54 protein-coding genes and 1 tRNA gene (1 of these 55 cut by a window edge) are annotated in these 56035 nt (G+C 61.4%); 17 read left to right on the forward strand and 38 right to left on the reverse strand.

What is annotated here, in order from left to right:
- Positions 1–472 precede the first annotated feature (472 nt).
- On the reverse strand, positions 473–1393 hold the full coding sequence (locus BX591_RS28550) for a LysR family transcriptional regulator (RefSeq protein ID WP_111934759.1): 921 nt from the start codon (positions 1391–1393) through the stop codon (positions 473–475).
- 124 nt (positions 1394–1517) lie between these two features.
- On the opposite strand from BX591_RS28550, the gene BX591_RS28555 reads away from it, so the two are divergent.
- On the forward strand, positions 1518–2465 hold the full coding sequence (locus BX591_RS28555) for a DMT family transporter (RefSeq protein WP_111934676.1): 948 nt from the start codon (positions 1518–1520) through the stop codon (positions 2463–2465).
- A gap of 53 nt (positions 2466–2518) precedes the next feature.
- On the opposite strand, the gene BX591_RS28560 is transcribed toward BX591_RS28555, so the two are convergent.
- The 6 genes from BX591_RS28560 to BX591_RS28585 form a co-directional block, all read right to left on the reverse strand.
- Positions 2519–3766 carry a metal-dependent hydrolase family protein gene (locus BX591_RS28560; protein WP_111934677.1) on the reverse strand — a complete coding sequence of 416 codons (1248 nt, stop codon included), beginning with the start codon at positions 3764–3766 and terminating at the stop codon, positions 2519–2521.
- Positions 3767–3847: 81 nt separating this feature from the next.
- A complete protein-coding gene (locus BX591_RS28565) occupies positions 3848–5155 on the reverse strand; it encodes an MFS transporter (RefSeq protein ID WP_111934678.1) in 1308 nt (435 codons plus the stop codon).
- Between the two features lie 203 nt (positions 5156–5358).
- Complete coding sequence (locus BX591_RS28570; RefSeq protein WP_111934679.1) at positions 5359–6276, reverse strand: LysR substrate-binding domain-containing protein; 918 nt, start codon at positions 6274–6276, stop codon at positions 5359–5361.
- 57 nt (positions 6277–6333) lie between these two features.
- On the reverse strand, positions 6334–7587 hold the full coding sequence (locus BX591_RS28575) for an MFS transporter (RefSeq protein ID WP_111934680.1): 1254 nt from the start codon (positions 7585–7587) through the stop codon (positions 6334–6336).
- Between the two features lie 184 nt (positions 7588–7771).
- The gene (locus BX591_RS28580) at positions 7772–8896 is read right to left on the reverse strand and encodes a DmpA family aminopeptidase (protein WP_111934681.1); all 1125 of its coding nucleotides are present in this window, start codon (positions 8894–8896) and stop codon (positions 7772–7774) included.
- A gap of 18 nt (positions 8897–8914) precedes the next feature.
- Positions 8915–10318, reverse strand: coding sequence for an APC family permease (locus BX591_RS28585; protein ID WP_111934682.1), 1404 nt, complete (start codon positions 10316–10318; stop codon positions 8915–8917).
- Positions 10319–10441: 123 nt separating this feature from the next.
- On the opposite strand from BX591_RS28585, the gene BX591_RS28590 reads away from it, so the two are divergent.
- The 3 genes from BX591_RS28590 (at position 10442) to BX591_RS28600 (ending at position 13890) form a co-directional block, all read left to right on the forward strand.
- Entirely contained in the window at positions 10442–11245 is an 804-nt protein-coding gene (locus BX591_RS28590; protein WP_111934683.1) for a helix-turn-helix transcriptional regulator, read from the forward strand.
- A 273-nt stretch (positions 11246–11518) separates the two neighbouring features.
- On the forward strand, positions 11519–12868 hold the full coding sequence (locus tag BX591_RS28595; protein ID WP_244147146.1) for a sensor histidine kinase: 1350 nt from the start codon (positions 11519–11521) through the stop codon (positions 12866–12868).
- Entirely contained in the window at positions 12865–13890 is a 1026-nt protein-coding gene (locus BX591_RS28600) for a response regulator (RefSeq protein WP_111934685.1), read from the forward strand. The genes BX591_RS28595 and BX591_RS28600 overlap by 4 nt, the downstream gene beginning before the upstream one ends.
- A gap of 20 nt (positions 13891–13910) precedes the next feature.
- Here BX591_RS28600 and cqsA read toward each other — a convergent pair whose 3' ends face one another.
- Positions 13911–15230: an alpha-hydroxyketone-type quorum-sensing autoinducer synthase gene (gene cqsA / locus BX591_RS28605; RefSeq protein WP_111934686.1), complete on the reverse strand. Its 1320-nt coding sequence runs from the start codon at positions 15228–15230 to the stop codon at positions 13911–13913.
- A gap of 228 nt (positions 15231–15458) precedes the next feature.
- On the reverse strand, positions 15459–16880 hold the full coding sequence (locus tag BX591_RS28610; protein ID WP_111934687.1) for an aldehyde dehydrogenase family protein: 1422 nt from the start codon (positions 16878–16880) through the stop codon (positions 15459–15461).
- Between the two features lie 121 nt (positions 16881–17001).
- Here BX591_RS28610 and BX591_RS28615 point away from each other — a divergent pair, with 121 nt between their 5' ends.
- Both BX591_RS28615 and BX591_RS28620 read left to right on the forward strand, forming a co-directional pair.
- Entirely contained in the window at positions 17002–17958 is a 957-nt protein-coding gene (locus BX591_RS28615; protein WP_111934688.1) for a LysR family transcriptional regulator, read from the forward strand.
- A 223-nt stretch (positions 17959–18181) separates the two neighbouring features.
- Complete coding sequence (locus BX591_RS28620; RefSeq protein ID WP_111934689.1) at positions 18182–18607, forward strand: RICIN domain-containing protein; 426 nt, start codon at positions 18182–18184, stop codon at positions 18605–18607.
- 137 nt (positions 18608–18744) lie between these two features.
- Here the strand turns inward: BX591_RS28620 and BX591_RS28625 are convergent, their stop codons facing one another.
- Positions 18745–19104: a hypothetical protein gene (locus BX591_RS28625; RefSeq protein ID WP_111934690.1), complete on the reverse strand. Its 360-nt coding sequence runs from the start codon at positions 19102–19104 to the stop codon at positions 18745–18747.
- A gap of 415 nt (positions 19105–19519) precedes the next feature.
- Positions 19520–20827 carry an SEL1-like repeat protein gene (locus BX591_RS28635; RefSeq protein WP_244147147.1) on the reverse strand — a complete coding sequence of 436 codons (1308 nt, stop codon included), beginning with the start codon at positions 20825–20827 and terminating at the stop codon, positions 19520–19522.
- A 378-nt stretch (positions 20828–21205) separates the two neighbouring features.
- On the opposite strand from BX591_RS28635, the gene BX591_RS28645 reads away from it, so the two are divergent.
- Positions 21206–21523: a hypothetical protein gene (locus BX591_RS28645; protein ID WP_111934694.1), complete on the forward strand. Its 318-nt coding sequence runs from the start codon at positions 21206–21208 to the stop codon at positions 21521–21523.
- A gap of 138 nt (positions 21524–21661) precedes the next feature.
- On the opposite strand, the gene BX591_RS36240 is transcribed toward BX591_RS28645, so the two are convergent.
- The 6 genes from BX591_RS36240 to BX591_RS28675 all read right to left on the reverse strand — a co-directional run bounded on the left by BX591_RS36240 (position 21662) and on the right by BX591_RS28675 (position 29783).
- On the reverse strand, positions 21662–22387 hold the full coding sequence (locus BX591_RS36240) for a hypothetical protein (protein WP_146749822.1): 726 nt from the start codon (positions 22385–22387) through the stop codon (positions 21662–21664).
- A gap of 258 nt (positions 22388–22645) precedes the next feature.
- Positions 22646–22852: a PAAR domain-containing protein gene (locus BX591_RS28655; protein ID WP_420849429.1), complete on the reverse strand. Its 207-nt coding sequence runs from the start codon at positions 22850–22852 to the stop codon at positions 22646–22648.
- 21 nt (positions 22853–22873) lie between these two features.
- Positions 22874–24181, reverse strand: a complete 1308-nt coding sequence (locus BX591_RS28660; protein WP_244147148.1) for an SEL1-like repeat protein — start codon at positions 24179–24181, stop codon at positions 22874–22876.
- Positions 24182–24184: 3 nt separating this feature from the next.
- Entirely contained in the window at positions 24185–26209 is a 2025-nt protein-coding gene (locus tag BX591_RS28665) for a phospholipase D-like domain-containing protein (protein WP_111934697.1), read from the reverse strand.
- Between the two features lie 3 nt (positions 26210–26212).
- Entirely contained in the window at positions 26213–29068 is a 2856-nt protein-coding gene (locus tag BX591_RS28670) for a type VI secretion system Vgr family protein (protein WP_111934698.1), read from the reverse strand.
- 427 nt (positions 29069–29495) lie between these two features.
- On the reverse strand, positions 29496–29783 hold the full coding sequence (locus tag BX591_RS28675) for a helix-turn-helix domain-containing protein (protein ID WP_244147149.1): 288 nt from the start codon (positions 29781–29783) through the stop codon (positions 29496–29498).
- 295 nt (positions 29784–30078) lie between these two features.
- Here BX591_RS28675 and BX591_RS28680 point away from each other — a divergent pair, with 295 nt between their 5' ends.
- Positions 30079–31383 (forward strand): tyrosine-type recombinase/integrase, encoded by a 1305-nt coding sequence (locus BX591_RS28680; protein ID WP_111934760.1) that lies wholly within the window; start codon positions 30079–30081, stop codon positions 31381–31383.
- Here the strand turns inward: BX591_RS28680 and BX591_RS28685 are convergent.
- Genes BX591_RS28685 through BX591_RS28695 form a run of 3 tightly spaced genes read right to left on the reverse strand, consistent with a single transcriptional unit; the run spans position 31371 to position 33253 of the window.
- Positions 31371–31727 carry a hypothetical protein gene (locus BX591_RS28685; RefSeq protein WP_111934699.1) on the reverse strand — a complete coding sequence of 119 codons (357 nt, stop codon included), beginning with the start codon at positions 31725–31727 and terminating at the stop codon, positions 31371–31373. The two genes, BX591_RS28680 and BX591_RS28685, sit on opposite strands and share 13 nt — an antisense overlap.
- Complete coding sequence (locus tag BX591_RS28690) at positions 31727–33034, reverse strand: VapE domain-containing protein (RefSeq protein ID WP_111934700.1); 1308 nt, start codon at positions 33032–33034, stop codon at positions 31727–31729. The genes BX591_RS28685 and BX591_RS28690 overlap by 1 nt, the downstream gene beginning before the upstream one ends.
- Before the next feature lie 18 nt (positions 33035–33052).
- Positions 33053–33253: a helix-turn-helix transcriptional regulator gene (locus BX591_RS28695; protein ID WP_111934701.1), complete on the reverse strand. Its 201-nt coding sequence runs from the start codon at positions 33251–33253 to the stop codon at positions 33053–33055.
- 466 nt (positions 33254–33719) lie between these two features.
- Here BX591_RS28695 and BX591_RS36620 point away from each other — a divergent pair, with 466 nt between their 5' ends.
- The 8 genes from BX591_RS36620 to BX591_RS36625 all read left to right on the forward strand — a co-directional run bounded on the left by BX591_RS36620 (position 33720) and on the right by BX591_RS36625 (position 38016).
- Positions 33720–33878 carry a hypothetical protein gene (locus BX591_RS36620; protein WP_167444636.1) on the forward strand — a complete coding sequence of 53 codons (159 nt, stop codon included), beginning with the start codon at positions 33720–33722 and terminating at the stop codon, positions 33876–33878.
- Between the two features lie 112 nt (positions 33879–33990).
- Positions 33991–34197 carry a hypothetical protein gene (locus BX591_RS28700; protein ID WP_111934702.1) on the forward strand — a complete coding sequence of 69 codons (207 nt, stop codon included), beginning with the start codon at positions 33991–33993 and terminating at the stop codon, positions 34195–34197.
- A 233-nt stretch (positions 34198–34430) separates the two neighbouring features.
- Positions 34431–34829 (forward strand): hypothetical protein, encoded by a 399-nt coding sequence (locus tag BX591_RS28705; RefSeq protein ID WP_111934703.1) that lies wholly within the window; start codon positions 34431–34433, stop codon positions 34827–34829.
- 91 nt (positions 34830–34920) lie between these two features.
- The gene (locus tag BX591_RS28710; protein ID WP_111934704.1) at positions 34921–35193 is read left to right on the forward strand and encodes a hypothetical protein; all 273 of its coding nucleotides are present in this window, start codon (positions 34921–34923) and stop codon (positions 35191–35193) included.
- 7 nt (positions 35194–35200) lie between these two features.
- The gene (locus BX591_RS28715; RefSeq protein ID WP_111934705.1) at positions 35201–36712 is read left to right on the forward strand and encodes an HK97 family phage prohead protease; all 1512 of its coding nucleotides are present in this window, start codon (positions 35201–35203) and stop codon (positions 36710–36712) included.
- Positions 36709–37227, forward strand: a complete 519-nt coding sequence (locus BX591_RS28720) for a hypothetical protein (protein WP_111934706.1) — start codon at positions 36709–36711, stop codon at positions 37225–37227. Before BX591_RS28715 ends, BX591_RS28720 begins: the two co-directional genes overlap by 4 nt.
- A gap of 2 nt (positions 37228–37229) precedes the next feature.
- Positions 37230–37418, forward strand: coding sequence for a hypothetical protein (locus BX591_RS28725; RefSeq protein WP_111934707.1), 189 nt, complete (start codon positions 37230–37232; stop codon positions 37416–37418).
- A 184-nt stretch (positions 37419–37602) separates the two neighbouring features.
- Positions 37603–38016: an NrdR family transcriptional regulator gene (locus BX591_RS36625; protein ID WP_167444637.1), complete on the forward strand. Its 414-nt coding sequence runs from the start codon at positions 37603–37605 to the stop codon at positions 38014–38016.
- Between the two features lie 70 nt (positions 38017–38086).
- On the opposite strand, the gene BX591_RS28730 is transcribed toward BX591_RS36625, so the two are convergent.
- The 6 genes from BX591_RS28730 to BX591_RS28760 form a co-directional block, all read right to left on the reverse strand.
- Positions 38087–38542 carry a hypothetical protein gene (locus BX591_RS28730; RefSeq protein ID WP_111934708.1) on the reverse strand — a complete coding sequence of 152 codons (456 nt, stop codon included), beginning with the start codon at positions 38540–38542 and terminating at the stop codon, positions 38087–38089.
- Between the two features lie 423 nt (positions 38543–38965).
- Positions 38966–39056 (reverse strand) — tRNA-Ser (locus BX591_RS28740).
- Between the two features lie 60 nt (positions 39057–39116).
- Positions 39117–41135, reverse strand: a complete 2019-nt coding sequence (locus tag BX591_RS28745) for a sodium:solute symporter family protein (RefSeq protein ID WP_111934710.1) — start codon at positions 41133–41135, stop codon at positions 39117–39119.
- A 4-nt stretch (positions 41136–41139) separates the two neighbouring features.
- A complete protein-coding gene (locus BX591_RS28750; RefSeq protein WP_111934711.1) occupies positions 41140–41544 on the reverse strand; it encodes a DUF4212 domain-containing protein in 405 nt (134 codons plus the stop codon).
- 152 nt (positions 41545–41696) lie between these two features.
- Complete coding sequence (gene acs / locus BX591_RS28755; RefSeq protein WP_111934761.1) at positions 41697–43679, reverse strand: acetate--CoA ligase; 1983 nt, start codon at positions 43677–43679, stop codon at positions 41697–41699.
- A gap of 306 nt (positions 43680–43985) precedes the next feature.
- Positions 43986–44774, reverse strand: coding sequence for a hypothetical protein (locus BX591_RS28760; RefSeq protein ID WP_111934712.1), 789 nt, complete (start codon positions 44772–44774; stop codon positions 43986–43988).
- Between the two features lie 311 nt (positions 44775–45085).
- Here BX591_RS28760 and BX591_RS28765 point away from each other — a divergent pair, with 311 nt between their 5' ends.
- A complete protein-coding gene (locus BX591_RS28765) occupies positions 45086–45979 on the forward strand; it encodes a DUF1521 domain-containing protein (RefSeq protein ID WP_167444638.1) in 894 nt (297 codons plus the stop codon).
- Between the two features lie 146 nt (positions 45980–46125).
- Here the strand turns inward: BX591_RS28765 and BX591_RS28770 are convergent, their stop codons facing one another.
- The 12 genes in view from BX591_RS28770 to BX591_RS28825 are tightly spaced (at most 1 nt apart) and all read right to left on the reverse strand, a layout consistent with a single transcriptional unit that may run on beyond the window.
- Positions 46126–46554: a hypothetical protein gene (locus tag BX591_RS28770; RefSeq protein ID WP_111934714.1), complete on the reverse strand. Its 429-nt coding sequence runs from the start codon at positions 46552–46554 to the stop codon at positions 46126–46128.
- Positions 46554–47918: a FliI/YscN family ATPase gene (locus tag BX591_RS28775; protein ID WP_111934715.1), complete on the reverse strand. Its 1365-nt coding sequence runs from the start codon at positions 47916–47918 to the stop codon at positions 46554–46556. Before BX591_RS28775 ends, BX591_RS28770 begins: the two co-directional genes overlap by 1 nt.
- A complete protein-coding gene (locus BX591_RS28780) occupies positions 47915–49993 on the reverse strand; it encodes a flagellar biosynthesis protein FlhA (protein WP_111934716.1) in 2079 nt (692 codons plus the stop codon). Before BX591_RS28780 ends, BX591_RS28775 begins: the two co-directional genes overlap by 4 nt.
- 1 nt (position 49994) lies before the next feature.
- A complete protein-coding gene (locus BX591_RS28785; protein ID WP_111934717.1) occupies positions 49995–50735 on the reverse strand; it encodes an EscU/YscU/HrcU family type III secretion system export apparatus switch protein in 741 nt (246 codons plus the stop codon).
- Positions 50732–51481 (reverse strand): EscT/YscT/HrcT family type III secretion system export apparatus protein, encoded by a 750-nt coding sequence (locus BX591_RS28790; protein WP_244147150.1) that lies wholly within the window; start codon positions 51479–51481, stop codon positions 50732–50734. The genes BX591_RS28785 and BX591_RS28790 overlap by 4 nt, the downstream gene beginning before the upstream one ends.
- Positions 51478–51753, reverse strand: a complete 276-nt coding sequence (gene sctS, locus BX591_RS28795; RefSeq protein WP_111934719.1) for a type III secretion system export apparatus subunit SctS — start codon at positions 51751–51753, stop codon at positions 51478–51480. The genes BX591_RS28790 and sctS overlap by 4 nt, the downstream gene beginning before the upstream one ends.
- On the reverse strand, positions 51750–52394 hold the full coding sequence (locus BX591_RS28800; RefSeq protein WP_111934720.1) for an EscR/YscR/HrcR family type III secretion system export apparatus protein: 645 nt from the start codon (positions 52392–52394) through the stop codon (positions 51750–51752). Before BX591_RS28800 ends, sctS begins: the two co-directional genes overlap by 4 nt.
- The gene (locus BX591_RS28805; protein ID WP_111934721.1) at positions 52391–53362 is read right to left on the reverse strand and encodes a FliM/FliN family flagellar motor switch protein; all 972 of its coding nucleotides are present in this window, start codon (positions 53360–53362) and stop codon (positions 52391–52393) included. The genes BX591_RS28800 and BX591_RS28805 overlap by 4 nt, the downstream gene beginning before the upstream one ends.
- Positions 53359–54216 carry a FliH/SctL family protein gene (locus BX591_RS28810; RefSeq protein ID WP_208644754.1) on the reverse strand — a complete coding sequence of 286 codons (858 nt, stop codon included), beginning with the start codon at positions 54214–54216 and terminating at the stop codon, positions 53359–53361. Before BX591_RS28810 ends, BX591_RS28805 begins: the two co-directional genes overlap by 4 nt.
- Complete coding sequence (locus tag BX591_RS28815) at positions 54210–54872, reverse strand: hypothetical protein (RefSeq protein ID WP_244147151.1); 663 nt, start codon at positions 54870–54872, stop codon at positions 54210–54212. Before BX591_RS28815 ends, BX591_RS28810 begins: the two co-directional genes overlap by 7 nt.
- On the reverse strand, positions 54869–55945 hold the full coding sequence (gene sctJ, locus BX591_RS28820) for a type III secretion system inner membrane ring lipoprotein SctJ (RefSeq protein WP_244147152.1): 1077 nt from the start codon (positions 55943–55945) through the stop codon (positions 54869–54871). The genes BX591_RS28815 and sctJ overlap by 4 nt, the downstream gene beginning before the upstream one ends.
- On the reverse strand, positions 55945–56035 hold the 3' end of the coding sequence (locus tag BX591_RS28825; RefSeq protein WP_111934722.1) for an acyl carrier protein. It continues 221 nt past the right edge of the window; 91 of the gene's 312 nt are visible here — the last part of the coding sequence; its start codon lies off the right edge, out of view; it ends in the stop codon at positions 55945–55947. The genes sctJ and BX591_RS28825 overlap by 1 nt, the downstream gene beginning before the upstream one ends.

Genomic DNA, 56035 nt, shown 5'->3' on the forward strand with positions numbered 1-56035 from the left:
TGAGAGGCCACAGTACGTTTCTTTTTCATGATCGGCATATCCATGATATTCATCCTTCATGATATGCCTCGCCCACAAAATCACGGATAGGTCCCGAGAGGCGGGATGAATGACGCCCTTGTCACGAACGCGGAGTGTGCGAGAGCACGGATTCCAGATGAGCCACTACCGCGTCGACACGAGGAACCCACTTAGCAGGGGCCGTGCTTGAACAACCGCCGCGGCGCGCGCAGCGCCGCTGGAAGAATGACTGCTGTGTCACGAACGCGGAGTGTGCGAGAGCACGGATTCCAGATGCACCACTACCCACACTGTGCGAGGGCCCCACTTAAGAATTAGCGGTGTGAGCCGCTTTCTTTTGCCTACTTTTCTTTGCGGCAGGCAAAGAAAAGTAGGTGCCCCCCGCACAGGGGGAACGCTAATAGACCACCACGACATGACATCAAGAAAACGCCACCACAAAAAAAGAGCCCTAACCCTCACCCCGAATATGCTCGACCAGGTAATCGATCAACACCCTCACCTTAGGCGGCAAAAACCGATTCGGCGGATACAACAACCAAACCTCCCCCACATAAGCCCGAGCCTCAAGCCGCCAATCCGGCAGAACCTGCACCAGCGCGCCGCTTATCAGCGCATCCGCAGCAGCAAACTCCGGCACGCTAGCCACCCCAAACCCTTGCTGCGCCGCTTCGATCCGCGCACCCGCATGATTAGCAACATAGCGCCCTTTGACGTCAACGCTCTGCGTCTCAGCCCCACGCCGAAAGCGCCACCGATTATCGTCAGCGGTTTCGCCAAGATGGATGCAGGCATGCTCGAGCAGATCACGCGGCATCACCGGCGTCCCGCGCTCCAGCAAATACCCAGGCGACGCCACCAGCAACCACCGCACCGTCCCCAACCGACGTCCCGCGAGACTCTCCGGCGGATGCTCGGTCAAACGGATCACCAGATCGACATCCTCCGCGAGCGGATCCACGTCGTGATCGGTGAACAGCAGTTGCAGATCCACCTCGGCATACGCCCGTAAAAACCCCGCCATCAGCGGATGAATCACGCTCCTCGCAAACTGCGTCGGCGCGCTCAGACTCACCTTCCCCTGCGGTCGGCCGGCCAGTTGCCCGGCCGCATCGACCGCGCCCGAGGCGGCGCTCAGCATGTCGCGGCAATAACGCGCCACCTGGGCGCCCGATTCCGTAACCCGCACGGTACGCGTCGAGCGTTCGAGCAAGCGCGTGGCGAGCGCATCTTCGAGCCGCTTGATCTGCCGGCTAACCGTCGACGGCGTGCTCCCCAACTGCCGCGCCGCCACCGAAAAATTGCCCGCGTCGACAACCCGGGCGAACACCGCCATATCCGGCAGCAAGGCGAAAAGTTCGGTAGGCGTCATGGCGGCGGACGGGTCGGTGAACAATCTATTAATGCATTTGCAACATAAACGCTGTGCACGGCACCCCGATTATCACCGCATACGCAAAACCGGACAATACGCACTTATCCGCCGGAGGTCCGTCATGTCGCAACACGCCCAACCAGTCCAACACGCCCAGCACAAGAACCAGCAACGCCTGCTCCTGATCTCCGATCTCATGCTGCTCGCAGTCGCGGTCGTATGGGGCACCAGCTACGGCGTGGTCAAAAGCGCGCTGGTGTTCTATCCCGTGCTGGGTCTACTCGCATTGCGCTTCGGCATCACCTTCGTGATCCTCTCACCGTCGTTGCGCCATCTGCGCGCAGCCGACGCCCGCGCACTGCGCGGCGTATCGATCGCGGGCCTGCTGCTGCTCGGCATCTTTCTCTGCGAGACGTTCGGCATTCTGCTGACGCGCGCCGCCAACGCCGCGTTTCTGATCAGCCTGTGCGTGGTGCTGACGCCGCTCGTCGAATGGATGATGCTCAAGCGTCGGCCAAGCCGTGTCGAGTGGATGGCGGTGGCGATGTCGCTGCTGGGCGCATGGCTGCTGGCCGGCGACGGCGCGCTCAGCCTCAATCCCGGCGACGCGCTGATTCTGCTCGCCGCCCTGCTGCGTGCGTTGACGGTGTGCGTGACGAAACGGGTCATGCGCGATTCGGCGTTGCCGCCTTTGACGGTGACCGCCGTGCAGTCGGGCGTCGTGGCATTCGGCAGCGCGGCGGCAGCGTGGCTGTTCGCGCCGCAACAGTGGCAAGCGGTGCCGTCGCTGGCGGGGCATCCGGGGTTCTGGGGTTACATCGCCTATCTGGTGCTGGCCTGCACGCTGTTCGCCTTCTTCGCGCAGAACTTCGCGATCAAGCGTAGCAGTCCGACCCGTGTGTCGTTGCTGATGGGCAGCGAACCGGCCTTTGGCGCGCTGTTCGCCTGCCTGTGGCTGGGCGAACGGATCACGGCGACCGCGTGGGTCGGCGGTGCGCTGATCGTCGCGGCATCCGTCCTCGCGACGGTGCGCTGGAGCGCATGGCGGGTGCGTACCGCGAGCGCCTGAAGCGGCGCCCGCGCGCGTCGTCCGTCACCACCGTGGGCCATCCGCCTCACGGCTTAACGCGACGTAACCGCGCCCCGTTCGCTGACCACCTCGCCACGCTGCAGCACGAACGCGATCCGCTCGCCCTGCCCGGTCAGCAGGCCGATATCCTTGAGCGGATCGCCGTCCACCACCAGCAGATCGGCAATCGCGCCAACCTTCACCGCGCCCAGCTTGCCGCTCGGATCCACGATCTCCGCCGCGATCGTGGTCGCCGAACGCAACGCTTCAAGATTGCCGAGCACGTCGGCGCGAATCCGCAACTCGTCGCTCTGGAACGTGTGCATTTCGCCCAGCAGATCCGAGCCGAACCCCATCGGCACACCCGCCTTCGCGTAGATCTGCAACGAGTCGCGGCCCGCTTGCCGCACGGTTTCGACTTTCGCGATCGAATCGGCCGGCAAGCCGTAATCCGCACCGTGTTTGGCGAGCGCGTCGTAAGTCACCAGCGTCGGCACGACGAACGCGCCATGCTCGCGCATCAGGTTCGCGGCCGCTTCGTCGACGAGATTGCCGTGCTCGATCGTGCGAACGCCGCAGCGAATCGCACGCGAAATCGCGCGGCCGGTGTAAGCGTGTGCCATCACGTAGGTGTTGGCTGCTTGCGCCTCGGCGACGATCGCGCGGATCTCGTCCTCGGAATACTGTGTGTTGCCGATCGGATCGGTCGGCGACGCGACACCGCCGGACGCCATGATCTTGATTTGCGTCGCGCCCTTCTGGATCTCTTCGCGCACGGCGAGCCGCACGGCATCCACACCGTCGACCACGCGCGCGATCGCGCCCGCGCGAAACGCGCACGAACACGGTTCCAGCGTATCGCCACGCGGCCGGAAATCGCCGTGGCCGCCGGTTTGCGACAACGCCTTGCCCGACGGGAAAATGCGCGGGCCCGGAATCAGGCCGCTTTCGAGAGCTTGCGTCAAACCCCAATCCGCGCCGCCCGCATCGCGCACGCTAGTGAAGCCGCGGCCAAGCATCGCCTTCAGAATCGGCAACGCGCGAATCGCGGTGAGAATATTCGGCTGCGCGGCGTTCACGCCGAGGTTCGCCCGCGAAGCGAGCACATGCACGTGGCAATCGATCAACCCGGGCATCACCGTCTTGCCGCGCGCATCGATCACCCGCGCGTTGGGCAGGTCCACGGGACGATCGGTGACTTCGACGATCTGGCCGTTTTCGATCACGACATGATGATGCTCGAGCCACGCGCCCTGCGTCAGATCGAGTACGTTGCCGCCGCTGATTACCGTAATGCTCATTGCTGTCTTCCCTGACTGACTTGACCGACTTGACTGGATGAAGGAATTCGCGCGGCACGCAGGGGCCGCGCGCCGACTGCTTCAGGCGCCGCGAAGACGCGGCTCGCGCACGAACAACGTGCCGGTGAGGCTGATGGCCGCGGCGATCATCACGTAGATCGCGGGCGCCATATTGCTGCCGGTCGACGCGATCAGCCACGTAATGAAGAACGGCGCGAAGCCGCCGAAAATCGTCACCGCGAAGTTATAGGCAACGGAGAGTCCGGTGGACAGCACCTTGGTCGGAAACAGCTCGGAGAACGCGGCGAGAATCGGCCCGGTGTACATCGCGATCAGCAGGCCGAACACGCCCTGAAACACCATCAGCGAAGCGAGTCCCGGCGCGCGGTTGATATAGGCGAACATCGGCCATGCCAGCAGCAGGATCGCGGCGGCAGCGCCGGACAGGAAGCGGCGGCGGCCGAAGCGGTCCGCCAGTTTGCCGACCACCGGCGCGAAACACATGATCATGAAGCCGCCGAACATGCCCGCCGAGAACCCGGTGGATTGCGGCAGGTGCAAGGTGCGCACCGAATACGTCGGCATATAGAACAGCAGCACATAGGTGCAAACGGTCCACAGAATCACCATCGAAAAACTCGCGAAAGTTTCGCGTGGAAAACGTTGCAACACTTCGGCGAGCGGCGAATCGTTTCTGGCTTCGTCGGCGACCGCACTGAAGGCGGGCGTTTCATCCATGCGGCTGCGAATGAAATAACCGACCGGTCCGATCAGAATGCCGATCAGGAACGGCATTCTCCAACCCCACGAATGCAGCGCGTCGGCGCTCAGACTCGCGGTGACGAACGTGCCGACCGCCGCGCCCAGCAACACCGCGAAGCCGATACTCGATTGAATCCAGCTCGAATAGAACGCGCGCTTTTCGACGGGCGCGTATTCGGTGAGAAACGCGGTGGCGCTGCCCATCTCGCCACCCGCTGAAAAGCCCTGCAACAAACGCGCGACCACGATCAGCACCGGCGCCCACAAACCGATCTGGTCGTAAGTCGGCGCAAGGCCGATCAGCGCGGTGCCGAGCGCCATTAGCAGAATGGTCAGCGACAGCGCCGCCTTTCGTCCGACTTTATCGGCGTAGACACCCAACACGATCCCGCCCACCGGCCGCATGAAAAATCCCACGCCGAAGGTGGCCACGGCAAGCAGCAGCGAACTCAGCTCGTTACCGGTCGGAAAGAACAGCTTGGCGATGATGACCGCGAAGAAACTGTAGACGGTGAAGTCGAACCATTCGAGCCCGTTGCCGAGCACGGTGGCGACAATGGCGCGGCGGCGTTGCCGCGCTAGCGAATCGACGGACATCGTGGCGCTGGATACAAGCGTTCCTTGCATGGTCTCTTTCCTCATCGGGCCGCGTGTCACGCGGGAGGCAGGCGGAAGTATCGGCAACTCGCCGCGCCGTGCTCGAACCTCGAACCTCGAACGGCGCCTTCGCATGCATAACGCCGATCCTAGTGAGACCAGAATTGTTTTCGAAACGATAGATTCGCATGCATGCATGCGTACAGCGCATGCGAAACCGTTTTTACAGCGCTTCAGGCCGGCACGCCGCCGCGCTGTTCTTCGGCCTGCTCGAACAGCCAGCGTGTGAACGTGCGGGCGGCCTGGTTCTGCGAGCGGTCGTTCGGCGACACCACATAGTAGCCGCCGCCGTGACTCGCCGAAGCCTGCGTGGCGCGCACCAGCAGGCCTTCGTTCAGACACGCATCGATCATATTGCGCCAGCCGAGCACCACGCCCTGACCGAGAATCGCCATCTGCACGAGCTGCGGATAATGATTGACGACGACCGAACGCGGCACGGCCGGCAACTGCACGCCGTTCATGCCGAACCATTCGGACCACGACATCCATTGCCGCTGACCGTCTTCCTGCACCAGCAGGGTTTCGTGCGCGAGTGCCGCCGGGTCCAGCACACGGCCCGCGAGATAGCCGGGCGAACACACCGGGTAGACCTCTTCGTCGAACAGTCGACGCGCGGTGAAATGCGGTTCGGCGCGCTGGCGAATGTAGTACAGCCCCACGTCGAATTCCGCGGGCGACAGCGACGCGAGTCCGTCGCGCACGATCATTCTGATCTTGACGTTCGGATGCGCGGCACGAAACGCGCCGAGCCGCGGCGTGAGCCACAACACCGCGACGCCGGATGAACACGCAATCGTCAGTTCCTGATCGCCGTAATGCTTCATCACGTCGAGGGTCGCTTCGGAGCAACTGGCGAGCAGCCACTGCACCTGCTTGGCGTAACCTTCACCGGCGATCGTCAGACGTAACGCGCGGTGCTCCCGCACGAACAGCGAGCGGCCGAGAAATTCTTCCAGTTGAGCAATCTGCCGGCTGATCGCGCTCTGCGTCAAATGCAGTTCGGCGGCGGCCTTGGTGAAGCTGGCGTGCCGCACGGCCGATTCGAACGCGACGAGACACTGCAGCGGAGGCAAAGGAGCGATGCGCATGATGACGAAAACCAGGTGACGATGACGCCATCATAGCGGCCGCGCAGGCCGCTTCGATCAACGGCTCGGCGCGAGCCCGTCTTCCGGTTCCAGTGTGCGGGTCCGCTTGAGTTCCGGGAAGAAGCGCATCCACAGCAGCGCGACCGCGATCGTCGCGATGCCGCCCACCAGCACGGCGGGTTGCGCGCCCCACCATCCGGCCGTCACCCCGGACTCGAATTCACCGAGCTGATTCGACGTGCCGATAAAGAGCGAGTTGACCGCGCTGACGCGTCCCAGCATCTCCTCCGGCGTGCGCAATTGCACGAGCGACAGACGCACCACCACGCTGATCGTGTCGGACGCGCCCAGCACCATCAATGCGAACAGCGACACGAAAAAGTCGTGCGACAGCCCGAACACCACGGTGGCCGCGCCGAACGCGATCACGCCGCCGAACATGGCCGCGCCGGGCCGTTTGCGCAGCGGAAAATGCGCGAGCCACACAGTGCCCGCGAGCGCGCCGATCGCGGTGCCGGAGCGCAACAGGCCGAGACCGAGTGGCCCCGTATGCAGGATGTCGCGCGCGAACACCGGCAGCAATGCGGTCGCGCCGCCGAACAGCACCGCGAACAGATCGAGCGACAGCGCGCCGAGAATCACCGGCTGCTTGCGAATGAAGGCGATACCCGAGAACACCGATTCGAGTGTGACCGGTGCGCGATTGGCGGGCCGCGCCTGGAGCGGAATGCCCCACACGGCGGTGGCCGCCGCGGCGAACGACAGCATGCACGCAAGATAGGCCGCGCCGGGACCGATGCCGTACAGCAAGCCGCCCAACGCCGGACCGGCGATCTGCGCGGTCTGATTCGCGGAGGTGGCCCATGCCGTGGCTTTCGGCAACTGGCCGCGCGGTACGACGGCTGGCAACAGCGACGCGACCGCGGGCGATTCGAACGCGCGCGCCGCGCCGACGCAGGCCGCCAGCACATAGATGACCGGCGCGCTGATCCAGCCGCCGAAAGTGCCGCAAGCGAACAGCAACGCCGCAACGCCTTCGAGCCCTTGGCAAATCGCGGCGATGCGGCGGCGGTCGTAACGGTCGGCGACCTGGCCGACCACGAGCGTCAGCACGAACATGGGCAGAAACTGCGCGAGGCCGACGAGGCCGAGTGCGAACGCGCTATGGGTGAGCGCGTAGATATGCCAGCCCATTGCCACGGCGAGCATCTGGAACGACAGCGAGGAAAGGATGCGGGTACACCAGAAACGCTGGAACGCGGGGTGTTTCGGCAAACTGACGGGTGAGGGGTCGGCGGGCGCAGGAGGCATCGAGGTCTTGTTCTTGACTAGGCTGGCTGGGGCGGCAGCTAGTTTAGAGCAAGATCGGCGGTCGTGTGATTTCGTGCCGCGTGGCCCCTGCGCGGACCGTCGTGCGACTCATCGCGCGGCGCGTTTCGCTAATACGTGGCGAGCCCCTGAAACATCCCACATAGCGAGCGCGCCGCGCGGCGGATCATGATCGGCGGCTTTCGTTGTCGGGCCGCCAACCGACTTCGCGAAGCGCGGCGAGCAAGCGCTCCGCACCGATCGCTTCCGCACGGGCGCCGCGTGCGTTCAAGTCTCCGGCGGCCAGCAGCGCGTTGACGATCGCCTCCTCGACGGCCTCAGCCGCGGCCGAGAAAAGCGCCGACATGTGATCGTTATTGACCATCTCGACGGTGCTGGTCGGCGCGCCGACGCGCCCATAGTTGGCGACCGGCAGCCCCGTGTTGCCCACCGAAAACGCGAGGAAGATATCGCCGCTCGGGTCTTCCGTGCCGCCGCCCATGCGCGCGATACCGACACTGCCGCGCTGCGCGAGCCGCGTGCATTGATGCGGCAACAGCGGCGCATCCGTGGCGATGGTCACGACGATCGAGCCCATGCCCGCTTCGCCGGTGCGGCCGTCGGCGGTCTCGCGAAACGGCGAATGCACCTGCCCCAGCACTTCGCCCACCGGATAACCGGCCACACGCAACGCGTCGCGCCGCCCGTAGTTCGCCTGCACGAGGGCACCGACCGTCCAGCCGCCCTCGCCCGCTTTCAGAACCCGCGACGCCGTGCCGATCCCGCCTTTGAATTCATGACAGATCATCCCCGTGCCGCCGCCGACGTTGCCCTCCCTGACGTCGCCGGAACGCGCCTCGGCGCGCGCCCGCTGCACGTGGTCGGCGGTGACGTGCTGCCCCCAGATGTCGTTGAGCAACCCGTCGAAAGTTTCGAGCACGACCGGCATGCACCAGTAGACGTCGTTCGCCACGGCGTCGCGCTCGGCGGCGATCAGCGCGTCGCGTACCACGCCCACGCTGTGCGTGTTGGTGTACGCGATCGGCGTGGTCAGCAACCCGGCTTCGCGGATCCATTCGAGGCCGGTCGCGTCGCCATTGCCGTTCAGCACGTGACAGCCCGCGAAGCACGGTTGCAAACGCGCGCTGCCCGCGCGTGGTTCGATGATCGTCACGCCGGTATGCACCGACGCATCCCCCGCTTCGACATTCAGCGTGTGATGCCCGACCCGAACGCCGGCGACGTCGGTAATCGCATTGAAACGCCCGGGTGTGCCGCGCCCGATACGGATGCCAAGTTCTCTGCTACGCATTGCCTGTCTTCCTTCGACTCAAAGTTCGCGAAACGTCGCGCTATGACGTGCCCACGCCGCGTACATCGCGAGCGCCAACACCAGCAATCCACCGATGATGTACAGATCCGTCGGCTTGGCCGCGCTCTGCATCGTGGTGTACAACACGTAGCCCGCGCCGACGAGCGCCACCAGCGGCGGCAGCGGCCACAACGGCATGCGGTAATGATGCTCGACGTCGCGCCGCACGATGCGGCTCGCGAGCGCGGCCAGCGCGATCACCATGTAGATCACCAGCAGCAGATCCACCGTGAATGCCGTGAGGTCGTCGAGGCTGGAGACGAACAGCAGCAGCGTGGACGGAATCGCGAGCGTCAGCGTGGCGAGCCACGGCGAGTCGAAGCGCGGATGAATCTGCGTGAACGCGCGATTGCAGCTGCGCACCCACAACGCGTGCCGTCCGCTGCTGTAGAGCAGACGTCCCACCTGAATCACGATCGCGATGATCGCGTTGAACACCGACAGGAAAATCCCCGCGCTCACCACCCGCATCGTTGTCGGGTTGCTCAGTTCGCGCACCACGTAGCCGATCGGATCGGCGCTCTTCGACATCTCGACCAGCGACGGCGCGCCGAGCACGATCGCCGTCAACGGCACAAGCTCGACGAGCAGGATCACCAGCAACGAAAAGATCACCGCCTTCGCCACGTTGCGATTGCCGCCTTCGAGATCTTCCGCGAGAAACACCGCGGCGCCGAAGCCGTTGTAACAGAAGATCGCCGTGCCCACGGCCGGAATGATCGCCGCGGCGGTCGCCGAAATCAGCGTGCCCTGGCTCCCCACTTGCGGATGAACCAACGCGCCGAACGCACGATGCGGCTCGGAGAAACCGAGGTAGGCAATCAGCAATAACACCAGCACTTCGACCGTCAGAAACGCGCCGGTAATCCACGCGTTGGTCTTGATGTTCAGAATGCCGAGCACGTAGCTGAGCACCACGATCGCGAGCGCCACCGACTGGTTACTGAAACTCGTGCCGAGCGCGTTGTTCAGATACGGCGCCGCGCCGCTGGCCAGCACCGCGGGAATGAACACGCTGACCGCCAGCACCGCGACAAAGGTCAGATAGCCCGGCAATGCGCCGAACACCCGCTTGGCCATCACGTACTCGCCGCCCGCGCTGCGGTGCGCCGCGCTCAATTCCGCGTAGCACAGCGCGAAGGCGAGCGCGAGCACGCCGCCCAGCACGAACGACAGAACCGCACCGCTGCCGGCCTGCTGGATCGCGAACGGCGCGATCACGAAGATCGAACTGGCGGGGGTCACGCCCGATACGGTAATCATCACCACGTCGCGCACGCTGAGCGACTGCTTCAGCACGCGCGGCGTGTCCAACCCGACGGAGACGGCTTGCGCCGCGCCCGATGTTTCGGTGATCGCCATCGTCCTCTCTCCTTTGCAATGATTTTGTCAGCGCCCATACTTGAGCACTGTTGGGCGGAGTGTAGGAAGCCAATTTACGCGCCGCTATTACCGCTTGGGGTTACGCCAATTAGGTGGAGACGCATGGATCGACTGTTCACGGAAGTAGCGACGCATCAGGCGCTGGCGCGCGTGATCGATCATCTGGGCGGCCCGAGGTTCTGGCGCAATCTGATTCTTCTGCTCAACGAAGTGATACCGTTCGACAACGCGTTGGCGTTACTGATCGGACCCGACGGCGTGCCGCGTGTGCTCGACGAGTTCGATACCGGCGGCACCGATGCACCCTCCCCGGTGCCGCTTTATCTGAACGGGCTGTACCTGCTCGATCCGTTTTTGCAGGCCGTGCACGACGGTCTCGCCGACGGCCTCTACCGGCTCGAAGAGGTCGCGCCCGATCTGTTCCGGCAGAGCGAATACTTCCTGAGTTATTTCCGCGACGCGGTCGGCGAAGACGAATTGCAACTGATCGTCAAGCTCGCCCCGACGCACGACGTGGTGTCGTTGTCGCTCGGTGCGAAAGCGCGTTTCGACGTCGAGGCGCTCGGACGTCTCGCGGTCTGCGCGCCCTGGCTGATCGCGACGATCCGGCAGCACCAGGCGCGTCTCGCCACCGACCCGGCGAGGCGCGCCGACAGCGGCGATCTGTCGGGCCGGGTCGAGCGGGCGCTCGCGGGGTTCGGCGCGGAGTTGCTGTCCGAACGGGAAATGTCGATCGCGCGGCTCGTGCTGCGCGGCAATTCGTCCAAAGCGATTGCCGAGCGGCTCGCGATCTCCCCGGAGACGGTGAAGGTGCATCGGCGCAATCTTTACAACAAGCTCGGCATCTCGACGCAGCCGGAGCTGTTTTCGTTGTTCATTCAGGCGCTGGGGCACGAGGAACAGTAAGCGCTTCCACCTCGCTTGACAGATACATCACCGCCACTTCATCGCCACTTCGCGGCGGACTCAATGCATCCCGCATAAAGGGCTCCTAGCTGAGCCTGCACGTCGTCAATCCAAGCAATTCGCGTTCAAATGTTGGCGATAAATATGATGTAATGGCCAGATCGGACGCAACAACCGGACGCCCTGCTATTCAGCACCAGGCGGGCGTAGGGAAAGCAACTTTAAGACTGGGCGTCGCTCCGGACATTCCTGGCAGACTCTTATTCCATACAGATGAGTACAACCCGTGTATCGCCGTGGGGAATCCGCAAACTCACGTCACTGCGCCCGTTTCTCGCGCAGGCTTTCGTCCCCGCCAGGCGCAATCTGCAATACATGCACCGCAGAATGCGGCCGTTCGCGATCGTGGCGATCGTCGGCTTTCCGCTTTACTTTTACATCTGGCACGACCTGTTTCCGCAGGTCTACGAAAACCTGCCGCTGCGGCTGGTCGGCTCCGCGCTGTTTATCCCGATGCTGTTTGCCGAGCACTGGCCGGCGCCGCTCAAGAAGTTCATGCCGTACTACTGGTACGCCACGGTCTTCTATTCGTTGCCATTTTTCTTCACGTTCATGCTGTTGAAAAACAACGGCTCCAACGTGTGGATCGAAAGTGCGCTGATCGCGGCCTTCGTGATGGTGCTGCTGCTCGACTGGCTGATGCTGATGCTCAACTTCGTGATCGGCATCGGTGCGGCGTGTCTCGTCTATTTACTGACTACCGACCCCGTCAATTTCAACTCGACCTACCCCGCGCACCTCGCGATTTTCTCGTTCGCGGTCGCGATCGGTGTCGTCGCCAACTACGACATGGACCGCATCCGGATCGAACAGGAGCGCGCCATGCTCGCCACCGCCGGCAGCATCGCGCATGAATTGCGTACACCGTTGCTGGCGATTCGCGCCGGTGCTTCGGGTCTTGCCCGTTATCTGCCGTCACTGCTCGAAACCTATTCCATCGCCACCCAGGGCGAACTGCCGGTGCCGAAAATCCGCCGGGTTCATCTTCAGTCGATGGACGGAGTGATCTCCCGCATCGAACAGGAGGCGCTGCATTCCAATGCGATCATCGACATGCTGCTCGCGAACGCGCGCTTTACCGGAGGTTTTTCGCACGGCGAAGATGCCTGCTCGATCGGCGAGTCCGTCAGAAGCGCGCTCGACCGTTATCCGTTTCGCGACGGCGAACGGGGCCGGGTGCTCACCGATCTCGCGACCGACTTCACGTTCCACGGTTCGGACATGCTGATGACGCACGTGCTGTTCAACCTGCTGAAAAACGCGCTGCGCGGCATGGCGCCCGTGGAGAGCGCGTTGATCTCGATCCGCCTCGTCACCGGGCCGCGTTCGAATCAGTTGCTGTTTCGCGATACCGGCGTGGGCATTGCGCAAGACGTCGTACCGCACATCTTCACCCGCTTCTACACGTCGCCGGCGGGTATCGACGACGCTTCGATCGGCACCGGCATCGGCCTGGCATTCTGCCGCGACGTGATGCGTGCAATGGGCGGCGCTATTGACTGTCAATCGGTCGAGGGCATGTTTACCGAGTTCACCTTGACCTTCCCCCGAGCAGGAACATGAGCACGATCAAGCCATTCTATTTTCCGACGACCGTCACGTTCATCGACGACAGTCCCACCTTTCTGTCGAACCTATGTCTGCAACTCGACCCGCAGCTGGCGTTTCAACTGTTCAGCTCGCCGGTGGAAGCGTTGCGATCCGTGAACGACAGCCCCCGGCCAAGTTCGCCGAGCGAGCCCATCTTCGCGCCGTTTCGCGATCGCACCGACGAAGACGTCGCGCAACAGGTCATCTCGCTCAGCGTCAACACGGTGCGCAACCAGGTGTACAACGCGCAGCGCTTTCGCGCGACCTCGGTGGTGGTGGTCGATTACGACATGCCCGGCATGAACGGGCTCGAATTCTGTCGCCGCATGACCGACCCCGCGGTGCGCAAGATCATGCTGACCGGCAAGGCCGACGAGCACATCGCGGTGCAGAGCTTCAACGAAGGGATCATTCATCGCTTCATCCGCAAGCAGGATGTGTCGGCGATCACGTCGCTGAATCGCGCCGTACGCGACATGCAGGGCGCCTACTTCGACAACGTTTGCCAATCGATCGTCGATACGCTGGCGCTGTCGGAATACGCTTTTCTGTGCGACGAGGTGCTGGCCGAGCGCGTGGCCGAACTGTCGAGTTCGCTGGGTATCGTCGAGCATTACATCTCGTACTGCCCCGGCGGCCTGCTGATGCTCGACAGCAAAGGCGCGGCCTATCTGCTGATCATTCACACGCCGGAGACGCTGCGCGGTGTACGCGAGATCGCCGTCGAGCAGGACGCGCCGGCCGCGTTTCTGGCCGCACTCGACAGCGGGAGCAGTCTGCCGTACTTCTGGCAAACCGAGGGGAATTTCCCCGCTCAGTGCCCTGCGTGGGAAGACTACATATATCCCGCAAAGTCATTGAGCGGCCGGCAGAATTACGTTTATGCGGTCATTCCGAATCCGCCGGGACTGCAACTGGAACGCGTACAGAGTTACGACAGCTACCTCGAAAAGCTCGACCGCGATCAGGAAACGGCAGGGAGCTCAAGAAGCTGAACGCCATGCCGGGTTCGTCGTCAGGCGGCTACGGCGTTGCTTGCTCCGTGCGGCTCGCGATTGCGTCTGCGCTGCGACAACTCATCGCCCAGGCGCCGCGTGGACGACCATTTATCGAGTTCGACCTCAGCGCGAATATCGCGGCAAACAGTGACGATCTTCTCGACCTGGGCATCCGTCAACGCCGCATGCGTCGACAGTCGGATCAGCGCACGGTTGCGTGCCGTGGCCGGTGCGCAGAACACCGACCCGAAAATGCCGCGCGACTCCAACGCGTCGCGTAACACGATCGTGCGCTGCTCGGTGCCCGCTTCCAGCGCGATGATCTGGCTCTCGCTGCCGTTCAGGTTGTAACCCAGTTCGGTCAGACGATCCCGCAACCAGGCCGCGTTCGAGGTCAACCGCGTGCGCCGTTCGTCCGACGCTTCGATCACCGACAGCGTCGCGTCCAGCCCACTGATCTCGTGCGGCAGCAGCGTCGAGCTGAAGATCGCCGGATTCGATTCGAACTTGAAGTACTCCTGGAAATCGGCGGGACAGGTGATAAAACCTGCTCGCCCGGCGAACGCTTTCGCCAGACTCGCGGTGCGAAACGCAACGCGCGATTCCAACCCGAGGTCCACCACCAGTCCCGCACCGCGCGGACCGTGCGTGCCGAGCGAATGCGATTCATCGACGACGAACACGCAGCCTTGCCGCTCGCACACGTCGGCGAACTCCACCAGCGGGCACACGCTGCCGTTCGTGCTGTAGACCGAATCGACCAGCACGACGCCCTGCCCGTGCCGCGCGATCTGCTGCTCCAGATGCGCCGCGTCGTTGTGCCGGAAAGCGACCGGCGCGGCGCCCGCGCTGCGCACGCCCTCCCACAACGACATGTGCGCCATCATGTCGACATACACCGGTGTCTGCGCCGACGCGATCGACTGGATCAGGCCGGTATTGGCCGCATAGCCCGACTGACACAACACGCCGGATTCCGCGCCCATGTACCTGGCGAGCCGGCTCTCGAACTGCAGCAACGGACACTCGCCATGCAGGAAGATCGCCGACATCAACAGACCGCTGCCGTCCGCATACAACGTGTCCGCCATCCGGCCGATGATGTCCGGGTGTCGCGCAATCGCCAGATAGTCGTTGCTCGACAGATGCAGCGCGTCCGCTCCCGGTAGACGGCCACGCATGATGTGGCCACCGCCCCAGGTTTGTTGAACACGTTCATGGAAATAACGTTCGACGCGCGACGTGACAAAGTCCGGCAATGCGGCGTGTTGATAAGCTTGCCCTTGCTCTTTTTTCTGCCCTTGTACTTGCGTCCGAGGATCGAAAACGTTTTTCATACCAACTCCTTATGGGTTAGCTGCCAATAGCGGTCAGCGGGTCCATAGTGAGCCCGTCATTTATGACGTGTCAGGTAAACCGACGCAGGGCACGCGATAGAAAGTGGTCTTTTTTATGGGGGTTTCGTGCAATCGACCGTGTCAGCCAGACACGACTTACCTTATGCAATGCGTTATGCATAAGTTCGTGTTTTGTTAAGCGACGACAAGGCCGATTTCAGTGTGGCATCACAGCACGCCAAGCAGCGATTTCGGTTCGAGAAAGGCTTCGATTCCGAACGTGCCGTACTCGCGTCCAATTCCAGACTGTTTGAAACCGCCGAACGGTGCGGCCGGTTCATGCGCGAGCGTGTTGACCAGCACGCGCCCCGCTTCGATGCTCGACGCGACTTCATGGGCGCGCGCTTTGTCGCGCGACAGCACGTACGCCTGCAAACCGTACGGCGTGTCGTTAGCGATGGCGATCGCCTCTTCCGTGTCGCCGTAAGCGATGATCGACAACACTGGGCCGAAGATTTCCTCGCGAGCGATCGTCATGCTGTTCGTGACGTCGCTGAACACGGTCGGGCGCACGAACCAGCCGGCCTCGATCCCTTCGGGCCGTCCTTCGCCGCCCGCGATCAGGCGCGCGCCTTCGTCGATGCCGATGCGGATATAGCGCTGCACGCGTTCCCACTGTTTCCGGCTGACCATTGGGCCGACCGTGGTGTTGGGATCGCGCGGGTCGCCCGCTTGCGTGCGCGCGACCTCCTGTTGCATGCGCGCTTCGAATTCCGCGAGTCGTTGGCGCGGCACCAGAATGCGCGTCCCGGCGATACACGCCTGGCCGCTATTCATGAAGCCCGCTTGAATCGCGAGCGGCACGGCTTCGTCGAAGTTGGCGTCGTCGAGCACGATGAATGGCGACTTGCCGCCGAGTTCGAGCGTCACCCGCTTCAGCGTTTCGGACGCCGTGCGCAGGATCGACTTGCCGACGGCCGTGGAACCGGTGAACGAGATCTTCGCGACATCGGGATGCGCGCTGATCCGCGCACCGACCGTTTCACCGCGTCCGGTGACGATGTTGACAACGCCGGCGGGCAAACCCGCTTCGTGCAGCGCTTCGGTAACGATGCGCGTCTGGATCGCGCTCATCTCGCTCGGTTTGATGACTGTCGTGCAGCCCGCCGCGATCGCGGCGGCCAGCTTGCCGCAGATGAAGCCCGCGTTGCTGTTCCACGGCGTGATAAGACCTGCGACGCCCAGCGGCTTCATCACCACTTCGGCCGTGCCGGCCCGGCGTGTGAAGGCGTAGTCCTGCAAGACTTTCGCCGCGTCGAGCAGCACGTTGCTCGCGTGTTGCGCCATCCAGCGGCCACGCGAAACGGGGGCACCGTATTCTTCGGTGATGGCTTCGTAGAGCGCGTCTTCTTTCGCGACGACGGCTTCGTGCATCCGCTTCAACATCGCGATGCGTTCGCTCGTGCTGGTGTGGGAGAAGCTGGCGAACGCACGCTTCGCGGCGGCAATGGCGTGTTGCGCGTCCTGCTCGTCGGCGAGGCGCACGCGGCCGATTACCTGTTCGGTGGCGGGGTTGAAGAGCTCGAATAATTCGCTGCCGTGCGGCGTGACGAATTGTCCGTCGATATAGATTGTGTCGATGAGTTGCATGGCGGGTTCGGTTCCTTGTTTGTTCGCGCTGCGGGGAATGGGTTGACAGCTAGAAGTAGAGCGAACTCATTGCTGTGACTAGCCGTACAATCAAGCATGACTTGTTGAATAATTCAGGACAATGCGAACTTCTGGACTGGGTGAACTGGAGGCGGTGCTGGCCGTCGCGCGTCATCGTAGTTTTCGTGCGGGCGCGACCGAGCTCGGTGTGTCGACGTCGGCGCTGAGTCATGCGGTCGCGGCGCTGGAGGCACGCATGGGCGTGCGGCTTTTCAACCGCACGACGCGCAGCGTGTCGTTATCCGAAGCGGGTGCGCAGTTTGTCGACAGCGTGGCGCCGGCAATCGCGACGATTCGCGGCGCGATCGAACAGGCCGGTAGCTTGCGCGACACGCCGTCGGGCACGTTGCGCATCAACTCGTCGGTCGGTGCGGCGCGGCAAGCCATGCCGATGTTTATCGAGTTCCTGCAACGCTATCCCGATGTGAAGCTCGATCTGGTCACCGAGGGGCGCTTGATCGATATCGTCGTCGACGGTTTCGATGCGGGGATTCGTCTCGCTGAAACCGTGCCGCAGGACATGATCGCGGTGCCGTTCGGACAGCAGCAAAGGTTCGCCGTGGTCGGCAGCCCGGCCTATTTCGCGCGTCATAAAGCGCCTCGTACACCAGCGGATTTGCATGCGCATAGCTGTATTCGCAGCCGCATGCCCAGTGGTGGGATTTATCAGTGGGAGTTCGAGCGGCGCGGCGAGACCGTGCGTGTCGACGGTAAAGGTGTCCTGACGCTCGACGAACCGAATCTGATGCTGGAGGCCGCGCGTGCCGGGCTTGGGTTGGCTTATCTGACGGAGTGGAATGTCGCCGCGGATCTGCAGGCCGGCACGTTGGTGCGCGTGCTCGCGGATTGGACCCAGCCGATGGATGGGCTGTGTTTGTATTATCCGGGGAGGCGGCATGTGCCGGCGGTTTTGCGGGCTTTGATAGGGGTGATGCGGGAGAACGCAGAGGGGAACCGCATGCGGGGGAAGAAGGTGGCGAAGCGTGCGGGGGCGAAGCGTGCGGGGGCGAAGCGTTGAAGAGTCGGGCGTGTAGAGATTCGGATCGTGCATGCTCGCGCGAGATCGTGAAATCGCGAGATCGCGGAACTTGGCGCAGCGGAACATGCGGAGTGGATTACACCTCCCCAGCTTGATAGGTGCAGCCGTGGTACCCGCTGCCTACTATCAATTTGCCGAGTTAATTTCAATTCGGCGACGCCGCAAAAACGGGGTCCCCTTACGTTTAGATTTGGAGAGAAAAATGGGCGTTTATATCATTGAATATTCTCAGAATCCGAATTTTGTGCTTGGGATTACTGATCAGTCACTGGGCAGCCAGGTTGTACTCAAAAACAAGAGTGGCCTGGCGCCTCGCCTTGCCTTCTGGGATGTCAATTTCGATAGCGGCGTCATCACGCTGAATGCAAGCGGCGGCACGCTCGGCGTGGGCGCAGACACGGTCACACCCGAAGCGCTGGCAAAACTCAAATCCGCCGCGGACTCGATACGCTGGGATTTTTTCTCGTCCCCCGGATTCATCGTGCCTGCGTCCAATCATGCCCTGTGCCTCGACGATAAAAACCGGGTTGTTTCCGACGGAAACCCGATCTGGCTTTACCCGGTGAATGGCTCGCCGGCCCAACAGTGGCGTTTGGTGCCGCTGAACAACCTTAAGGCGTTCGAATAAGTAATAGATCGGCGGGTGCTGGTGAGGTGATTGATGAGTTTCGCGCGGTGGCTCGTGGAGTCCATCGCGCGGGTTTGGGACAAAGGCGGCGATGAAGTTAGTGACACCGCGCCAACGGTATTTTTCTACCTGCTACGCTACGGGACAATTTTGTCTGAGCCTGATTTTGGCCGAACGAACACGAGAGCTAGGGCAACAGTCGCAGCGGCAAGAAAAACGAAACTAAATGCCCAAGCAGTAGTCTCCACGGCATCCGGAATGCCGGTGGATACACCGCCGCCACTAACACCAGCGGCACTCACGACTAAAACGAATAAACCGAGAAACGGCGCAGCGACCAAATTTGCGAGCGCGGTAAATAGCAGTCGGCGGCGGGATAGAAAGGTCCACACATCCCCCGAGTTGCATTTCATGATCACAACCCTGATTGGGATGTACGCCAGCGCGAACAGACTGTAGAGCCATACAGTCAGGAAACACAACGCGATGACCTGCATACCGAATTCCTCATGAACAGGGTAAACGACTCGCACGATGTTCCTGCTCGGCCAGGTGAAAGCACCGACCGTATTCCCAAAGGCATCCAAGCAGGTCGTTGCAAATCACACCTCGACGGACATCGCCTGCTGCGAGGCGACTAGCTTCGGCGGCGGATCGCATTTGCAGATACACAAATCATCGCTCAACGCTGAGCGGCGTCCGCCCGGACCCGGCATCGTGAAACGCGGACCATCGCATTTAATCTTGCCCGTCGAATTGCACGCTGGACACGCAATGTCGTCACCTTCGTGCGCGACATGCCGACCACTAAATGACAGCGTCGTCGGCCGCGCGTGAACCGTTCCAGATGCTGTCGAGCGGTCGCCGTCGAGGATCGAATAGCGCTTCACACAATCTGCCCGTTGTTGGAAATCAAACCGTATCGATATACGCGACCAGTTCCCACGCGACCTTTGCAGTCTGCTGGCGCGTGCCCATCATGCGGTCAAGCAATGCAAGCTGGCGCGGTTCATGTACAACGAGCGACGGCAATGTATCTCCCTTCAGAAAGCGCCGTTGCGTGTCTCCAGCCTGCCCTGCCTTTAGCTTCGCGTGCCACACGCCATCTTCGGGACAGCTATCACCTGTGCTTGCGAGCGTGCCAAGTGGTACACGGGATGCAACGTTCGAAGGTTCGTCGGTCTGCGATGTCTTGTTCGACAACCCCGATAGCGGCAGGCCCGTAGCCGGGTCGAGTTGCTTTGCTTTTGCCAGTTGATCAATGAGTTCGTCGGACGGCTTTTGCGGCGGTGCTGCCGCATCCTGTTGCTTCTGCCATTCGAACGTACCGTCCCACGGCGGTAGCTTCGCAGGCGGTAGCGGGACGATCTTGTCGATGTCCGGCACCTTCGGGTTGCGACCGTCGTTGGCGTCGATGAAATTCCCAATTAACTCATAGCGTCGCGAACGCTCTAGGTCATCTGGAAGGCCAAGGTAGTACAACGGCTTTGATTCCGGCGGCCCCTTGAAGCCATTTTCCAGAAAAGATGCAGCCTGCGTATCTCCTGCTGCAACACCTTTCTGAAAAAGTGCAATGGCATCCGGGTAGAGCTTCCCCGTCTTTTGATCGATACCCAACAAGCTGGCCGCTTGACCAAAGCCCTGATCGGCAGCACACGCCAACATTTGCCGTCCGATATCAGGAGCATTCTCATTCGGCAATAATTTGTCGCCAACATAGTACTGCGCCTCGGGATTACCAAGATCGGCTGCTTTACGGAAGTAGTGCAACGCGGCATCGGCGTCTGGCTTCAGGCCGTAGCCCGTTTCGAGATAGTGGCCGATATCGTAGTAGCCACTCGGGATACCCTGCTTGATCAGTTGCATTGCAAGATCCACGGTTTCGGTCGGCGCATTGGGCGAGTCAGCCAACCCTTGCGAAAGAAGCGATTGCAGGTTCTGGTTCGCCTTGTAATGATCGTACGCCGCTGCAATCCTGTAGTAGCGTGCAACGTCGTTGAAGTCCTTGGCACCTTCCTTTTTCTCCAGATACCGCGCATAGCGGAAAAGCTTGTCCGCTTGCGGGTCAAGTGGCGGCAGATGGTCCGCCTGATGTGTGCACGTAAACGCAAGACTGGCGCGTACCGCACTCATATCGGGCAATGAAGTCACAGGAGGTTCCTTTTTTGTGCAGGCACAAAACAGATGTAAAAGTACGACGATCAGAAGGTATCGTTTCATGGCTCAATCGCTGCGGCTGATGTCGCTGGTTGACCGTAGGAAGCCGACGAGAGAGGCGACAGGGATCATGTTTTTCGGCTGTCGGAAAATATTCTGTCTGATGACTTTTTCCCACTGCTTGAATGCTTCTGCCGGATCATCCTGAGCACCCTGTCCGTGGGTCGTTGCGGACCAGCCTCGCGCAAACGCCTGAAGATCCCGCGCGCCTGTCAAGACGGCGCTCGTGCAGCGCTTACGTTTATATTGCCGACAATCGATCTTCATTTTGCAAAAAATTCGCGCCTATGCCGAGAATAACAGTACTCGTCACGTCTCTATGCCTTGTCTTGTTCGCGGGCAGCACAGCTTCGGCGCGAGCACAAGCCACCGGGACCGGTGATGATGGTTCATTTCGATTACTACCCCAAGGACCTAGCCCGAATTCACATCCTGGAACATCGGCTGGAAAGTGTAATAAAACTTGCCGGTGTTGGCGAACTTGGGGAAACAGAGTTCCACATCGACGGGAACGATGGCTATCTGTACATGTACGGCCCCGATCCAGATCGACTGTATGCGATGACGAGTCCGATCCTGAAATCATCCGCTCTGTTGACTAACGGCGAAGTCACCAAATGGTACGGTCCTCGCACAGAAACGTTCGCGATACATCCAGATGCCGACCGGCAACGATCGAAATTAGAACTTACATCTTGATTCGAGGCGGTTGGCAACACTCAACCTCACTCGCGAAGCGAGCAGCACGCCCGGACACGAAACCTAGACCACAGTCGCTACGGCCTTGTTGATCGTCGGATGGCTCACACCGTACTCTCTGACGAGGGAGACAGAACATCAGTTCTCGGCGGCACTATCCGATGTTGCTTGTGTCGCAGACGCCGTCTGCGACGCAGGGGCGCTTGTCGGTTGCGCACTGCTTGGCACTGCCTGCGGCGCTGGATTCCATTGTGGCAACAACACTTCAAACTGCATGGCCGTATGCGACCTTTCTGCCGCATCATCTTCGTCTATCTGCGAATACCCCGCGACAACAGCCTTGGTTCTGTCGGACGGCGTTTGGTATTTGAAATTGACGAGGGCATCCAATACATTCCCGACGCCATTCGGATACGCTTTTTTATCAAAGACAACATACGCTTCCAGGCCGCCCGAACTAGTTGGAACCCCGAAATAAGACTGTTGGTCGTCTAGAAACGTGACCTTGAATCCTTGACCTTCGTCGTATATTTTCCGCTTTGGATACTCATTCCGCTGAACGAGTGAGACTCTATCCACTGATACCACAACAGGATAAGCGCCATTATTTTTTGTTACGCAAACAATACCCCACGTCCACGCATCCTTCGAAATGGCGGAACACTCTGTAGTTACCATCGGCGTCAATTTGTTAAGCTCACTTCTCGCCTCAGAATCGATTTTTGGTTTTTCAATTAATCGATAGTTCACAAAATAATTTCCAAAGATACCAAGAATTGCAGCAACCGCACCGGTGGCAAGCACTTGAACTACAGTGTCGCGCCAACCTCCGTCGCCCTTAGTCTCTTGATCTTGCCCTGCCATGATGGGGTCCTCGCCGAAACACTATCTATTGTTATCGTCACTCTAATTACGTATCTGTGATACCCGAAACTTTATCCGATAACATTGTTCAGTGTGAAGCGAAGTTGCTCAAGCTCTGGACCGTTCAACGTAAATCACCTTTCCCTTGAAACGCTCTGCATAGTTACCCGGCCGCAAATCACACCTCGACGGACATCGCCTGCTGCGAGGCGACTAGCTTCGGCGGCGGATCGCATTTGCAGATACACAAATCATCGCTCAACCTGAGCGGCGTCCGCCCGGACCCGGCATCGTGAGACGTGGACCATCGCATTTAATCTTGCCCGTCGAATTGCACGCTGGACACGCAACGTCGTCGCCTTCGTGCGCGACAGGCCGTCCAGTAAATGACAGCGTCGTCGGCTGCGCCTGAACCGTTCCGGATGCTGTCGTGTGGTCGCCGTCAAGGATCAGAAATCGTTTCACAGTCTGCCTGTCATTGAAACATCAAGCCTGATCGATATACCCGACCAGTTCCCAGGCGACCGGCGCAGTCTGCTGACGCGCACCCATCACGCGATCAAGGAGTGCAAGCGTGCGCGGTTGATGTACGACCAGCGACGGCAACGTATCGCCTTTCAGGAAGCGCCGCTGCGAATCTCCCATCTGCCCCGCCTGGAGCTTCGCGTGCCACACGCCATCTTCGGGACAGATATCGCCCGTGCTTGCGAGAGTGCCAAGCGGTACACGGGCTGCAACGTTCGCTGGTTCGTCGGTCTGCGATGTCTTGTTCGGCAACCCTGATAGCGGCAGGCCCGTACCCGGATCGAGTTGCTTGGCTTTTGCCAGTTGATCGATGAGTTCGTCGGACGGCTTCTGCGGCGGTGCTGCCGCATCCTGCTCTTTTTGCCACTTGAAAGTACCGTCCCAAGGCGGTAGCTTCGCAGGAGGTAGCGGTACGATCTTGTCGATGTCAGGAACCTTGGGGTTGCGGCCGTCGTTGGCATCGATGAATTTACCGATCAAATCGTACCGCCGGGAACGCTCCGGATCATTTGGAAGTGCAAGATAGTCGAGTTGATTTGTCGCTGGCGGCCCCTTGAATCCATTTCTCAAAATCGAGGCCGACAGCGTGTCGCCAGCGCTCACGGCATTTTGAAATGCCTTCACCGCCCCGCCGTAATCCGATCTGTCTTGGAGGAAAACCCCCAACGTATTTGCTGCATCACCGTAGCCCTGATCCGCAGCACATTGCCGCATCTGTCGTGCAATGTCAGGAGCGCGGTCATGAGGTGCCAATTGTTCTGCTACGTAAGCTTGGGCTTCAGGACTCCCAAGATCGGCTGCCTTACGCAAATAATGCAGCGCAGCTTCGGTGTCCTGCTTCAGCCCATAGCCCGTTTCGAGATAGTGCCCGATATCATAGTAGCCACTCGGGATATCCTGCTTGATCAGTTGCATAGCAAGGTCCACGGCTTCGGTCGGCGCATCAGGCGAGTCAGCCAACCCCTGCGAGAGAAGCGATTGCAGGTTCTGGTTTGCCTTGTAATGATCGTGTGCCGCTGCAATCCTGTAGTAGCGTGCAACATCGTTGAAGTCCTTGGCACCTTCTTTTTTTTCCAGATACCGTGCGTAGCGGAACAGACTGTCTGCCTGCGGGTCGAGCGGCGGAAAATGGTCCGCCTGATGCATGCAGGTAAACGCGAGATTGGCGCGCACAGCGCTCATGTCAGGCAGTGAGGTCACTGGGGGTTCCTTTTTCGTGCAAGCACAAAACAGAAGTGAAAGCGCGACGATCAGAAGGTGTCGTTTCATGGCTCAATCGCTGCGGCTGATGTCATTGGTTGATCGCAGGAAACCGACAAGGGAAGCTACCGGAGGTTGATCGCCGCTTTGTTGGCGGACTGTGTTTCTTTTGATTATTATTCCCCACTGCTTGAATGCTTCTACCGGGTCATCCTGAGCGCCTTGCTCGCCTGTATGCAGGCCCCACAGTTGCCTGCGTAGCGATTGCGCCACATCCGCATGCTCGGTACAGATATTCAGTTCGCTATCACCTTCCATGCTTCGGGAATTCAGGTTCGCTGAACCAAGCGTCGTGAACACATCATCGATCGTCATCAGTTTTGCATGAACGTACACCGGCACCCATGCGCCCGCTGGCGAATCAGGCGCAACCAGCGTGCACACGTGCACCTTCAGGTTGGTCATGTCCATTGACGGTATGTCGACGTGCGCGAGGTCCTTGCTATCCAGTTCGGAAAGATTCTGCTGATCCTGCTGAATGGCTTGCTGATTTTGTGCAAAGGCCGACATCGCACCTGAAAATGAGCCGGGATTGAACGGGTCGAGGACCAGTCCCTGACCGGACTGCAATTGCTGTTCGCGCGCCTGGTCCTGCGCAAGCGCATTCTGAAGCGCTTTCCGGTTCGCTTGCACTTCAGCATCCTGACTGGGCGTCTGCACGGCCCTCGTCACTCCGGGCATCGAGTTTGTCTGTCCCAACGCATGAAGCATGCGGTAGGTGTTGAAAGTGCCGTTAGCCACAGCCGCATCATCAGAGTTCGTGATCACGAACAGATGAATCGGGCCATGTTGACCGGGGTCGCGTCCCCCTTTGGTCTGCGCCAATGCCGCACGCTTGATCTGCTCGGCGAGCGGCACCCACCGGAAATACTGGTTCTGGATAAAAACGCACCGTGTTGCGTTGTTCGCCGCCTGAAGGTACATCACCTCAATATCTTTCCGGTTATCTTTGCCCTTCTCCTTCTGCGAACGAGTGCGCACGATCTGCGCCATCATGGCACTCCCGGTATTCTTTCCGGGGCGAATCTTCAACTGCTTTTCCATACCCTTGCGCGACTTGCCAAGGCTTTGCCCCGTTGCTCCGTCCCATGCCAGACAGAAATTATCGTTCAAGTCCTGAAGGATCGGGCCGGTAACAATGCTCGAAAGGTCCTGCCACGGCGTCGGTCCGTTACGCCCCATACCCGGCCCGTTGCGCTTGCAGCTATGATCGTTTTTATCCCAATACTGATCGAGCATGTTATGCCCCATCACGAAACCCGTCGCAAGGTTCGGGTCCTCATAGTCGATTAGCACCATTTTCTGGTGATGGGTCGGCGTCAGCAATCCCGTTGCAACAGCATTCTGGATTTTGGTACGCGTATCGCGTTCCGAATCCTTGCCGTGAAGAAACAGTCGCCACATATTCTCGCGACGCTCGTCCAGCGTAAAGTCACGGGTTGCGAACTCGACATCCGCGAAGGTAAAGGGGTAATGCGTGAACCACTTCAATTTGCGCACTGCGGAATCCCATGTGCCAACCATCGTGACGTTATTCAGGTTGGCGCAGTAATACCACCACGTATCGTAGAGGCGTTCCGCGGTGCTCTGGTAGTCTTTGGCAATCAGCGTAGACCACCTGTCATATGCCCAATCCGGAATAAGCCGCTTGATCCAGGTTTCCGCGTCATAGCCCGGCATGTTGTTTTCGCTCAATTGCGATATGTACCAGTCGTCATGCCAGCACAACAGCCGGACCTTGACGCCTTCCTTGCCCTTCTGAACAAGAAGCTGTCCGATTGTCTTGTTGCCGCCGCCCCCGCGCCGGAAGAACATCGACGGCTGGAAGCCCCAACAGATGATGTCGACCGAATGCCTGGCATCATGGATTGCATCGTAGACGGCACCGAACGCTTCTTCTCCATTCACGAGTGGGCGTAATGTCGCCCACCGGGGATTGTATTCGGTCTGCTGCACGAACCATGGCGACGGGATACTAGCGCTGTTCGTTTGGTTCAGGGCAAGGGGGGTCGTGATCGTCGTGGTCGGATTCGCCATGGTTCAGGCTTCGGAGGAAGGATTGAGCAGATCGCTATAAAGCTGCCGGTGTACCGCCCGGTCCGGCGCTGCGCCGTCGCTGTCGGACAATCCCTCATGAAACGGAAACCCCTGATTCGCGAGCGTGCCATTGGCAGTATCGTGATAGTCGCCAGGAACCGGAATATCGTGCTTTACGCCGTTCGCCAGTTCGAGCGTGTACTTCTGCGTTGTTACCTGATGATCGATCGGCAATTGCCCGGTGCTGTCGAATACGCCCTGCTTCACCAATGCACCGTCCGCGTAAAGCTTGTAGGGCATGCCGACAGGCACGACATTCGTTGCGGAAGGCGAAGCCATCGTGTTCAGCGCCAATCGCCGCGTCGGCATATCCTTGAACGCCGGGTTGGTCACGTCCATCCTCGTCGGTCCGCTGAATGGAAAACTCGCGCCCTTGAAGTCGATTGTGCCCGGCGCGTGAATTTCGATATTGCCATCCTTGATGCGGATATACCCGCCACCGGAAGTCAGCAGGATTTCCTGCTGCGCAGCCGCTTGAATATTTTCCGTGGCGGATACGAGCAGCAACGATTTTTGCGCCGTCAATTCGATATTGTCAGCGTGTGCCTGTACCTCGACCTTTCCTTTCGCAGCAAACAGCTTCATCCCTGCGTTTTGCACAAACAGGCTCAGCTTCTGCGTGACGCTTGCGATTAATGATTTACCCGTTGCTATGTGCGTGCTCTCGCCGCTTACCAGATTGATGTGCTGGTCCGTCGCGACATGCGCCGACTTCTGGGTCGACAACGCGATACCCGCAGGCGCAGCGAACAGCATGACGGGTTGCGTGAAGGCATTCGCGTTACCGGTTCCGCCCCCTGCCGTATTGCCACCACCGCTACCGCCTGCTGCGCCCGCTTCGCTGTGCTGTGTCGCATCCGTGAAAGCCTTTAACGCATCGTGTCCGTCTTTCAGACTTTCCGCCTGCGACGTTTCGCTCGCCTGCGATGCCGCGTCGAGCACGCCCTCCGAACTGACAAGCTGGTTGCTGGCGACTCGCGCATCGAGCGGCTGGCTGGTGACAGGGTGCGTCGATACATACAGCCCGCGCCCCGCACGTAGCGCTCCGTAGGCGTCGGAACTCAGATCGAACCCGCTGCCGAGAAAATTGCCACGCGTGTTGCCGGTGTGATCGATCAGATAGCCGAGGTGAAGTTGAGCATTCGTGCTGGAACTGTATAGCTGCACGCGGTTCTGAGCGGTCGCATCATCCATCACCATCTGGTTGAAGCCGCTCCCCGAGAACTCCTTCGAGCGGAAACCCGAAAGCAGTCCGTTCGAGTGCCATTGAGGTTTTGCTGCGCCGTTATAGACCCGGTGCAATGCAATCGGCCGATCGATGTCATTGCCGATGTAGCCGATCAGAAGCTCCTCACCCGCGCGCGGCATGTGCACGCCACCATAACCGTCGCCTGTATCGGACTGCGCCACACGCACCCAACACGATGCACGCTCGTCGCCTTCATTGATCCGGTCCCATACGAACAGCACCTTGACCCGGTTCAATGCATCGGTGTACGCCTCCTGGCCTTTCGGACCGGCGACGATGGCCGATTCCAGCTTTGCTTCGGGCTTGTGGTGTTCGAAAGGGCTGCGATAAGGCACTGTCGTGCGCTGTGCCTCGACGGAAACGCGGTAGAACCCGGTGGAACCATCGTCATGCGCAACGCTGAACAGCTTGCCCGGATCGTCAGCGCGCGCCTGCGTGAGTTGAAAGCTCAGGCTGTGCGGGTAATTCGCCTCATGCCCGGAAAGTGGAAGATTGTTTTCGACAGTCCATTCAACCTCGATGGCCGCAAACTCCCGCTGCTCGCCTGCGTCCTGATCGTGCACAGGATGCCCTGCGATCATGAAACGTCGCCCCGCGTCGATTGCACGCAGACCACCCGTGCCATGAAAACGCTTTGCTTGCGACTCCCATTCTTCCATGCGGATTTTTGAAAGATCGTCGCCGCGCTCCTGCATCGGATACGTATAGCCGCCCGTGTACTCATAAACTTCTGTCTGGGTGGGCAACACACCCTGATTGGCCATTGTCGGAATCGACGTGCCTTTCGGATTGAACGGTGTCGGCGGATTCTTGTAGTCGAACGTGCGCGTAGACAACATCACGGATTGCAGTGTCCGCGACCCAGACCACTGCATCAGCGCATCGGCCTCGCTGTTCAAGCCAGCCCGGTAAAACCCAACCGTTTCCGGCGCAAGCGGTTCGAGCGTCTGGAGGCGGTCGGTAATTACCAGCGTGTGCGATTTTCCGTCGCTCGCCTGCTGCCAGATGCCGTATAGCCCTTCTGACTCCAACAGGCGGTGCACGAAATTCCAGTCGGTCTCGTCCTGCCGACAGTACGAGCGCGTAGGTAATGGCTTCGACAATACAAAGCGGAACATTCCCTGCGCCTGCGGATGCTGGTTAAATACGTCCGCGACGATTTCATCGACACTTTTATCCTGCCAGTGTCGCTGGTCACGGCGAAACCGCAGAAAATGCATCCATGAGGAAAACGCTACCTGGTACGTGGTCAGACTGCCTTCACTGCCTAACCGACGCGCCATGTGCACATAGCCGTGATGCGGGAGATAAGTGCCGTCGGTCTGCTGTACCCAAAGCGTAACAGCCTGTGCGATCAGCGTCTTAAGCTGGACATCGCCCGACGTGGAGACACAGTCGAGCATGAAGAGATAATCGCGGCCAATGCGCGATCGGCCAATGACCCGATGCGGCAGCAAGACATTATCGCCTGCCGGTGTGTCCAGTTTCAGCAGGCGGTCCTGCTGTGACAGCCCGCCAGTTATCGCCCCAACCGCATCCCGCGCGCCCATACCCCGCCCCTCTCATTATTCCAGCTAGTCGCGCGATTTTACGTATGACGATAGTGTGAATGCAATTGCGCAAGTGTGAGAAATTGCAAGGAGTGGCTCGATTCAATGCGGAATAAATATCAAGGCGATTTTTGACCTGCACAGACATTTATTCTGCATATTTCGACGATTGAACGGCTGTTTTCTCAGACGCACAGAGCATTCGAATCCGCAATTTCTTCCATGCTCTGCTGTTCACACCAGATCGTGACCGATAGTGAACAGAGTCGGAAAGCCGGTCGGTGGCGCACACTGGCCAAACACGATAGAGCGCGATATTTCGAGCAGCGCGGAATCACGCCCGTCATCGAAGCTAATCAGTGGCGCAAGACCAATTGAGTGAGACACAGCAACGGCGATACAAAATAGTCAGCAGCACGCGCCAGCTTTAACGACTCACATTTAGCGCAGTAACGTCACGGGCCGGATCGAGCGAACGCCCTTCGCCACCGGCAATCAGTGTCTCGGGCGGCACACTGTAGACCTCGGCAAGCTCAAACAAACGAAACAGAGGTGGCGCGGTATGACCGCGTTCAAACCGGCTGATCGTTTCCGTGTTCACCCCCAGCGCTTCCGATACCTGCCCCTGCGTCATATCCGCATCGAGACGGGCGCGAGCTAACGCCTGACTGATCCGCTTTGCGAACGTTTCTTCCTGAGTCGCGGATGCTCTCATACCAACACTCCGTGTCGAAAACCACAAAATTTCGACATCGATAGTGACTCGACCGTCCCGCACGAGCTAAAAAAAAGCCGTTGAATCTCAACAGATTCAACGGCTTATCATTCATATCTTTTGGCGGAGAGACGGTCCGCTTTCCATGCGTTCGCATGAGTTCGCATTAGTTCCACATTTACTCTGAAAGCCCCGCCACATAAGGCTCATGAGTTCGCCCTAGTTCGCATGAGTGTGCTACCATCCCAAGCCAGTGTATGGGTAGATGTATGGGTATGGAACTCAGGCGGAGAACATGTCTCGACCAATCAAGAAGCTGTCTGCTGTAAAGGTTCGACAAGAGAAAAAGCCCGGCTACTACGCAGACGGCGGCGGTTTGTATTTGCAAATTCGCGAGACTGGCACCAAGTCCTGGATATTCAGGTACTCCCGAAGTACCGTTCTCACGAAGAACGGGAGACGGAAGCATACCGACATTGGGCTTGGGTCTTATTTAAGCGTTTCGCTCGAAACTGCACGGGAAAAGGCAGATGGCATGCGCCGCGCAATTGCTAACGGCGACGACCCACTGGCCATGCGACAGTCAGAGCGTGCGAAGATCGCGGCAAAAATGACTTTCTCCGAGTGCGCCAGTGCCTATATCGAAGCACACAGGCACGGCTGGAAGAATGAAAAGCATGGGGATCAATGGACCAACACGCTGGCCACCTATGCGGCACCGCTCGTCGGAAAAAAAGACGTCGCGCTGGTTGACACGCACGACGTGGTGAGCATTCTGGAACCGATCTGGACCACCAAGAACGAAACGGCTTCGCGGGTTCGGGGGCGGATGGAAAAGGTACTAGCGTGGGCAACTACGCGCGGTCTACGCAGTGGCGAAAATCCTGCGCGTTGGAAAGGCCATCTAGATACGCTGCTGGCAAAACCTAGCGCCGTACAGGCGGACGAACACCATCCCGCGCTACCCTACCCTCAGATTGCATCGTTCGTGGCTTCATTGCGGAGTATCGACGGGACCGCCGCCAAGGCGCTGGAGTTCGCTATTCTCACTGCCGGTCGCACCCAAGAAATCATTGGAGCGCAATGGTCCGAAATAGACATCGACGCGAAGCTATGGACTGTTCCTGCCGAGCGCATGAAGATGAAACAGTTGCACCGCGTGCCACTGAGTGCAAGGGCAATTGCCATCTTAAAGGCAATGGAAAAAACACGCCTGGACGATTTTGTCTTTCCGGGCATGACGAAGAATAAGGGCCTATCGAATATGTCCCTTCTCGCCGTTATTAAACGTATGAACGGCGCGGCGAAATCGAAGGGCGACGCACCAGCGCCGATCTGGTTCGATCCGAGAACCGGTGCGCCGGTAGTGCCGCACGGCTTTCGCTCGACATTCCGCGATTGGGCTGCGGAGTGCACACACTTTCCTAGGGAGCTGGCGGAAAAGGCTTTGGCGCACGCCGTCCGTAGCGAAGTGGAAGCGGCCTATCAACGCGGGGATTTGCTGGCCAAACGTGCGAAGATGATGGACGCTTGGGCCGCGTACTGCGCGACGAAGCGCGAAGCTAGCGCGGTCCTACCGTTTAACCGTCAATCGGCGTAGCGCTTAGTGCGCCACTGAACCCATCCACGCAGGATGCCGAATCGAACATTAGGCGAATCGTCGCCTACCCTCGCAATCGGAACGCCGCTCGCAATGAGAGCGGCAATCATTGCGCCATTCGAGACGTATTGACCCGCCCACCCTTGCACCAAGCCTTTTAGCGCGTAGCTACTGCTGCGGCTGTCAGCCTTGGACGTGGTCTTTACGCCATTCAGGAATCGCATGGCAGCGTCGAACTCTGCCTGATGGTCAAGAATGTTCGGGCGAACGTGCGGCTCTCCACCGGGCAAACCTCCGCCCGTTAATTCAGGGTAGCGCTCTGCAATTTCGTGAAGGGTCAGCATTAGAACGGCCTCGTATCGTCTTCCCGATCGCCCTGAGTGCGGGCTCTGGGCGGCAGATCAAATACCATACGGCCGTGCGACTTCTTTGGTTCTTTGCCCGTCACCCTGCGCAGGATTGTAGCAACATCCTTTGCCTGCTTGGGTGTTGGCTTGTCATACCCTACCGCAATACACACGTCTGCAGCGGACATGCGTTCAGTAGCGGCCCTGTCCCATGCGAAGCGGGCCATAATCAAGTCTTCAAGCGGGTTACGCTCCGTGTGGTCCATGTTCGCGTCGTTTAAACGCTGCATCTCGTCGCGCGTGAGACTGTGCCGCTCGCCGGCTTCGTACAGAGCCTTAGCCTGCGCCCACAATTGCTGCATATCCACGTCGTGCATGGCGTTCAGTTTCGGGCCGCACCGCACCGTCCAGTAGCGCCGATTGCCCGTTTCGTCGCGCAGGTACGCATGCTCGTTCACGCTGGCAAGCGCTGCCGTGCGGCGCGGAAACTTGCTGCTCGTTTTCGCGTAGGGCAGCCGCAGTTCGTCCATTTTGCGGGTTATGAAACCACGCAGCGCGGTAATGTCCGACTTACTGAAAGTCGCTTCCAACTCGCCCAACTCAACCAGCCAGTAGGACACGAACTGTTTCACGCTGTCTTTGTTCGCCGGATCAAGAATGACGGACTCCGCAACCCATTCGCGATGCTCGCCAGCCATACCCATAATCCACGTCGTCTTTCCCAGCCCCTGCGCGCCCTGAAGCACCAGCACGCCTTGCATTGCAAACCCGGCGGGATCGTACACGCATGCCACCGCGCCAATAAGCCAACGCCGCAATAGAATGCGCGTTAATTCCTGGTCTGCCGCGTCCAACGTGTCTGCCAGCGGCTCTAATCGGTCCACGCCGTCCCACGGCTTAGAGTCGATCCATTCGGCGACCGGGTTATACCGGTTCGCGTCGGCCAATGCAGTAATGTAGACGGGGACGTTCCCTGTCGGCATCCGGTTTCTAGCGCACAGGTCGATGATCTTCCCATAGCTCGCTTCTGACCGATTCTCAGGCGTGAAATCCGCGTGGGGAATCAGAATCTCTACTTCTTTGGAGATCAGGTTATAGACAACCTTTACGCCGTACTGGTCGAGCATGTGTTTCAAGTTCCCCTGCGTCGGAAGCGGCGCATCCCTGCCAGGATCGGGAAAATTCTGGACGTTCAAAGGCATTTCCATTGGTGCACCTGGAAGGCTGCCGGCGGGCCGAATACGCCGATTGATTGGCGTCACGCTGTCCGTTCTCGCTGCCGCTTTCTTCTTCTGAGCCGTCATGTGGTTTGCTTCGCTCCTTTATTGCGTACGGGTGCTGGCGATTCGGTTATTGAGCCAGTCATTCACTTCACTTTCCACCCAGCCGGCGCACTTGTGGGACAGCTTGATAGACGACGGGAATTGGCCGTTCTTGATTAGGCGGTAGATGCATGTCTTCTTGAGCCCGGTGCGCTCCAGCACGGTCGCGATGCGAATGATTCTTGTCGGATGAGTTTGCATGTATTCCCTTTAGTTCGACTTGGTACGGTTCGCAGTGTCCGCGTTCGACATTTCCGGTTCCACATGAGGGTTTTTTTCACCAAGCGGTTAATCGCTATCGGGGTGGCACGGGGTACGTGCGGGGGTGGCAAATCGGGCTTTTTTTGCGCTGCCCCCCCGCTAAAAACCATATCCAGCTTGGCTTAGACGGATTTGGGGGTGCATGGGGTATGTAGTTCTGAAGAGTTTGTTGGACAGCCTAATAAACTCTTGTGAAATTGCACCACCATGCTCCCCCGATTCACTCAAAGCCTTATCCAGTAAGGTTTTCACCGGAGGGGCACGAAACTGCTGATACCCCGAATCGCAACGAAAGCTCTGAAAATCCCCTTCCCTGTATGCCTGATTCGACAATTTCAGCGCGTTGGATCGAGTGAGGGAACACCGAGGTAGCAGCTTTGCTGCTGCCGAATGCTCACGAACGGGTGTGCTTGATCGATTGCCGAAAGTCGGCATCCAGGTGGGTGAGGGGTCGGCGGCATTGCCTTTTAAAGGTCCGCCTGTGGGGCGTGCCGCCATGGACGAAAATATTTTTCACGTCACCTCTGTTTCCATAGGTAAACAGAGCCAGAAAAAAACCTTATGAAACAGCCTTTTACATGATAAGCAATGCAAAGTGTTTCCATAGGTAAAGACTAGTTTCCATACGGCACCATGGCTATGATTCGTGTCACAAAACGCCATCTAGGGATTCAAACATGACGCAAAGACTTAGCGATGTAGTTCTGGCAGCGCTCACGCAGCAGATAGCCGGTGAAATCGAGCACGTACTAGTGAACCGCATTCAGGCAATCGGTATCGGCCCACAACCAGCGGTGCTGAATGCTGATGCAATGAACGACATTCGGCGCATTGTGCGCCGCATCCTAGGCGACGCAGCCGCCGCTGACGTACAGGGACGTTAGGAAGATGGTCGACCGACCCGACACCGGCTGGGGCATACCCCCCATGCTTGGGTCCTCCCTGAAGGGGTGTGGGTGCGGGGTACAAGGCACCGCGTCTATAAAAATCTGAGAGGTTTTTTTAAACGCGGACTACTACTATGTTCCCCAAGGCAAACGCTTGACGCAAAAAGCGAAAAGTACTTTCTAGAAATCGTCCGAAGAAGAAATTTCAACCGTAGAAAGAGACCAACACGATGAGAACCGCAGCAAACCAGACCATTGGCGAAGTATTTCCAACATACGCATTTACCGTCCCACGACTCGCTGCCCTCTTGGGCATCGAGGACTCAGCCATTCACCTGTATGCCGCCGAAGGCATGCTGCCACGGCTCGCAGACGACCGTTACGACGGTGTATGGCTTCTATATCTGTCAATTGGTCAGAAGGTCGTCGCCCGCACCCAAGCATCATTGTCCGTAAAAGCGACAGTAGCGCTCGGGTGGGTCGAATCCTTGGGGGATGACTTGCAAAGCGCGAAGGACCGCGACGCGTTCATTGCGGTGTTCGAGCGCAACGGTTTCACGCGTGATGACCACTTGGCGGCGGTTGATGAAATGCTTGCCTTTTGTGACGCGCATGAATCGTATCACTAGCCGCACTCTAACTAAACCCTCATGTGTAACTAAACGGCGCAATTCTGGATAATTCAGATGAACGCCAATAATTTTGGAATACTTATCAAATATGGTTCTCGAAGAACTCAACCAAATGATTGCAGATGCCAAGTTGAACAAGCCTGCATCCCCGCAAATGGACGTCACCGAACTCTGCGCAACGTTCCGCACGACACTGCCTGTCGTGAGCAAATGGGCCGCCGCTGGCGCTCCGGTGAATCTGAACGGGCAGACTGATCTGTTCGCCCTGTTCGGATGGCTGCATGTTCATCAGGATCACCCGTATCTGCCGTCAGTGGGCGAACGCCTGATCGCGCAATGGAAAATTTCCCTCAACGTTTAAACGACTTATGACCGAAGCCAATCCGCTTTCAACGCGCGAAGTGAAAAGCAGAGGCGATTTCGTTCGTCGCGTTGAGGTAAGTCACATCGATGCGAATAGACGAACGGTCGAACTCGCGTTTTCGTCAGAAACGCCCGTCCCACGGCAGTTCGGAATTGAAGTTTTGTCACACGCTGCCGGTGCCGTGGACTTGTCCCGCCTAAACAGCGGCGCGGCACTCCTGATGGATCACAACTTCAGCGATCAAATTGGTGTGATCGAGTCCGCGCGTATCGATAGCGACCGCGTGGGCCGCGCCGTGGTCCGCTTTGGTAACAGCGCTCGTGCGAATGAGATTTTCCAGGACGTTCAGGACGGTATCCGAAATCTTGTTTCGGTGGGCTACCGCGTGCTGGAAATCGTTCAGTCCGAACAGCGTGACGCCGGCCCCGTATATACCGTCACGTCCTGGCTGCCCTACGAAATCAGCTTTGTGTCCGTACCGGCCGATCCAAGCGTTGGAATTGGCCGCTCGCTGACACCCCAAATTTTGCATCGACACACCTCGAACGAAGATAAACGCATGACCAAAAAGAATCTGAATCCGCTGAAGGCTCTTTTCGAAGCGGCACGCCGCGCAGAGGGCGACAGGCCTGTTTTCGACCGCCATGACGAGGTTCGCTATGTGATCCCGGGCAAGCCGTTGGTACGCGGCGTGATCGATCTGAACGGTGATCTGCTGCCGAAGATCGAAGACGAAAACGGCAATCTGAAGCGTCCCCCGAAGGGCACGCCGGCAGTACAAACGAGTACGATTGGGGCCGAAGTCATCAAACAATCGCTGGTGGCGCAGGCCGGCGCGCAAGTGATTATCTGGAAAGACCCGACCGAAGCCATCTCTACCGGAAAGCTTGGCGATGTGGTGATGGCTAGCAAGGCGGCATACTTTGAAACCATTGAGGCGGCACCGTTTGCCTTGGTTCCCGACGGGCAGGAAGTTGGCGTTACACCGCTCCCGATCAGCCGCGCCGCAATCCATATCGATGCAGCCGGCGGTCCGCAGACCAACACGGGAATTTACGGGGTTCGCTTCGAGATCAGCCGTGCGACCATGAAAAGCTATCCGGATTTCGAGGAATCCATTCTGCACTCGATAACTTACGGCCTGCCGCGCACCGCTGATGCGGTGCTGTTGGGCGTGATCGTTGGCGCGCCCCTTGCCCCGTTTTCTCTGTCTGCCGCTGCTGCCGCAGCCGTCCGCATGAGCGAGCTTCGCGCGCTGGTTGGCACGTTGGGCAACGGTGCGGCAATTGATAACAATGGTGTGTTGCGTGCCGCCGGCATCCAGGCGGAACTGACGCCCGGCACGGCCGCCACCATCGTGGGCACGTTCTCACGGTGCGCCATCCTGATCCGCAGCGAAGTGGAACTTGTCGCGGAGCGCGTCAACCTTGACGGTTCAATTGCGTTCACGGCTTGGGCTGAATTCGAAGCGCTGACGCCGGACCTGTCGCGCTTCTGGACGGTGGGGGCGCAATGAGGCTGAGCATTATTGGTCGTTGCGGCAACTGCCAATCCATAACGAGCCGTGTCACCGCCGACAGCGATGATTACAGCACCGAAAAGCGCAACCGGCAGGAGCGCAGCCGACAGGTTTACCAGTGCCGTGAATGCAGCGCAAAGGGCGTAAAGCCCATCGAGCGCGAGAAAAAGAAGTCACGCACCGAACTGCCCCGCCATATCGAAGATGCTCTAGCAGGCGCCGGATATGTGATGCGTTCGTCTAACGGTGAAGGCTTCCCTCGCGTGGTGGTCACTATCCCAGCTTTCGGTTCAATGATGCTGGGCGGAGAAGGCGGCGAAGACATTGTGCCGCGCATCGATAGGGCATGGCCCGGATTGGATGACGCTCAGGTAACGCGCGTCATCCAGCATATTAACGCCGGCTGTAAAGCAGCAATCCGAGCGATGACGCAACTTCCTGGACGCCCCAAAAAACGCTGGCCGATGGACGACCGGCAAGACTACCCCATCAAAACAGAACGGGATATTTAAGGATGCAAGCCAACACGCTTGAAGCGACAACGCCAAAGGAGCGTTTCACCGTTGTTGCCGAACGGGATTTGCTAACCGCCATCGAGGCACACAAACAGCGCATTGAACAACAAACCGGCCTTCGCATCACGATGAGCCAAGCCGCCGCCGGCCTGCTGCGTCGTGGGCTTGAAGTGGCCAGCGCAGCCTAATGACTTTCCCAGCATACCCTGTGCTCCGAGGGGCGTCGCAGCGGGAAAACTGCGATAACTCGGGCGTCCCCCGGTTGGCCCTGTTTGCCGAGGGGTGATGTGGCGGGAAAATCACATCGATTCGGCTGTACTTCGCGCTGGCCCCGACGCCGGAAGTATCGGGGCACTCTAACAGGGGAAGCCTATGCAATGCCCGAAGTGCAATAACGGCACTAAAGTGAAAGAAACGCGCGGCATTACCCGCCGGCGCGAATGCTTGGCCGTCACATGTCGCCACCGTTTCACGACCGAAGAACACCCAGTCGCGAAAGTCGGTATCACGCCGTGCCGCGTACCGCTTGCGGCCGATGCCGATGCTATGGCCCACATAGCCGAACTGGAGCGCGAGAACGCAGCTTTACGCGCCAAGCTGGGCAGACGGGACAGGGACGCGCCGCGCGTGAAAACAAGGAAAAAACAGACCGCCGAAGCAACAAGACCGGCGGCATTCTTCACGCGCGAGTCCTTGGCACCGGACGAACAGAAGCAAATCGATTCACCGCGTCCGCCTGTTTGGTCATTGAATTTGCCCTCAACCGCATTTGGGCGAATACGGTAGATCAGCGTTCGACAGTGGGACGTTGCACGTGAATAGCAGACGGCCTGCCGCCAAACATTTCGCCTATTCGCTACAGCGCGTGCCGCTGTGCCAACTCGGCCAGATTCCCGCAAAACTCGTCGTAAGTGAACGGAACACACGCGGTAATTACGAGATTTCGGCGAAAAGCATTGATGCAGCGTGCGTCGTCTGACACGAACCAGTTTGCGTAGCTTGCGACATCGGCAATCAGCGCATCCGCCTTGTGCTTGGGGCCACCGTTGCCCAAGTGCGCGTCGTACATTGCACCGGCCCCAAAGCTATCCCCGCAACGCATCATACCCATTCTGGCTACGCTATGCCCAAGGCGCTGTACTGCGAACAGGTTCGGAAGCGTGCCCGTTTTTGGCCGAAGTTCATCCGCCACAGATCGCGGCATGAGAATCGTGATTTGACCTGCCTCGATGAGCTGAGTAATCGTGGCGACCGTCGTCGGTTCTTTTTCCAGTCGGATATGGATGTTTGTGTCGAGGACGATGTTAATCATGTGATCATCGGGAATAGCTACGTTGCCCGTGCAGGCGTTCAAAGTCAGTGAATGAATTTGAGCGCTAGGGCCAACGCAATCGAAACCAACACTTGCGCCGCGATGATGTAAACCTTTGTTTTTTCTAATGAAGCGGTCAACTCAGACACCATTAGGCTAAGGTCCGCGTTCGTCGCGCAGGACGGCCCGCGCAAGTCGTGCAGCACACTGGCCAGTGCTTCCGCTTGGCGTTGTTCTAAGCCTGCGTCTGTGAGACGCCGGGTAGTCCGTAACGGGTCGATCATCGCTGCCCCCATACCGTTCGACACGATTCTAATGGATTCTGTGCGCCACGCGGGAGCAAATCGCCGTATGGGTAGGTGTATGGGTACGATTAATGTAAAAACAAAAAAGCCCATGAAATCATGGGCTTAATTGGTTTCCTGGCGGAGAGACGGGGATTCGAACCCCGGATAGGTTATTAACCTATACACGCTTTCCAGGCGTGCGACTTAAACCGCTCATCCATCTCTCCGGCGGGGAGCCGAATTATAGCAAACTTCGGGCCCTGCGCCACACCCCCTTGCAAACCGCGCTAAGGATGCCGGATGTAGTCCACCAGCGCACGCGTATAAGCATCCGGTTTCCGGTCCACGAGACTCACGCCGATCGCCACCAGAAACCCCGCCGGTACGCCGAACACGCCTGAGCTGATCGGCTCGATTCCGAACCATCTCGCGCCGGCGAAACCCGTCATCTGCGTGAAGAACGGATACGTCGAGACGATGTAATAGATACACACCACCAGCCCGGCCACCATCCCCGCCACCGCGCCGAGTCGCGTGGTGCGCTTCCAGAACACCCCTAGCACCAGCACCGGAAACAGACTCGACGCCGCCAGCGAAAACGCCGCCCCCACCAGAAACAGAATATTCCCGGTATTCAACGACGCCACGTACGACGCGAACAGCGCCACCCCTAGCAGCAGAATCTTCGACACCGTCACGCGCCGCTGGCTCGACGCCGTCGGATCGACCATGTGGTAGTACACGTCGTGCGACAGCACATTCGCAACGGTGAGCAGCAAGCCGTCGGCGGTCGACAGCGCCGCGGCCAACGCGCCCGCCGCGATCAATCCCGACATCACATACGGCAACCCGGCAATCTCGGGTGCGGCGAGCACGACCATGTCCGGCTGCATCTGGATCTCGCTCCATCGCACAATGCCGTCCAGGTTCGTATCGTCCAGACTGATCAGGCGCGGCTCCATCCGGTTCCATTGCGTGAACCATTGCGGCAAATCGGCGAAGTGATGACCGACCAGGTTGGTCAATATCTCGTACTTGATCAGCACGGCCAGCACCGGCACGGTGAGATAAAATAGCGCCACGAAAAACAGCGTCCAGCCGACCGAGCGGCGCGCGGACGCGACCGACGTCGTGGTGTTATAGCGCGTCAGAATATGCGGCAAGCTCGCCGTCCCCAGCGAAAGACACAGCAGCAGCGACAAAAAATTGCGCTCATGAATGCGCCGCTCCTCGTCGTTAGCCGCGGGAAACGGCTCATGCATCGGCACCGGCGCGGCGGCCCGCGTCAGCATTTCATCGCGGCGCTGGCGCCAGACGATCTGCGCGGCGGCGGCATCGCGTGGAAACTGGTCGAGCGCTTTCTCACGCGCCTTGATCTCGCGCAACGGACCGTTATGGCGGCGCAAATCGGCCACCTCCTGCGTGAGGCGCAGTTTCTCGTCGACGAACGATTGCGGCAGCGTATCGAGCCGCACCTGCATGCGGGCGGCCTGACGCCGATAGTCGTCGCGCACGGTCTGCTCGAGCGGTGCGTCGCGCACCCGTTTCTCGAGACCCTCCACCCGCTCCATCAAACGCCCGTAGTCGAATTGCGGCAGCCAGCCGAGGCCGTCCTTGTGCGCGATCATCGACACTGGTATCAGGATCGCAGCAATCAGAATGATGTACTGCGCGACCTGGGTCCATGTGACCGCGCGCATGCCGCCTAAAAACGAGCACACCAGAATGCCCGCGAGCCCGCAGAAAATGCCCACTGCAAAATCGACGCCGATAAAACGCGTCGCGATCAGGCCCACGCCCTGAATCTGCGCGACCAGATAAACGAACGAGCACAGAATCGCCGACAACGCCGCGAGCCCGCGCACCGCGTTGCTCGAAAAGCGCGTGCCGAGAAAATCGGGAATCGTGTAGCGCGCCAGTTTGCGCACGTACGGCGCGAGCAGAAAGGCGACGAGGCAATAGCCGCCGGTCCAGCCCATCAGATACGCGAGCCCGTCGTAGCCGGTCGCATAGATCGACCCCGCGAGGCCGATGAACGACGCCGCCGACAGCCAGTCGGCAGCCGTCGCCATGCCGTTGAAGGCGGACGGCACGCGCCGCCCCGCCACGTAGTATTCGACCAGGTCGGAGGTGCGTGACAGCAGCCCGATCACCGCATACACCGCAATCGGCACGAACAGGAACACATAGCCGATCCACACACCGGGACCCGTGGCGCGTTCAATGCGCCACATCACATAGATAAACAGAAGGAAACCGAGCGTATAGAACGCGTAGGAGCGGATCAGCCGGTTCGTGAGTTTCATGGCGTCAACGTCGGCGCGGCAAAGGCGCGCGGGAATCCGCACCGGGTTCGCCGCCGGCCACCGCCTCGGCTGCCACGCGGGCGTCCGCCTCGAACGCGCGCTGCAAGCGACGATCGGCGCGCTGCATCAGCACGATATACACGACGATCAACACCACGTAGACCAGAATCGCGCCCTGCGCGCCAAAGTAGAACGGCAGCCTGAAACCACCCATTCGCACATGTTCCAACGCCGGCGCCATCAACGGCAATACGAACGACACCAGAAAGCCCAGCGTCATCAACGTGGCGATCAATGCGACATTGAACCGCCAGTACTTGCGATGCGCGTGCGCCATCGCCGCCGACACCGCGGGCGGTTCAGGAGGAGGATTCAACGTAACGTGAGAGGCGTGGTGTGGCGCGGCCATGCGCCTATGTATCAAAAAGCCACCGGGCAGGCAATTGGGATTGTCCGCGCGGCGGCTTCTTACGACGTGATTCGAGAGAGCGACGGAGAGAGGCTGTGTCATCCGGTCCGCCGCGCATCGCGAGATGCACGGCCGACCAGCCGCGCCCTAACTCACAGCGATTCGCCGAGCTGATCGAGAATCGCCGGGTTTTCCAACGTCGACACGTCCTGGGTGATCTCTTCACCCTTCGCCAGCGAACGCAGCAGGCGACGCATGATCTTGCCCGAGCGCGTCTTCGGCAGGTTCTCGCCGAAGCGGATGTCCTTCGGTTTCGCGATCGGACCGATCTCCTTCGCAACCCACGCACGCAATTCGTTGGCGAGCTTCACCGCCTCCTCGCCATCGGGACGCGCGCGCTTGAGCACGACGAACGCGCACACGGCCTCACCGGTCGTCGCGTCGGGCCGACCCACCACCGCGGCTTCGGCAACGAGCGGATTCGATACCAGCGCCGACTCGATTTCCATCGTGCCGAGCCGGTGACCCGACACGTTCAGCACGTCGTCGATACGGCCCATGATCGTGAAGTAGCCGGTGTCCTTGTCGCGCACCGCGCCGTCGCCGGCGAGATACAGCTTGCCGCCGAGTTCCTCGGGGAAGTAGCTCTTCCTGTAACGATCCGGATCGCCCCACACGTTACGCAGCATGGAAGGCCACGGACGCTTCACCACCAGAATCCCGCCCTGCCCGTTCGGCACGTCCTGGCCGGTTTCGTCGACCACCGCGGCCATGATGCCCGGCAGCGGCAGCGTGCACGAACCGGGCACCAGCGGCGTGGCGCCCGGCAGCGGCGTGATCATGTGGCCGCCGGTCTCGGTCTGCCACCACGTGTCGACGATCGGGCAACGGCCGCCGCCGACATTCTCGTGGTACCACACCCAGGCTTCCGGATTGATCGGCTCGCCGACCGTGCCGATAATGCGCAGCGACGACAGGTCGTAGCTCTTCGGATGCACTTTCTGGTCGGCCTCGGCGGACTTGATCAGCGAGCGGATCGCCGTGGGCGCCGTGTAGAACAGCGACACCTTGTGCTTCGCGATCATGTCCCAGAAGCGGCCGGCGTTCGGATAGGTCGGCACGCCTTCGAACACGACCTGGGTGCCGCCGAGCGTCAACGGACCGTACGTGATGTAGCTATGGCCCGTGATCCAGCCGATGTCGGCGGTACACCAGAACACGTCGGTGGGCTTCCAGTCGAAGGTCCACTTCAGGGTTTGCGCGGCCCACAACAGATAGCCGCCGGTGCTGTGCTGCACGCCCTTCGGCTTGCCGGTGGAACCGGACGTATAAAGAATGAACAGCGGATGCTCGGCGCCGACCCACTCGGGCGGGCATTGGTCCGACTCGGCTTGCGCGAGCTCGTGCATCCACAGATCGCGGCCTTCGTGCCAGGCGACCTTGCCGCCGGTGCGCCGATAGACGATCACGCTCGTGACCGCCTCGCAGCCGCCCATGGCGAGCGCTTCGTCGGCGATATTCTTCAGCGGCAGCGCTTTACCGCCGCGCATCTGTTCGTCAGAAGTGATGAGCGCGACCGCGCCCACGTCCACGAGGCGTTCGTTGAGCGACTTCGACGAGAAGCCGCCGAACACCACCGAATGCGTCGCGCCGATCCGCGCGCAAGCCTGCATCGCGACGATGCCTTCGATCGACATAGGCATGTAGATCACCACGCGATCGCCCTTCTTCACGCCGCGCGTCTTCAACGCATTCGCGAAGCGCGACACGCGTTGCAGCAGATCCTGATACGTCACGTTGGTGACGGTGCCGTCGTCGGCCTCGAAAGCGATCGCGACGCGCTCGCCGTTGCCGGCTTCGACATGACGGTCGAGGCTGTTGTACGACGCGTTCAGTTGGCCGTCTTCGAACCACGTGTAGAACGGCGCATTCGATTCGTCGAGCACCTTGGTGAAGGGCGTATTCCAGCTGAGCGTCTCGCGGGCGAGACGCCCCCAGAAACCTTCGTAATCGCGTTCCGCTTCGGCGGCGAGCGCCCGGTACGCGTCCATGCCGGAGATCGCGGCGCCGGCCGCTGCTTCAGCGGAGGGCGGGAAAACGCGGCGTTCCTGAAGAACCGATTCAATCGCAGACATCGACAACCCCTTGGTGAAAATCAAACCTGAAACCTGTGCCGGCGCGCGAGCGGTCGACAGTATGCTGCCAGGATAAACGGCGCAACTTACCTGTCACTTACATCGGAGTGTCGCGCGGTGCCTCGTCGAGAGGTATTGGGATTGTCATGTTAGCTGATGCGCTCGGGCAATGTCATCGCGCGCACCGCGTAGCGCCTGGGTAGCGCCTGGGCAACGCATATACGCGCGACCGGCACCAGGGTTATACCCGAGGCGCCGACGCACGCTGAACGGAAGATCCGTGTTAACCCGCGTGCCAACTCCCGACTAATCGGAGACGAACCCGGTCTCGTCGCCGACCATCTGTTTGAAAGCCTCCATGTCGATCTCCGCGAATTCATCGTCGAGAAGCTGGCCGTGTATTTCCGCCACCTGGCGTTCCGTCAGATGCAGGCTGCGCGCTATGTCATCCCGGCCGACCCCGGCCTGCAACAGACGGATCGCCTCTCCTCGAACGTCGGGCTCCGCCGCTGGCGCCGCACCGGCTCTCGACGCAAGACGTGCAAGCTCGACGCGAATCTGCTCGTCGACCGCTGCAACTCTTCTTTGCAGGTACGACGATGCCATTCGCCGCACGATTGCGTGCGGTAGTTGCAATTCGGCCGCAATCCGAGGGGCGTCCCAGCCTGCCTCCAATTGCCTGACGATGCGGGCGGCGACTCTCCTGGCGCGCGCCGAGGAGAGGGCGGCAGGCCGGCCGCCGCTTTGGTGGCCTTCCGCGCCGGTAGACGTGCCGGGTTGCGGAGAACCGGAGCGCTGGCGAGGCAGCGGGATCCATGACGCTGGATCCGCCGGTTGATTGGGTTGCGTCAGCGCCGCGCGGAGCAACGGGCTGTTTAGCTCAGGCGGCTGGCGGGCCTGTTGCCGTTCGCCTCCCGCGGTCCCGAGCGCGCCGTGCACGCTCGCGCTCGCGTCGTCATGGCGCGCACCGCCCACGTCCGAGCCATCGAATATCGCCGGCGCCGAGCGTGGCCGTCCACCCTGCACGTTGCCTTCGGCTGCGCCTGTCTGCAGCGGATCGTTCGGTCGAGTACTACCGGTTGGCTGGACGTTCATCTCAGTGCTCCCTGTCTATTTAAGCGGTTGACATCGGCTTCATCGAAACTCTCCCAGGTGGAGAGTCGCCGCTCCATTGCAACGGATCGACACACTCGCCAGGTCGTATTTATGAATGCCGCCCCTCTCTTTCAGTCAGCGATCCGAATCAATAACGACCGCGGATATTTCTCGCGCAGCGATATATAAGTACGCCCGAACGCCTCGGCAAACTCCCTACTATTTCCCAAGCGGCGCCACTCCAGCACGGTCGGCGACGCGGTTCCGGCTCGCAAACGCAAGCCGGTTTTTTTATGCTCAGGAATCACACTATGCAAACAACGATGCAAGCGCAGCTTCATTTCAACCCGATTCAGACGCGCACCAACACGCCGTACGGCGACGCGTGGTCGCAGCCTTCGCGAACCTCGCCGTTCGATAGCGGGCGCGCTCAGTCGTCCCCCATGTCGAACATGGCGAACGGTTTCTCGAAGACCTCGTACGCGGTGCACGGCCAGACCACGGTGAATGGCCAGACTTCGTCCTATTTCACGAAGACAACCACGATCAGTCGCGGACCGATCGGCCAACCGTCGCCGGCAGGCTGCGGCCGCAATGCGCCTCAGGGCGGCCACGACCGCTATGGCGACTACTCGCGCGGCGGCAACGGCACGTCGCGAGGTTCGTCCTGCGGCTGCAACGAGCGCAGCAGAACCGATCAGACGCAATGGACCAACACGCCGGTCGCCAACAACAAGACCAGCATCGATCTGGGCGACTACAAGCTCGACTTCAGCAAGGCCAATTCGTCGATGCTCCTGACCAACAAAAAGACCGGCGATACGACGAACATCTACGGTGACCCGCATATCGAACAGCATGCCAACAGCGCCAACAAAACCTCGGCGATGTTCAACGGCCCGATGACGTTCATGTTGCCGGACAACACCAAGATCAGCGTGGGCACCCAGGCGGCCAAAAACAATCCGTCGGTCACGTTCGCGGATCAGGTCACGATCACCAAGGGTAATCAGGCCTATCAGGTCTCGGGCCTGAGCCAGCAGGATTCGAAGGCGCTGAGCGTGCAGAAGAGCAACAACGGCCGCGCGCTCGACGCCGCCACGCCGGACGGCTACACCATCGTGGCGGCACGCAACGGCAGCGGCTTCATCGATCCGACCACCGGCAAGCAACCGAGCGCCGACGACTTCAGGAAAGCCGCCTAAGCCAACCGCACGCAACGGGGCCGACAGGCGCAAGGTGTCGTCCTCGATGGACGCCGCGATCACGTCGACCACGGGTTCGCGGCGTCCGGCGATTTGCCGCGGCCGGCTGCCGGTAAAGCGCCTGCCGTACCGGCTGTCCGTGCTGCTTAAGTGCCGTCTCCGTCACCCACCGCGAGGCGCGCGCCGATCACCCGCAAACGCTCCCTGGCATCGTCATGCCGGCCTCGCTCCACCTGCCATGCTCTCAACGCGTGCGCCGCTTCATCGCGCGCCGCCGCGTGCGCGTCGCGCGCCTCGCTCCATTGCCGCTGCAATGCGGGCCTGCGCGCATCGTGCGCGCGCAGCGTCGCATGCCACTGCGCGCCAACGCGCTCGTCACGCCGGCACGATGCCAGCACCCGTTGCCGCTGCTCCGCATGCCGCTCCAGCGCGGCCAGCTGCGCGGCGACCGCCTCCGCCGCGTGCCGTTCCTGGCGCCGGGCGTCGGCCAGCGCACGCAACCTGCGCCGCACCCGCAAGCCGCGCACCCTGACCAGAAGCCGCCAGAGCGCCGCTTCCCGCACCGCGTCGCGCATTACGCCGCCCGCCCGCCGGCGCGCAACGCATGCAGCAACGCACGCGTCTCGTCCCATTCACTGCTGCGGTCGTACGGCTGACGCAAAAATTGCTGGATCGCCGGACGCCGCTCGATGGCGAGGTCCGTATCGGCGTCATGCCCGCGCTCGTATTCGCCGATCTGCAACAACATCTCGATCTCTTCATAACGCGCGAGCCAGTCGCGCACCCCGTTGGCGTCGGCGAGTTGCGCCTTGTCGGCCACGCGATTCATCAAACGGCTGCGGCTGCGCAAGATATCGATGGCCGGATAGTGGCCGGACGCCCCCAATTTCGACGACAACTGGATATGGCCGTCCAGCAGCGAGCGTGCTTCTTCCGCGACCGGATCCGACAGATCGGCCTCATCGGCGAGCACGGTGTAGAAACCGGTGATGCTGCCTTGCGCGGTCACGCCGGCGGTTTCGATCAGTTTCGGCAAACGCGCGAACACGCTCGGCGGAAAGCCGCCCCGCAGCGGCGGTTCGCCGACCGCGAGACCCAGTTCCCGCAACGCGCGCGCGTAGCGCGTCAGCGAGTCGAATAACAGCAGCACGTTGCGACCGCTCGCGCGCAAGCCGACCGCGACCTGCGACGCGAGCTCCGCCGCCTTGATCCGCTCCGCTGCGGGACGGTCGGACGTCGCCGCGATCACGACCGTCGACGCGCGCCGGCGGTCGAGGTGATCGTGAATGAACTCGCCCACCTCGCGGCCCCGCTCGCCGATCAACGCGACCACGATCGCATCGGTCGATGCGCCGTTCGCAATCATCCCCATGATCGTGCTCTTGCCGCCCCCGGCCGGTGCGAAGATGCCCGTGCGCTGACCGAGGCCGCAGGTCAACAGGCCGTCGATCGCGCGCACGCCGGTGGCAAACGGCGTCGTGATGACCGGACGCTCCAGCGGATTGAGCGTGACCTCGCCGCCAGCCGACTCGGCCGAACCCGGCGCACCCCGCGCACCCCGTACGAGGTCCCGCTGCGGCGGCAACGGTCCGCCGTCGAGCGGATTGCCGAGACCATCCACCACGCGCCCGAGCAGACCCACCGCGTCGACGCTGTCCCACACCGCCCCGCAACCCTGCACTTCGGTGATATCCGACAGCCCGGCGAGTCCCGCCAGCGGCATCACCAGGGCGCCGTCGTGCGCGAAACCGACGACTTCGCCGTACTGCGCCTCGAGCGTATCCGGTCGCACCAGCCGGACCTTCTCGCCGATCCGCAACGACACGCCCACCACCCGCGCGATCACGCCGCGCGCTTCGACCACCCGGCCGCGCAACTCGGGCGCGGACGCAAACGTGGACCAGCCCTGTTCCGACCACTTCAGCGCGCGCTCCGTCATGGCGCGCCCAGCGTCGCGATGGTCTGGATCCGGTAAATGTCGAACGGAATCTCCTCGATCGCCAGCACGTCGATGCGCCAGCCGAAGTCTCGCAACAGCTGCGCGAGATGCGGGCGCAGCACCGCATTCGTGACGATCAGCCCGATCCCGGACAGGTCCGCGCCCAACACCTGCTGCGCGCGTTGCATCTCTTCCGCAGGCAGTACGCAGAGCGGTTCGCCGTCGGGCCCGCTACGGATCTGCGCTTCGAGACTGGCCTCCCAGCCGGGCTCCAGCACCGCCGCGAAGATCGTCCACGATTCGAGGTCGGCGAAATTGCGCGCAATCTGCCGCCCCAACTGGATGCGCGCCTCGCGCACCATCCGGTCGAGCGTGCGTTCCCCCGCCGGCACGCGCACCACCGCTTCCAGAATCGCCCGCAGATTGCGAATCGGCACACGCTGCTGCAGCAGTTGCCGCAGCACGCCGGCCAGTTGCACCGTGCTGGTGGCCTGGCCCGCCTGCGCCACCAGCTCGCGGAATTCGATGCCGAGTTGATCGAGCAGAAAGCGGGTTTCCTGAATACCGAGGAAATCGGCCGCCGATCGCTCGCACACCTCGCCGAGATGCTCGCAGAGCGCTTCGTCGACGCTCGCTTTACGGATCGCCGGATCATCGACCGAGGCCGCCTGCGCGCTCGGCACCCACACCGATTTCTCGGCGCGCGGCCGGTAGCCTTCCGTGCCTTCGAACGACATGCGGCTTTCATCGCCGCTCAATAGCGTGTGCGCGGCGACCAGCGTGCCGCTCGCGAACGGCACGTCCTCGACATCGACGATGTAGCGCTCCGGCGCAAGCCGCGCATCGCGCAGCAGCGCGAGACCCGGGAACGGCACGCCCAGTTCGACCATCAGGTGCCGCCGCAACTGCCCGAGCTGCCGGTTCAGCGCTTCGGGCCGCAAGGCGTCGAATGCCTGCTGGCCGAGCCGTAAGCGCAAGGTCGCGCTCGTGCCCAGTTCGACGTCGTCGAGAATGCGCGGCACGTAGTTGCCACCGTCGCGAGTCATGCCCGGCATCAGCGCGCGTTGCGAATTGGTCGCGGCCGCGGCGTTGCGCATCAACGTGATGGCCAGCACCACCAGCAGTCCGCCCGCCAGCAGAAACTGCAGATGCGGGAAACCCGGAATCGCGGCCAACGCGCAACAGGCCGCGCCGGCCATGCCGATTGCTTTCGGATGCACCGTCAGTTGCCGGTAGATATCGCCGCCAAGATGGGCGTCCGCACTGTCGGCCGAGGCCACGCGCGTGACCAGAATGCCCGCCGACACCGACACGATCAACGACGGAATCTGCGCCACCAGGCCATCGCCGACCGTGAGAATGGTGTAGGTATGCAGCGCGTCGGCGAACGACATGCCACGCTGCGCGATGCCGATCGCGAGGCCGCCGACAATGTTCACCAGCGCGACGACCAGCCCCGCCACCGCGTCGCCCTTGACGAACTTCATCGCGCCGTCGAGCGAGCCGTAGAAGTACGTTTCGCGCTGCAGCTCCGCGCGCGCCCGGCTCGCCTGCGCGGGCGAGATCACGTTGGAGCGCAGATCGGCGTCGATACTCATCTGCCGGCCGGGAATACCGTCGAGCGTGAAGCGCGCGCCGACCTCGGCGACCCGGTCCGCGCCTTTCGCGACCACGATGAACTGGATCGCCGCGAGCACGATGAACACCACCAGCCCAACGGCCACGTTGCCACCCACCACCAGCTCGCCGAACGCGCCGATGATCTGGCCGGCATGCGCATGCAGCAAAATCATCTTGGTCGACGCAATCGCCAGCGCAAGCCGCAGCAGCGTGGTAATCAGCAGCAGCGACGGAAAACTCGCGAGGTCCGCGGCTTTCGACACATACAGCGTGGTGCTCAGCATCGTCAGGCTGGAGGCGAAACTCAGGCAGATGAACAGATCGAGCACGAACGGCGGCACCGGCACGATCAGCAATGCGAGCACGGCCAACAGACCGATGGCGACGGCAAGATCGGCGTGCCGCGCGAAGAACGCCGACAGATCGTAGCGGCTGAGGATGGAACGGTTCGGCATGTTATTGATTGAGCTCCCGGTGTAGCTGACGGCGACGGCCCTTGACGTGCGGATCGCCTTCGTCGTCGCGGAATTCGCGTTTGATTTCGTTCTTGTCCATGCGCATATTGCGCAGCCACAAAAAACGCTGGATGAAATAGTCGGCGAGGGCCGGTGCGATCTGCGACGCGGCCATCCATGCGAGCAGATGCGAGTGCGACGTCGCCGTGAATCCGAGCAACGCCGGCAAGGCGAACCCATAAATCGGCGCGAGTTGCCGCAACCACGCGACCAGCGCCTGCCCGAACAGAAACAGCAGGACCGTGAATTGCAGCAGCGTGAGCGCCGTGTCCCACACGAGGCGCAGGCTGAACATCTGCTTGAGGCCGTTGAGCGGATTCAGCCGCTTCAGATCGGGCTTCACGCGCTTCATGGCGATAAGCCCACGGGTCTGGATCAGTTCCGGCACCACGGCGGCCAGCACGCCGACGCCGAGCGTGCTCAGCACCTGCGGCAGGAACGCGGTCAACAGCGCGAGGGTTCGGGCGAACCGGTCGTCGAACGGCAGGCTTGCGTCGAGCGTCGTTATCGCCGCGATCAGCTGCGTGCCCCGCGCGTAGAGATGCGGGGCTTCGATGAACAGATACAGCCACCAGCACAGGCCGCTGAACGCGATGCTCAGATGCGTGCTCTTCGCGGTCTCGCCGTCGTCACGCGCGCGGCGCAGCCGTTTGGCGGTCGGCGCTTCGCTCTTGTCGCTCATGGCACATACCGCCAATGAATCAGATGCGTGAACACGATCTGCAACTGCGCGAACAGCGCGGGCACGCTGAGCATCGCGGCGAACGAGAGGATCATGGCCTTGACGGTGCGCGCGGTCGCGAACGGATTGAGCCGTTTGGCGTGGCGCGTCATCAGGCCGAACGCGACGTCGATCAGCAGCACGAGACCGAGCAACGGACTCGCGAGCCGCAAACCTTCGGCGAACGAGCCGGCTAATGAAGCCGTCGTGTCGCGCAGCGCGACCTGGCGGAACATCTCGACCAGGTCGACGCGCCAGCGGCCCGGCGGCCACAGCACCCAGGCGTCGGTGAAGAAGCCGAACAGCAGCGGCAGGCCGGGGCCCGTGAACATGGCCAGCGCGGCGAATTGCGAGAACAGCGTTTCGAATAGCGCCGCCTCCTGCTGAAAGTGCGGATCGTAGATGGCCGCGCTCGAATAGCCGCCCTGCTGATCGAGCACCGCGCCGGCCGCGGCCGCCGCATGAAAGATCGTGCCGAGCAACAGGCCGAGCACCGCACCGGTCGCCGCTTCGACACACAAGGCCGGCCATGGCTCGGCCGGCCAGCCGACCTGCTGCGGCAGCATCGCCAACGCGAGCAGCATCGGCACGCGCAGCCGAACGCCCAGCGAGCCGCTCTGCCCGAACGGAATCAGGAACAGCGCGACGGCGGGCCGGATCGTGCAGAACGCGTAACCCGCGAAATAGCTCATGTAGTCCGGGTTCAATGCAGACGCCCCGCCGCGATGAAGGTGAATACATGCGCGAAAAAACGCGCCATTTCGCGGCTGGCCCACGGCGTGGTCATGATCAGCACCACGCCGACGCAGATGATCTTCGCGCCGTAAGGCAGGCTCTGATCCTGGATCTGCGTGACCGACTGCAACAGCCCGATCAACAGACCGACGATGGTCGCCACCGCGAGCGCGGGCAGCGACAGCCAGAACACCAGCATCAGCGCGTCGCTGGACAACGTGGCGAGAGACGGAAGCCCGTTCATTTGACGTAACCCACGATCAACGCATGCATCAGCTTCGAGATACCGGACACCGACACGAAGATGAACAGCTTCAACGGAATCGACACCGTGCTCGGCGACAGCATCACCATGCCCATCGCGGTGAGCACGTTGGCGACCACCAGATCGACCACCAGAAAAGCGATATAGAGCAGAAAGCCCGCCTCGAAGCCGCTCGATATTTCGCCGATCAGGAAGGCCGGAATCAGCAGGCTGAGATCGGTCTCGCGGGCGTCGCGCGCCGGGTCGATACGCTTCACCGCGCTCACCAGAAACTTGCGTTCGTCGGGCCGCGAATGCGCGAACATGAATTCGCCGAGCGGACCGCGCACCGCCTCGAACAACTCGGCGGGACGCGGCAACTGGAACTCGCCGCTGTCCGCGCCCGGCAGCGCGGCCTCGATCTTCGACAGGGTCGGCGACATCACGACCAGCGTCGCCGCGAGCGCGATGCCCGAAATCGCCATGTTGCTCGGCGCCTGCTGCACACCGAGCGCGGAGCGCAGCAATGTCAGCACGATGCTGAACTTCGTGAACGAGGTCGTCATCACGACCGCCAGCGGCAGCAGACCCAGCATGAAAAACATGCCGATGGTCTGCAACTGGTCGAATTGAGCGGTCATGCCGGCCGGTCCTCCTGGGTCAGCCGGGTCACGCGCACGCCGAGCGAGCCCTCGATCTCGATCAGCTCGCCGCGCGCGAACGGAATGCCCTGGCACAGCAACGTCACGGTTCGCTCGCGGGCGGGCAGCCGGAACGCGACGATCGAGCCCTGCCGCAAATGCGCCAGCTCCGCCACCGAGAGCGACAGCGTGCCGAGCACGGCGTCGAACGCGAAGGTCAGGGAGTCGATCGGCAGCAGTTCGCTGGTCACTTCGACGGCGGGCGTTTCATCGTTCAGAACCTGGTCTATCAAGGTGTGCTCCTCAGTGAATTTCAAAAGAATCCGGCACGCGCCGAGCCGCAACGGCACCCGCAGAAAACACGCGTGACGATCGAACAGCAGCGCGTCGCCGGCCGCGAGCTTGCGCAGGCGCGGCAATGACAGCGATGGGCCGGGCAGGCAGATCGGCAGGCGCACGAACAGATGGCGCAGCAGCGCATCGACCGGCGGCGGCGCGGGAATATGCAGACGCAGCCAGGCATCGACCGCCGGACTGCGAAACGAGAAATGCGCGGTCCGGCCGCTCGCCATCTGCGTGACGGCGATGCCATAGGCGCCCGCTTCGGGAACGGCGTCGAAGCCGACGCCGGTGAGATCGATCGTGAAACCGAACAGGCCTTCGAGCGCGCAGAGCCAGTCGCTCAATGCATCGGCGACATGCGTCAACGCGGCGGCGCCGAGCGTGCCGGGGACTTCCGCGGCGAGTTCGGGCAGCAGCGCGCCGGCGTCACAGGCGGCGCTGAACGGCACTTGCGACGCCACACCGGATAGGCGCAACGGATAGCGCGCGCGGCACGGCTCGAATTCGAGCGTGAAGGCGCGCCTCCCTGCGCGCACGATGCGCGGCGTACCAAAGTGCCGCAGCGCGAGGTTGTGACGCTCGGCGTCGACCAGCGTGAGGGTTTCCAGGTCGGGCCAGAGAGTCATGCGGCCTCCCGGGTGAAGACGCGGCGAACGATTTGGGCCCGAGGGTCGGTTGGCGTTGGCGTTGGCGTTGGCGTTGGCGTTGGCGTTGGCGTTGGCGTTGGCGTGGGCGTGGGCGTTGGCGTGGGCGTTGGCGTGGGCGTCGGCCGTGTCGCTACCGGCGCGGCCAGTATTGCCATGGTCTCCCGTACGCCCTGCCCGATCGTATCGAGCGTCGTCCGGCCGACGCCGTCGTTGAGGTCATAGTTGCGCAACACCGCGGCAACGCCCTCGCGAATACCCCGTTCGAGCGTGCGCAATTGCACCGTCAACCCCCCATCGATCACACCGGCCTCGGTCTCGATCACGCACGAATGCGCGGGCAATCCCGCATCGGCGAGCACGGTGCAAAGCGGCGCGCCGAGTTCGCGCTGAAGCGTCGAGGTCAGCCGCGCGGTGTCCGCGAACACGGCCGGCGCCACGCGTATCGACACGAGCCGTTGCGATTGCGCCACCGCGACGGCACGACGCAATTGATGCGTCAACGCGGCCGACGGCGGCAGCGCGCCGACGATGTCGTTCACCACCCCCAACACGATCTGCGCGAGCCGCTCCTCGAGACGTTGCGTGACGAACGCAGCCGCGGCGTCGCGTCCCGCGTAATCGCGCAATGCGGCCAGCTTGCCGGCTGCGTGACCGTGACGCCACGCGCGCCGTTTCAGTTCGCGCACCTGCGCGCCGAGACGACCGCGTTCGCGTGCCGCTTCGGCGGCGCGCTGCGCTTCAACGGCGCGCAGCCCGTCGAGCGACGCCAGTTCATCCGCGCTCACATGCCCATCCGATTCGATGTGCCAGGCACCCATCCGGCAGATCAGCATCGTGGAACCTCCATCAAAAGTTTCGCGTCGGCCAGCAGCGCGGCCGCACCGGCCGCCGACAGGTCGCGCACGCCATAGCGCTGCGCGGACTGCGCGACCTCGCGCGGCAGCCGCAAACTCCACCAGAACGCGTGGCGTAAATCCACGTCCGCCCGTTGCACCAACGCCAGCCCGAGCGCCGTCATGTCGTGCCGATCGAACGGCGACGCGGCCGGTTCGACATTCACATCGGCCACGAGCGCGCGCGGGTGCCGCTGGATTGCATTGAGCAGGCGCGGCGCGACGCTGGCGGCGAACGCCGTATGCGCCTGTGCGGCCACCACGCGCCGCAGCGAACGCGCCAACGCGAGCGCCGCGACGACCCGGCACAACCGCGCGCACGCCGGCCGCGGCCAGACGGGCAATACGGACGACGCGTCGGCAAGCGCCACCTCGGCCAGTTGCGGATAGCGGTCGAACAGGAAAGCGTGGGCGGCACGCGCGCTACGCTCGTTACGGACCGGACGCGCCGCTTCGAGCCAGCTGTGATGCGCCCAGTACGCCGGCACGCATCGACCGGGCGATGCGGAACCGGCTTCGATGGCGGTGCTCGAATGCGGGCCGCCCGGCGACTCTGCGGGGCGCGGCGCGGATAGCCGGACAGGCTGCAGAGTCATGCGTCGTCTCCGTGGCGGGCCGAGGATCGGGATTGGCTACCGGTGGCGGAGCCGGGATTCGCGGCATCTGCGGCTTTCGCGGCACCAGCGGCACCAGAGGCATGCGCGGCATTCGCGGCATCTGCGGCACCAGCGCTAAACGGGGCACCCGCGCCGCCCGCGTCGTCTTGCGCGGCGCCGTCATCGCCATCGGTGCGCTCGCCGTCGCGGTGGGCGGTGCGGTCACCCGTTTGTCCGCCCTTGCCCACGCGTCCCGGTAACTCAACCGCCCGCGTGGCGCTCGCCCCACTGCGCGGCGTGCGCCTGAACCACGTGCGCCGTCCCGAGCGCCACAGCCACAGGAAGCCGGCCGCCAGCGACACGACCAGCGCCAGCACGGCCAGCATCGCCGTGGCGCGCGACGGGCCGCTGCTGGCGTCATGCACGCAGTCCGTCGTGGTGACGCCGCCCGCGGCGCTGGCAACATCGGCGCCTTGTCCGCAGTTGCCGGGGAACGTCAGCACCGGCGTGACCGGCAGCAGCGTCAGCGAGACGCGCGCGGGCGTCAGTCCTTCGACACTACCCGCCACGATCGCTCGAATCCGGTCGCGCAACAGGTCGAGGTTGTAGTCGCTGCGGTACCGCATCATCACGGACGCCGACGGCAACGTGTCCTGCGCGGGATCCATCGGGTCCTTCTGCGGCAGCACGATATGCACACGCGCGAGCAGAACGCCGTCCACTTTTTCGAGTGTCTCGGACAGCTCCTGCGAGAGCCCGTACACGAAGCGCACGCGATCCTCCTCGGGGCTCGAAATCAGCCCCTGGCGGCTGAACAGGTCGCCGAGATTCGCGTGGCCGCCACGCGGCAGCGCGTAGGCGCTCGCCAGTTCCGTGGCGATCACCGCGTCGTCGTCGTCGACGGAGACGTTCCACGTCTTGTCCGCGTTGCGCTCCTTGTAGCCGGTGATGCCGTGGTGGCTCAACGCCGCCACGATGTGGTTCGCCTGGTCCTCGTCCAGGCCTTCGAACAACGAGGTTTTGCAGCCGGCGAGGAGCAGCAGGAGCGGCAGCACGATCAGGGCGCGGCGCATCAGCTTCGCTGCGACAGCGTCTGGATCGCGCTGCCGATCTGGTCGGCGACACGCACCGTCATTTGCACGCGCACCGCGAATGCGCCCATG

Origin of the sequence: Paraburkholderia bryophila, assembly GCF_003269035.1 — a bacterium.
GTDB classification, from domain to species: Bacteria; Pseudomonadota; Gammaproteobacteria; order Burkholderiales; family Burkholderiaceae; genus Paraburkholderia; species Paraburkholderia bryophila.

What these genes read in the sequence shown, in the direction of transcription:
- BX591_RS28645 (WP_111934694.1), top strand. Translation starts at nt 21,206, where the DNA reads ATGATGGTTCATTTCGATTACTACCCCAAGGACCTAGCCCGAATTCAC.
- BX591_RS28625 (WP_111934690.1), bottom strand. Translation starts at nt 19,104, where the DNA reads ATGCAGGTCATCGCGTTGTGTTTCCTGACTGTATGGCTCTACAGTCTG.
- sctS (WP_111934719.1), bottom strand. Translation starts at nt 51,753, where the DNA reads ATGAACGGGCTTCCGTCTCTCGCCACGTTGTCCAGCGACGCGCTGATG.
- BX591_RS28705 (WP_111934703.1), top strand. Translation starts at nt 34,431, where the DNA reads ATGAGAACCGCAGCAAACCAGACCATTGGCGAAGTATTTCCAACATAC.
- BX591_RS28775 (WP_111934715.1), bottom strand. Translation starts at nt 47,918, where the DNA reads ATGACGGAGCGCGCGCTGAAGTGGTCGGAACAGGGCTGGTCCACGTTT.
- BX591_RS28710 (WP_111934704.1), top strand. Translation starts at nt 34,921, where the DNA reads ATGGTTCTCGAAGAACTCAACCAAATGATTGCAGATGCCAAGTTGAAC.
- BX591_RS28760 (WP_111934712.1), bottom strand. Translation starts at nt 44,774, where the DNA reads ATGAACGTCCAGCCAACCGGTAGTACTCGACCGAACGATCCGCTGCAG.
- BX591_RS28675 (WP_244147149.1), bottom strand. Translation starts at nt 29,783, where the DNA reads ATGAGAGCATCCGCGACTCAGGAAGAAACGTTCGCAAAGCGGATCAGT.
- BX591_RS28600 (WP_111934685.1), top strand. Translation starts at nt 12,865, where the DNA reads ATGAGCACGATCAAGCCATTCTATTTTCCGACGACCGTCACGTTCATC.
- BX591_RS36240 (WP_146749822.1), bottom strand. Translation starts at nt 22,387, where the DNA reads ATGGCAGGGCAAGATCAAGAGACTAAGGGCGACGGAGGTTGGCGCGAC.
- BX591_RS28750 (WP_111934711.1), bottom strand. Translation starts at nt 41,544, where the DNA reads ATGGCCGCGCCACACCACGCCTCTCACGTTACGTTGAATCCTCCTCCT.
- BX591_RS28570 (WP_111934679.1), bottom strand. Translation starts at nt 6,276, where the DNA reads ATGCGCATCGCTCCTTTGCCTCCGCTGCAGTGTCTCGTCGCGTTCGAA.
- BX591_RS28665 (WP_111934697.1), bottom strand. Translation starts at nt 26,209, where the DNA reads ATGGCGAATCCGACCACGACGATCACGACCCCCCTTGCCCTGAACCAA.
- BX591_RS36625 (WP_167444637.1), top strand. Translation starts at nt 37,603, where the DNA reads ATGCAATGCCCGAAGTGCAATAACGGCACTAAAGTGAAAGAAACGCGC.
- BX591_RS28660 (WP_244147148.1), bottom strand. Translation starts at nt 24,181, where the DNA reads ATGAAACGACACCTTCTGATCGTCGCGCTTTCACTTCTGTTTTGTGCT.
- cqsA (WP_111934686.1), bottom strand. Translation starts at nt 15,230, where the DNA reads ATGAAAAACGTTTTCGATCCTCGGACGCAAGTACAAGGGCAGAAAAAA.
- BX591_RS28680 (WP_111934760.1), top strand. Translation starts at nt 30,079, where the DNA reads ATGTCTCGACCAATCAAGAAGCTGTCTGCTGTAAAGGTTCGACAAGAG.
- BX591_RS28780 (WP_111934716.1), bottom strand. Translation starts at nt 49,993, where the DNA reads ATGCCGAACCGTTCCATCCTCAGCCGCTACGATCTGTCGGCGTTCTTC.
- BX591_RS28785 (WP_111934717.1), bottom strand. Translation starts at nt 50,735, where the DNA reads ATGAGCGACAAGAGCGAAGCGCCGACCGCCAAACGGCTGCGCCGCGCG.
- acs (WP_111934761.1), bottom strand. Translation starts at nt 43,679, where the DNA reads ATGTCTGCGATTGAATCGGTTCTTCAGGAACGCCGCGTTTTCCCGCCC.
- BX591_RS28610 (WP_111934687.1), bottom strand. Translation starts at nt 16,880, where the DNA reads ATGCAACTCATCGACACAATCTATATCGACGGACAATTCGTCACGCCG.
- BX591_RS28810 (WP_208644754.1), bottom strand. Translation starts at nt 54,216, where the DNA reads ATGCTGATCTGCCGGATGGGTGCCTGGCACATCGAATCGGATGGGCAT.
- BX591_RS28555 (WP_111934676.1), top strand. Translation starts at nt 1,518, where the DNA reads ATGTCGCAACACGCCCAACCAGTCCAACACGCCCAGCACAAGAACCAG.
- BX591_RS28595 (WP_244147146.1), top strand. Translation starts at nt 11,519, where the DNA reads ATGAGTACAACCCGTGTATCGCCGTGGGGAATCCGCAAACTCACGTCA.
- BX591_RS28700 (WP_111934702.1), top strand. Translation starts at nt 33,991, where the DNA reads ATGACGCAAAGACTTAGCGATGTAGTTCTGGCAGCGCTCACGCAGCAG.
- sctJ (WP_244147152.1), bottom strand. Translation starts at nt 55,945, where the DNA reads ATGCGCCGCGCCCTGATCGTGCTGCCGCTCCTGCTGCTCCTCGCCGGC.
- BX591_RS28670 (WP_111934698.1), bottom strand. Translation starts at nt 29,068, where the DNA reads ATGGGCGCGCGGGATGCGGTTGGGGCGATAACTGGCGGGCTGTCACAG.
- BX591_RS28585 (WP_111934682.1), bottom strand. Translation starts at nt 10,318, where the DNA reads ATGGCGATCACCGAAACATCGGGCGCGGCGCAAGCCGTCTCCGTCGGG.
- BX591_RS28575 (WP_111934680.1), bottom strand. Translation starts at nt 7,587, where the DNA reads ATGCCTCCTGCGCCCGCCGACCCCTCACCCGTCAGTTTGCCGAAACAC.
- BX591_RS28745 (WP_111934710.1), bottom strand. Translation starts at nt 41,135, where the DNA reads ATGAAACTCACGAACCGGCTGATCCGCTCCTACGCGTTCTATACGCTC.
- BX591_RS28590 (WP_111934683.1), top strand. Translation starts at nt 10,442, where the DNA reads ATGGATCGACTGTTCACGGAAGTAGCGACGCATCAGGCGCTGGCGCGC.
- BX591_RS28560 (WP_111934677.1), bottom strand. Translation starts at nt 3,766, where the DNA reads ATGAGCATTACGGTAATCAGCGGCGGCAACGTACTCGATCTGACGCAG.
- BX591_RS28695 (WP_111934701.1), bottom strand. Translation starts at nt 33,253, where the DNA reads ATGCAAACTCATCCGACAAGAATCATTCGCATCGCGACCGTGCTGGAG.
- BX591_RS28690 (WP_111934700.1), bottom strand. Translation starts at nt 33,034, where the DNA reads ATGACGGCTCAGAAGAAGAAAGCGGCAGCGAGAACGGACAGCGTGACG.
- BX591_RS28815 (WP_244147151.1), bottom strand. Translation starts at nt 54,872, where the DNA reads ATGACTCTGCAGCCTGTCCGGCTATCCGCGCCGCGCCCCGCAGAGTCG.
- BX591_RS28725 (WP_111934707.1), top strand. Translation starts at nt 37,230, where the DNA reads ATGCAAGCCAACACGCTTGAAGCGACAACGCCAAAGGAGCGTTTCACC.
- BX591_RS28805 (WP_111934721.1), bottom strand. Translation starts at nt 53,362, where the DNA reads ATGACTCTCTGGCCCGACCTGGAAACCCTCACGCTGGTCGACGCCGAG.
- BX591_RS28550 (WP_111934759.1), bottom strand. Translation starts at nt 1,393, where the DNA reads ATGACGCCTACCGAACTTTTCGCCTTGCTGCCGGATATGGCGGTGTTC.
- BX591_RS28800 (WP_111934720.1), bottom strand. Translation starts at nt 52,394, where the DNA reads ATGACCGCTCAATTCGACCAGTTGCAGACCATCGGCATGTTTTTCATG.
- BX591_RS28715 (WP_111934705.1), top strand. Translation starts at nt 35,201, where the DNA reads ATGACCGAAGCCAATCCGCTTTCAACGCGCGAAGTGAAAAGCAGAGGC.
- BX591_RS28770 (WP_111934714.1), bottom strand. Translation starts at nt 46,554, where the DNA reads ATGCGCGACGCGGTGCGGGAAGCGGCGCTCTGGCGGCTTCTGGTCAGG.
- BX591_RS28635 (WP_244147147.1), bottom strand. Translation starts at nt 20,827, where the DNA reads ATGAAACGATACCTTCTGATCGTCGTACTTTTACATCTGTTTTGTGCC.
- BX591_RS28580 (WP_111934681.1), bottom strand. Translation starts at nt 8,896, where the DNA reads ATGCGTAGCAGAGAACTTGGCATCCGTATCGGGCGCGGCACACCCGGG.
- BX591_RS28615 (WP_111934688.1), top strand. Translation starts at nt 17,002, where the DNA reads ATGCGAACTTCTGGACTGGGTGAACTGGAGGCGGTGCTGGCCGTCGCG.
- BX591_RS28685 (WP_111934699.1), bottom strand. Translation starts at nt 31,727, where the DNA reads ATGCTGACCCTTCACGAAATTGCAGAGCGCTACCCTGAATTAACGGGC.
- BX591_RS28765 (WP_167444638.1), top strand. Translation starts at nt 45,086, where the DNA reads ATGCAAACAACGATGCAAGCGCAGCTTCATTTCAACCCGATTCAGACG.
- BX591_RS28620 (WP_111934689.1), top strand. Translation starts at nt 18,182, where the DNA reads ATGGGCGTTTATATCATTGAATATTCTCAGAATCCGAATTTTGTGCTT.
- BX591_RS28720 (WP_111934706.1), top strand. Translation starts at nt 36,709, where the DNA reads ATGAGGCTGAGCATTATTGGTCGTTGCGGCAACTGCCAATCCATAACG.
- BX591_RS28565 (WP_111934678.1), bottom strand. Translation starts at nt 5,155, where the DNA reads ATGCAAGGAACGCTTGTATCCAGCGCCACGATGTCCGTCGATTCGCTA.
- BX591_RS28730 (WP_111934708.1), bottom strand. Translation starts at nt 38,542, where the DNA reads ATGATTAACATCGTCCTCGACACAAACATCCATATCCGACTGGAAAAA.